At 45.1% G+C, this 57,671-nt stretch carries 58 protein-coding genes (2 of these 58 cut by a window edge); 9 read left to right on the forward strand and 49 right to left on the reverse strand.

Annotated features, from left to right (window positions below):
* The 15 genes from TCA2_RS05975 to metH form a co-directional block, all read right to left on the reverse strand.
* Positions 1–209, reverse strand: the 5' portion of a protein-coding gene (locus TCA2_RS05975) for a hypothetical protein (RefSeq protein ID WP_047910633.1). It extends 1,867 nt beyond the left edge of the window; the window shows 209 of its 2,076 coding nt (coding positions 1–209); it begins with the start codon at positions 207–209; the stop codon falls past the left edge of the window.
* Positions 199–2,022 carry an ATPase, T2SS/T4P/T4SS family gene (locus tag TCA2_RS05980; protein ID WP_047910634.1) on the reverse strand — a complete coding sequence of 608 codons (1,824 nt, stop codon included), beginning with the start codon at positions 2,020–2,022 and terminating at the stop codon, positions 199–201. The genes TCA2_RS05975 and TCA2_RS05980 overlap by 11 nt, the downstream gene beginning before the upstream one ends.
* The gene (locus TCA2_RS05985; RefSeq protein WP_047910635.1) at positions 2,023–2,856 is read right to left on the reverse strand and encodes a hypothetical protein; all 834 of its coding nucleotides are present in this window, start codon (positions 2,854–2,856) and stop codon (positions 2,023–2,025) included. It abuts the gene before it with no gap.
* Positions 2,853–3,560, reverse strand: a complete 708-nt coding sequence (locus TCA2_RS05990) for a hypothetical protein (protein ID WP_047910636.1) — start codon at positions 3,558–3,560, stop codon at positions 2,853–2,855. The genes TCA2_RS05985 and TCA2_RS05990 overlap by 4 nt, the downstream gene beginning before the upstream one ends.
* The gene (locus tag TCA2_RS05995) at positions 3,557–4,561 is read right to left on the reverse strand and encodes an SAF domain-containing protein (protein ID WP_052511772.1); all 1,005 of its coding nucleotides are present in this window, start codon (positions 4,559–4,561) and stop codon (positions 3,557–3,559) included. Before TCA2_RS05995 ends, TCA2_RS05990 begins: the two co-directional genes overlap by 4 nt.
* A gap of 27 nt (positions 4,562–4,588) precedes the next feature.
* The gene (locus TCA2_RS06000) at positions 4,589–6,061 is read right to left on the reverse strand and encodes a serine/threonine protein kinase (RefSeq protein WP_047910637.1); all 1,473 of its coding nucleotides are present in this window, start codon (positions 6,059–6,061) and stop codon (positions 4,589–4,591) included.
* A gap of 220 nt (positions 6,062–6,281) precedes the next feature.
* Positions 6,282–7,334: an SAM-dependent methyltransferase gene (locus TCA2_RS06005; protein WP_047910638.1), complete on the reverse strand. Its 1,053-nt coding sequence runs from the start codon at positions 7,332–7,334 to the stop codon at positions 6,282–6,284.
* Between the two features lie 3 nt (positions 7,335–7,337).
* Positions 7,338–8,111: an ABC transporter ATP-binding protein gene (locus tag TCA2_RS06010; RefSeq protein ID WP_047910639.1), complete on the reverse strand. Its 774-nt coding sequence runs from the start codon at positions 8,109–8,111 to the stop codon at positions 7,338–7,340.
* Entirely contained in the window at positions 8,108–8,422 is a 315-nt protein-coding gene (locus TCA2_RS06015) for a thioredoxin family protein (RefSeq protein ID WP_047910640.1), read from the reverse strand. The genes TCA2_RS06010 and TCA2_RS06015 overlap by 4 nt, the downstream gene beginning before the upstream one ends.
* 2 nt (positions 8,423–8,424) lie before the next feature.
* Positions 8,425–8,766 (reverse strand): cyclic-phosphate processing receiver domain-containing protein, encoded by a 342-nt coding sequence (locus TCA2_RS06020; protein WP_047910641.1) that lies wholly within the window; start codon positions 8,764–8,766, stop codon positions 8,425–8,427.
* Between the two features lie 20 nt (positions 8,767–8,786).
* Complete coding sequence (locus tag TCA2_RS06025; RefSeq protein WP_047910642.1) at positions 8,787–9,626, reverse strand: deoxyribonuclease IV; 840 nt, start codon at positions 9,624–9,626, stop codon at positions 8,787–8,789.
* A gap of 1 nt (position 9,627) precedes the next feature.
* Positions 9,628–10,455 (reverse strand): Fpg/Nei family DNA glycosylase, encoded by an 828-nt coding sequence (locus tag TCA2_RS06030; RefSeq protein ID WP_047910643.1) that lies wholly within the window; start codon positions 10,453–10,455, stop codon positions 9,628–9,630.
* Positions 10,456–10,516: 61 nt separating this feature from the next.
* Positions 10,517–11,299, reverse strand: a complete 783-nt coding sequence (locus TCA2_RS06035) for a TIGR01457 family HAD-type hydrolase (RefSeq protein ID WP_047910644.1) — start codon at positions 11,297–11,299, stop codon at positions 10,517–10,519.
* Positions 11,300–11,426: 127 nt separating this feature from the next.
* Positions 11,427–12,344 (reverse strand): ribonuclease Z, encoded by a 918-nt coding sequence (rnz, locus tag TCA2_RS06040; RefSeq protein ID WP_047910645.1) that lies wholly within the window; start codon positions 12,342–12,344, stop codon positions 11,427–11,429.
* A gap of 165 nt (positions 12,345–12,509) precedes the next feature.
* Positions 12,510–15,890, reverse strand: coding sequence for a methionine synthase (metH, locus tag TCA2_RS06045; RefSeq protein ID WP_370510322.1), 3,381 nt, complete (start codon positions 15,888–15,890; stop codon positions 12,510–12,512).
* Positions 15,891–16,150: 260 nt separating this feature from the next.
* Here metH and TCA2_RS06050 point away from each other — a divergent pair, with 260 nt between their 5' ends.
* The gene (locus TCA2_RS06050) at positions 16,151–16,705 is read left to right on the forward strand and encodes an acireductone dioxygenase (protein WP_047910647.1); all 555 of its coding nucleotides are present in this window, start codon (positions 16,151–16,153) and stop codon (positions 16,703–16,705) included.
* A gap of 46 nt (positions 16,706–16,751) precedes the next feature.
* On the opposite strand, the gene TCA2_RS06055 is transcribed toward TCA2_RS06050, so the two are convergent.
* The 5 genes from TCA2_RS06055 to TCA2_RS06075 all read right to left on the reverse strand — a co-directional run bounded on the left by TCA2_RS06055 (position 16,752) and on the right by TCA2_RS06075 (position 19,384).
* Complete coding sequence (locus TCA2_RS06055) at positions 16,752–17,192, reverse strand: FixH family protein (RefSeq protein ID WP_052511774.1); 441 nt, start codon at positions 17,190–17,192, stop codon at positions 16,752–16,754.
* A 67-nt stretch (positions 17,193–17,259) separates the two neighbouring features.
* A complete protein-coding gene (locus TCA2_RS06060) occupies positions 17,260–18,042 on the reverse strand; it encodes an HAD family hydrolase (RefSeq protein ID WP_047910648.1) in 783 nt (260 codons plus the stop codon).
* A gap of 43 nt (positions 18,043–18,085) precedes the next feature.
* Entirely contained in the window at positions 18,086–18,601 is a 516-nt protein-coding gene (locus TCA2_RS06065; RefSeq protein ID WP_047910649.1) for a hypothetical protein, read from the reverse strand.
* Positions 18,602–18,649: 48 nt separating this feature from the next.
* A complete protein-coding gene (locus TCA2_RS06070) occupies positions 18,650–18,853 on the reverse strand; it encodes a DUF896 domain-containing protein (protein ID WP_047910650.1) in 204 nt (67 codons plus the stop codon).
* 162 nt (positions 18,854–19,015) lie between these two features.
* Positions 19,016–19,384 carry a LysM peptidoglycan-binding domain-containing protein gene (locus TCA2_RS06075; RefSeq protein ID WP_047910651.1) on the reverse strand — a complete coding sequence of 123 codons (369 nt, stop codon included), beginning with the start codon at positions 19,382–19,384 and terminating at the stop codon, positions 19,016–19,018.
* A 178-nt stretch (positions 19,385–19,562) separates the two neighbouring features.
* Between TCA2_RS06075 and lexA the strand changes: the two genes are divergently transcribed.
* Positions 19,563–20,195, forward strand: coding sequence for a transcriptional repressor LexA (gene lexA, locus TCA2_RS06080; protein WP_047910652.1), 633 nt, complete (start codon positions 19,563–19,565; stop codon positions 20,193–20,195).
* 201 nt (positions 20,196–20,396) lie between these two features.
* Here lexA and TCA2_RS06085 read toward each other — a convergent pair whose 3' ends face one another.
* From TCA2_RS06085 to TCA2_RS06130, 9 genes are all read right to left on the reverse strand, one after another.
* Complete coding sequence (locus TCA2_RS06085) at positions 20,397–20,990, reverse strand: N-acetylmuramoyl-L-alanine amidase (protein ID WP_152557662.1); 594 nt, start codon at positions 20,988–20,990, stop codon at positions 20,397–20,399.
* Positions 20,991–21,014: 24 nt separating this feature from the next.
* Entirely contained in the window at positions 21,015–21,284 is a 270-nt protein-coding gene (locus TCA2_RS06090) for a phage holin family protein (RefSeq protein WP_047910653.1), read from the reverse strand.
* Between the two features lie 86 nt (positions 21,285–21,370).
* The gene (locus TCA2_RS06095) at positions 21,371–22,528 is read right to left on the reverse strand and encodes a siphovirus ReqiPepy6 Gp37-like family protein (RefSeq protein WP_047910754.1); all 1,158 of its coding nucleotides are present in this window, start codon (positions 22,526–22,528) and stop codon (positions 21,371–21,373) included.
* 635 nt (positions 22,529–23,163) lie between these two features.
* Positions 23,164–24,483, reverse strand: coding sequence for a hypothetical protein (locus TCA2_RS26060; protein ID WP_052511778.1), 1,320 nt, complete (start codon positions 24,481–24,483; stop codon positions 23,164–23,166).
* Between the two features lie 21 nt (positions 24,484–24,504).
* Positions 24,505–25,371 carry a phage tail domain-containing protein gene (locus TCA2_RS06105; RefSeq protein ID WP_047910654.1) on the reverse strand — a complete coding sequence of 289 codons (867 nt, stop codon included), beginning with the start codon at positions 25,369–25,371 and terminating at the stop codon, positions 24,505–24,507.
* Complete coding sequence (locus tag TCA2_RS06110) at positions 25,372–27,012, reverse strand: hypothetical protein (RefSeq protein WP_047910655.1); 1,641 nt, start codon at positions 27,010–27,012, stop codon at positions 25,372–25,374. It lies immediately after the preceding gene.
* Positions 27,013–27,378: 366 nt separating this feature from the next.
* Positions 27,379–27,723: a hypothetical protein gene (locus TCA2_RS06120; RefSeq protein ID WP_047910657.1), complete on the reverse strand. Its 345-nt coding sequence runs from the start codon at positions 27,721–27,723 to the stop codon at positions 27,379–27,381.
* Between the two features lie 3 nt (positions 27,724–27,726).
* Entirely contained in the window at positions 27,727–28,320 is a 594-nt protein-coding gene (locus tag TCA2_RS06125; RefSeq protein WP_047910658.1) for a major tail protein, read from the reverse strand.
* A gap of 425 nt (positions 28,321–28,745) precedes the next feature.
* Positions 28,746–29,111, reverse strand: coding sequence for a hypothetical protein (locus TCA2_RS06130; protein WP_047910659.1), 366 nt, complete (start codon positions 29,109–29,111; stop codon positions 28,746–28,748).
* Between the two features lie 238 nt (positions 29,112–29,349).
* On the opposite strand from TCA2_RS06130, the gene TCA2_RS06135 reads away from it, so the two are divergent.
* Positions 29,350–29,814 carry a helix-turn-helix domain-containing protein gene (locus TCA2_RS06135; RefSeq protein WP_047910756.1) on the forward strand — a complete coding sequence of 155 codons (465 nt, stop codon included), beginning with the start codon at positions 29,350–29,352 and terminating at the stop codon, positions 29,812–29,814.
* Positions 29,811–30,230, forward strand: coding sequence for an ImmA/IrrE family metallo-endopeptidase (locus TCA2_RS06140; protein WP_337999876.1), 420 nt, complete (start codon positions 29,811–29,813; stop codon positions 30,228–30,230). The genes TCA2_RS06135 and TCA2_RS06140 overlap by 4 nt, the downstream gene beginning before the upstream one ends.
* A gap of 201 nt (positions 30,231–30,431) precedes the next feature.
* Here the strand turns inward: TCA2_RS06140 and glnA are convergent, their stop codons facing one another.
* The 20 genes from glnA to TCA2_RS06240 form a co-directional block, all read right to left on the reverse strand.
* A complete protein-coding gene (gene glnA, locus TCA2_RS06145) occupies positions 30,432–31,760 on the reverse strand; it encodes a type I glutamate--ammonia ligase (protein WP_047910661.1) in 1,329 nt (442 codons plus the stop codon).
* Between the two features lie 218 nt (positions 31,761–31,978).
* A complete protein-coding gene (locus tag TCA2_RS06150) occupies positions 31,979–32,395 on the reverse strand; it encodes a MerR family transcriptional regulator (RefSeq protein ID WP_047910662.1) in 417 nt (138 codons plus the stop codon).
* An 85-nt stretch (positions 32,396–32,480) separates the two neighbouring features.
* Positions 32,481–33,734: a methionine gamma-lyase family protein gene (locus TCA2_RS06155; protein ID WP_047910663.1), complete on the reverse strand. Its 1,254-nt coding sequence runs from the start codon at positions 33,732–33,734 to the stop codon at positions 32,481–32,483.
* A 76-nt stretch (positions 33,735–33,810) separates the two neighbouring features.
* Entirely contained in the window at positions 33,811–35,103 is a 1,293-nt protein-coding gene (hflX, locus tag TCA2_RS06160; RefSeq protein ID WP_047910664.1) for a GTPase HflX, read from the reverse strand.
* A gap of 76 nt (positions 35,104–35,179) precedes the next feature.
* The gene (locus TCA2_RS06165; protein WP_047910665.1) at positions 35,180–36,166 is read right to left on the reverse strand and encodes an AAA family ATPase; all 987 of its coding nucleotides are present in this window, start codon (positions 36,164–36,166) and stop codon (positions 35,180–35,182) included.
* A gap of 94 nt (positions 36,167–36,260) precedes the next feature.
* The gene (locus TCA2_RS06170) at positions 36,261–36,911 is read right to left on the reverse strand and encodes a YdcF family protein (RefSeq protein WP_047910666.1); all 651 of its coding nucleotides are present in this window, start codon (positions 36,909–36,911) and stop codon (positions 36,261–36,263) included.
* 3 nt (positions 36,912–36,914) lie between these two features.
* Positions 36,915–37,466 carry a DUF402 domain-containing protein gene (locus tag TCA2_RS06175; protein WP_047910667.1) on the reverse strand — a complete coding sequence of 184 codons (552 nt, stop codon included), beginning with the start codon at positions 37,464–37,466 and terminating at the stop codon, positions 36,915–36,917.
* 158 nt (positions 37,467–37,624) lie between these two features.
* Complete coding sequence (locus tag TCA2_RS27845; RefSeq protein ID WP_370510317.1) at positions 37,625–40,165, reverse strand: PBP1A family penicillin-binding protein; 2,541 nt, start codon at positions 40,163–40,165, stop codon at positions 37,625–37,627.
* A gap of 294 nt (positions 40,166–40,459) precedes the next feature.
* Positions 40,460–40,699, reverse strand: a complete 240-nt coding sequence (gene hfq, locus TCA2_RS06185; protein WP_047910668.1) for an RNA chaperone Hfq — start codon at positions 40,697–40,699, stop codon at positions 40,460–40,462.
* 20 nt (positions 40,700–40,719) lie between these two features.
* The gene (gene miaA / locus TCA2_RS06190) at positions 40,720–41,700 is read right to left on the reverse strand and encodes a tRNA (adenosine(37)-N6)-dimethylallyltransferase MiaA (RefSeq protein ID WP_047910669.1); all 981 of its coding nucleotides are present in this window, start codon (positions 41,698–41,700) and stop codon (positions 40,720–40,722) included.
* Entirely contained in the window at positions 41,678–42,469 is a 792-nt protein-coding gene (locus TCA2_RS06195; protein WP_047910670.1) for a class I SAM-dependent methyltransferase, read from the reverse strand. The genes miaA and TCA2_RS06195 overlap by 23 nt, the downstream gene beginning before the upstream one ends.
* A gap of 58 nt (positions 42,470–42,527) precedes the next feature.
* Positions 42,528–44,675, reverse strand: coding sequence for a DNA mismatch repair endonuclease MutL (mutL, locus tag TCA2_RS06200; RefSeq protein WP_047910671.1), 2,148 nt, complete (start codon positions 44,673–44,675; stop codon positions 42,528–42,530).
* A 44-nt stretch (positions 44,676–44,719) separates the two neighbouring features.
* On the reverse strand, positions 44,720–47,470 hold the full coding sequence (gene mutS / locus TCA2_RS06205) for a DNA mismatch repair protein MutS (RefSeq protein WP_047910672.1): 2,751 nt from the start codon (positions 47,468–47,470) through the stop codon (positions 44,720–44,722).
* 125 nt (positions 47,471–47,595) lie between these two features.
* Positions 47,596–48,831: a hypothetical protein gene (locus tag TCA2_RS06210; RefSeq protein WP_047910673.1), complete on the reverse strand. Its 1,236-nt coding sequence runs from the start codon at positions 48,829–48,831 to the stop codon at positions 47,596–47,598.
* A gap of 110 nt (positions 48,832–48,941) precedes the next feature.
* On the reverse strand, positions 48,942–49,502 hold the full coding sequence (locus TCA2_RS06215) for an outer spore coat protein CotE (protein WP_047910674.1): 561 nt from the start codon (positions 49,500–49,502) through the stop codon (positions 48,942–48,944).
* Positions 49,503–49,631: 129 nt separating this feature from the next.
* Complete coding sequence (locus TCA2_RS06220; protein WP_047910675.1) at positions 49,632–50,597, reverse strand: aromatic acid exporter family protein; 966 nt, start codon at positions 50,595–50,597, stop codon at positions 49,632–49,634.
* A gap of 180 nt (positions 50,598–50,777) precedes the next feature.
* Positions 50,778–51,632: an ABC transporter permease gene (locus tag TCA2_RS06225; protein ID WP_047910676.1), complete on the reverse strand. Its 855-nt coding sequence runs from the start codon at positions 51,630–51,632 to the stop codon at positions 50,778–50,780.
* 9 nt (positions 51,633–51,641) lie between these two features.
* Positions 51,642–52,415, reverse strand: coding sequence for an ABC transporter ATP-binding protein (locus TCA2_RS06230; RefSeq protein WP_047910677.1), 774 nt, complete (start codon positions 52,413–52,415; stop codon positions 51,642–51,644).
* A gap of 31 nt (positions 52,416–52,446) precedes the next feature.
* Positions 52,447–53,451: an ABC transporter substrate-binding protein gene (locus TCA2_RS06235; protein WP_047910678.1), complete on the reverse strand. Its 1,005-nt coding sequence runs from the start codon at positions 53,449–53,451 to the stop codon at positions 52,447–52,449.
* A gap of 181 nt (positions 53,452–53,632) precedes the next feature.
* Entirely contained in the window at positions 53,633–55,150 is a 1,518-nt protein-coding gene (locus TCA2_RS06240) for a carboxypeptidase M32 (protein WP_047910757.1), read from the reverse strand.
* A 138-nt stretch (positions 55,151–55,288) separates the two neighbouring features.
* Between TCA2_RS06240 and TCA2_RS06245 the strand changes: the two genes are divergently transcribed.
* The 5 genes from TCA2_RS06245 to TCA2_RS06265 all read left to right on the forward strand — a co-directional run.
* Entirely contained in the window at positions 55,289–55,630 is a 342-nt protein-coding gene (locus TCA2_RS06245; RefSeq protein ID WP_047910679.1) for an iron-sulfur cluster biosynthesis family protein, read from the forward strand.
* Between the two features lie 33 nt (positions 55,631–55,663).
* A complete protein-coding gene (locus tag TCA2_RS06250) occupies positions 55,664–56,239 on the forward strand; it encodes a carbonic anhydrase (RefSeq protein ID WP_047910680.1) in 576 nt (191 codons plus the stop codon).
* Between the two features lie 206 nt (positions 56,240–56,445).
* On the forward strand, positions 56,446–57,003 hold the full coding sequence (locus TCA2_RS06255) for a PadR family transcriptional regulator (protein ID WP_047910681.1): 558 nt from the start codon (positions 56,446–56,448) through the stop codon (positions 57,001–57,003).
* 86 nt (positions 57,004–57,089) lie between these two features.
* The gene (locus tag TCA2_RS06260) at positions 57,090–57,569 is read left to right on the forward strand and encodes a hypothetical protein (protein ID WP_047910682.1); all 480 of its coding nucleotides are present in this window, start codon (positions 57,090–57,092) and stop codon (positions 57,567–57,569) included.
* 5 nt (positions 57,570–57,574) lie between these two features.
* A protein-coding gene (locus TCA2_RS06265; RefSeq protein WP_047910683.1) for a YxcD family protein crosses the window boundary here: on the forward strand, positions 57,575–57,671 show its 5' portion. It continues 182 nt past the right edge of the window; the window shows 97 of its 279 coding nt (coding positions 1–97); it begins with the start codon at positions 57,575–57,577; the stop codon falls past the right edge of the window.

The following is a 57,671-nucleotide window of genomic DNA, read 5'->3' on the forward strand; positions in this document are numbered from 1 at the left end:
ATCTTGATTCCTACCAAATAAGATCTAGTAAAAAAAACATTAAAGAATGCCGCTAGCTGCGTAGATGTACTTGTTGTATTGGAATTGTATGGAATCGCTCCTACTCGCTGCTCTTGCTGACGCTTGGCGCGAGATATCAAACCGATCACAACTATAAAAGCGGCCAGAGAGATAAACAAGAGAATCAGCAGCCATTCTTTAAGAGACATGAGCTTCACCTCGGTGTGACAAAAGCCAGCGTTCAAACGATTCGGCATCTTCCTTGTTCATGTGTGATAGCATATCTGCTCTGTTGGCCTCAGATATAGCGGATGTTATGATGTATCTCCCTGCTCTATACTCAACAATATTCCTGTATGTAAAAGCGGGATGCCCTGATCGCAAATGGCCGGGAACCAGCACACATTCTGTGATCCGTTCGATATATCTTCTGCCGTCTGCGTCCTTTCTTAGATGAATATCAAAATTGATAACACTTGCTACCTGCTCCTCGGCTATGGATTCCTGGCTGAACATTCCGGCCTTTAAGAGCGAATTTCTTAAGGAGAAGATAAGATCCGGAAATGTTTTGGCATGATGCGTAAAGACCGTAAACAGGCTGGCAACCTGCGACATTTGTATCATCCATGCGGCTACCTCATCGCTTGCCACTTCACCGAGAATATTGACCGTTCCATCGGTCTTCTTCTGTAGATCAAGACCTTCTTGTCCTGAGATATGATCTGTTTCCCGGAATGTTAATATGTTACGCCTGCTGTATAGCTTCCTTAAATGCAATTCAAAGGCCATTTCCTGTACACGAAGCGTATGATAAGGGTAGATATGCTTAATCATCGCCATTAGTAGTGTTGTTTTACCTGAACCCTGTGCTCCCGTAACGGCGGTTATACGGCTGCCTTTCATGAGATACTCAATGAATTCAATGACCGGCTCTGCATTCTCACCAACAATTAATTTAGATAAAGCTGTATTCTGAAGATCAAACTTACGAACAAAGAATGCCCAGGACTCAGAGAACGGAGGTCGGACCACGACCACCCTTGAGCCGTCCTTCATCTCGTTTACTTTGTAGCCTTTTGATTCTGACAACTGTCCGGGATGATTATATTTATAAATATTTTGGCAGACTCTTCTCAGCTCCCGCTCTGATCCAAAAGACAAAAAGGACAAATGAATGGACTTGCCTTTGTAAAATATCCAGATACTCTCTATGGATTTCGAAGGAATATCATCTTTTATATCCGTTGTTATAGGAATATTTCTGCTAAATCCATCACGGGGAAACGAAGACAAATCTGTACCCAGCATCCCGCTCACACCCCCACTGACTCCATCAATTCGCTGGTCACGAATTTCGTCAACGACAGAAAATCCCTTGTACTGCTGATAAATCCGTTGAACGACAATGTTCAGCTTATCGGTAAAATGGAGCTCTCTATACTCACAAGCGAAGATGTGTCTTATATCCTCCTCTGTTATCGCGTAATAGCCTGCAGCCTCCTCTTGATCCCATCTCAGTTCAGCTAAATCATAGGTATCAATCAGGCTAGAAAGCGCCTCGGTTCCATATTGCTGTTTATACAAATAAAAGACGATTTCAAACTGATCCTGAACCGTTAAGTTTAGGGTGTGGTCAAACGGAATTGCTTCGTTAATGCTCTTCTCGTTTAGCCCATAGCTGTGAAGTAATAGATCCTTGATTATATTTTTAACAAATGACTTATCACTGACACTTCCCGAGATACAATCCTTAAGTGCGCGTCTCATTTCAGCCCGTTGATTTAATTTTCGTTTGTATTCCTCTTCATGTAATCCTGCATCTGCAAGCTGGCTATGACTGAGTTCGTGCAGCGACTGCTTAATATACTCTGTCAAATTCTCAATCGTACGGGGTTCATGATGAGCTCCTAAGGATATTCCAGAATAGGCTTTGGCCCTCGCTCTGATTCGTAAGATGATCAATATCATACAGATGCAAACCAGGCAGATGAGAAGAGCATTCATTGCAGCCTCTCCCCGCATTTATGCTCCCCTCTCCAGCTGCTTCAAGATTGTACGCAAACCTGCATTTTCCATAATGCATTTGGCCAGCTCCCGAATGCTCGAAGCGTGCTCACCCCGTTGACCGTTTTTCTTGTCCAAATTCATGTTCTGCTGCAAATAAGAAGGTACATCCCGCCGATTCCAGGCATCCTTAAATTCAGTACAGTAAGGCACTCCAATGACCGGGTGTTTGTAATTAAAGCGCCGCTTCATATTGTTTATGGAACAATGGGAATCTGTGTCATAATGCCCCACTGTCATGATAACCTTTTTGTTTTCCAGGTCTTTTTTTAATTCTGTATCGCCAAAATAATTTTCCAGCACTCTCAAGTTTTGATCCAAGTTAATGACGACCACATCAGCATCCTTCAACATATCTCGCTCCATCCTGTCTCTATTTCCGGCATCCAGCATGACAAGATCATATACCTCACTTGCCGTCTTCAATACCGAAGGCATATATTTTGCATATTCTTCATTTACATCTATCCCATTCTGCATTCTTGCTCCTGGCAGCAAATCCAGCTGTCTGGACAAAGGCACCGTATAATCTCTGAATTTGTCTCTCGTAAGACTGCCGCTTAAATACAGCCGCAGCAATGCGTCCCACCCGGTAGTTGCAAATATGCTCGTCATATGGTCCATGCTGTCCTCTCTGACTGGCAGCGCTGCTTCTATACTGTCTCCCGCTCTATGCATATGCATAGACAAGACACGGACATGGTGCGTGAGTGTAATCATCAGTGCGGACAAAATGAGGTGAGAAGATGTTCCTCTCCCGTTTACCGGGCTCCAAAATACAACAGTGCTCATGCTCTCTTCCTCTCTCTCGATTGTAGTGCCCGCCTTGTCTCGGCAGGCTCAATGCCAGCAACCATTTCCATTAACTCGGCAAGCGACTTCTTGTAATCTCTGGAGTAATGCCGAAAGCTGCGTCTTCGATGATGCTCGTTCTCAAGCCGTACCGCTGTATCCAGTTCATCTGAGCGGAACCAAACCGGGCTGCCCTGGAATTCAATCGGACTATCCTCATAGTAAGCCCAAATATAAGACTCGATGTGCGTATCTACCGCCTCTATATAGAGCTTATAAAACGGAGGAAGACGATCCACAACCATCTGGCTGCACAGCTCTTTAATCCACGCTTTGCCACACTCCAGGGTCATGCGTGAGTAATCCGTCGTCCATACTCTTGCTGCAGCGGATAGCCATTGATCCGTGTTCAGGAACCCCGTAAGCTCAATGTCAAAGATCACATAGTCATAGAGGACATCTTCATTCAACTCGAGTAACGCCTGCTCAACCTCGTTAAATTGCCGATATCCAATGGCTACATCAAAGCCTTCATATTCTGTAACGGCTGGAGTAGAATGACCTTCCTCAATACAATATCGATATCGTCCATCTACAGTACCATCGACTAAAATGACCCGATATCCGCTGACAGACAAAATTTTGCTCATATTAAGCAGCAGATCGGTTTTGTCACACGGCCCGGCAAAAACATAGCTTTTCACTCGGTTCCCCCTTCCTGTGCTGTATCCATATTCGTATCCTTCCATAAGGTCTCTTCATCATTTGATGCATCTAATAGACTATTGCCATTGTCTACTTGCTCGTTCAAGGTGTTGTTCCAGTGCGAGGTTCTGTTATCATTCGTGCGAGCAAGTCCATCCTCAATGGATTCAGACACCATGTAATTGGATGAGGAGGATTCATTTAATGCCCTTTCCAAGGAACTGCGCAGCTGCGCAGCAAGTGCCTGCTCGGCCAGATCTACGATATTAGGATTGGATTCGATCAGCGTCAGCACTTCCTTATTGGCTGGATAGGTTGGTATTGCACGTTCTTGAAGTTCAGGTTCTACATATGTAAGAGAATATAATGAGGCTTTGTGAAGATAGGCATCTACCATGGCACTCGATAAAGTGAGTATCTCTGCTTCTGTTAAAGTCATCCACATCGTGGCCCCATCCAGATCGTGAACCTTCTTCTTCGATAGTACAATGTAATCCTGTCCTGTAGGGAACTGAATCCGGACATCAATCCGATCACCTGCATCCAATTGTGAGGGACGGGCAATAACCGAAATTTCTCGATTCCTTAAGTCATCCGGTGTCGGCTCCTCGTCATATAGCATTGCGGCAGTAAGCGAGGTACCGGCCTTGAGCTCAATCTTCGCCACACTTCCCGCAATATCATCCAGCTCACTTATTAAGTTGACAGGTGCTTGTCCTTGCGGTACCTTCACTGCTCTTACATCTGAATCTTTGATTGATGCTCCTGCCTGAATATCATGTACCATCACATAACCTGTCTTGCTATCCTTCTGTTCGGCTACAAGCTGTTTTTTAATCTCCAGAAGCTCTTGTTCATGCTTCAATTCCAGTGAATCTGCGGAGTCCTTGTCCAATTTCCAGTCGTACAGCAATAATCCACTAAACAAAATACTTGCTGCTCCCGCTCCGATGAGTCCGGCATAAATCTTTTTCTTGCTCTGTTTACGAAGTTTAGACACTCGTGGGTCTCCTTTACTAAACTCTACTTATGCTTTTTTGAATAAGAACCTTCTTCTCTTGCCAATCGGTTTAATCGTGTGTAACAGCTCATGCAACACCTCATCCATTTGCTCTGTACGGTCAAAAGGATCAAAATGTGGCGGAACACTGTAAACTCTGGTTGAATCCATCCTTTTCCTCATTCTGTTCACCGTCTCCTTGGAGGCAAGCGGCAGCAGATAAGTCCATTTTAATTTGGGCTGATTAGGATACGATTGCATAAACGAGGCCATGTCATCCTGCTTCCATTCGGCAGCAGCATTTACGACTATAGGAAGATCACTTCTGAAAAACTCTTCCATCTGACTGTAGTCTCTCTCGCTCCCCAGATCCAGGACGACATATTGATAGCTGCCTCCCAGAAGCTCAACCATCTCATACTTGCTGCTTCTCTGGACATAATGAACTCCTTCAATATCAAAGCTCTTGGCCTGAATATGCTCAGCATCGCGGTAAGCAATTGCCTTAATCCTGGAAAAAGCAACAGACCGCTTCGACATCTCAATTATGGCCACCTTGTTACCCAGTCTGGCTAAATAATGGCTGATCGCAATTGCGGTATGGGTTACACCTGCTCCAGCGGCTGTACCGGTGAGTGCAACAATTCGAGTTCCCTGCATCATGCCATCAGACGTTCTAATCACATTCCCATGCTCATAGTGTTCAGATAATCTATACATTTCCTCTCTAAGCTCATTGATCGATTGGTATCTGGCCTGTGGTTCATACCTTAACAGCCGTCTCATAACAGGTATATATTTTCGAACGCTTTCATTCCTAAGCAGCTGCTCCACGCCAGCGATCCATTCACTATGTGCTCCTCTAGTTGACATGTACAGAAACAATGCCCCCAGACTGTATAAATCGCTCCTTGCATCCGTCTGCCCTGAACCAAACTGTTCAGGAGCTGCGAAGCCGATCGTACCAAGCTTCACCGTGTCTTCATTACCAGAGAGCTTGTACTTTCTGGCGATTCCAAAATCAATCAATCGAATCTCGTCATGCTGGGCGATCATAATATTGCCGGGCTTCAAATCACGATAGATCATCGGCGGTGTAAGCCCATGTAAATAATCCAACACCTCCATAATTTGATGAATAATTCTAATCATCGTATTGACTGGGATCTGAAATTGTTTATGCTGCAGATACTCCTGGAGTGTTATTCCATCAATAAAGTCCATGACCAAATAACTGTATCCGTCCTCATCCGGCGCAAAAAAATCTACAATATGCGGGAGTCTGGAATGGTGCAATGTAATTAAGGTCTCCGCTTCTGACACGATACTCCCATGGAACTCCGGGAGGCTCACATTTTCCTTGACAGCCCATTTCTTGCCGGGCAGCTTGAGATCCTCAGCCAGATAAACATGGCTCATACCTCCAGTTCCAATTTTTCGAATCACACGATATCTCCCTCCGAGGACTGAGCCTCGTTCCAAACGGGAAGGCTGCTTCATTCAAAACCCCCTAACAGGCACAAAAAAAAGGAAAGCCCCTATAGCGGTCTGCAGAATCCTGCTGAACCTTGGCTATAGGGATGCTTTCCCATTTCCGTACTGGTTAATTTTGGGTTAATTATATGACATAGACAGGGATATGTAAAGTGTTTTTTTGCTTTATATAGCAAAAGAGGATCACGGCTATAATAGACGGACCCTCTATATAAGATAATGCGGCTTAGTACTTAATCATATATAGCGTGATTTCATCACGGTTATGGAATAGCTGCTTGGCTCTCTGCACCTGCATTCGAGCATCCTCGAATACTTCAATAACTTCACGAATTAGGGCCATCGGCTTCTTATGCATAAGTTTAACCGTCACGACCGCCGTTCCTCCTGATTGAAGACTATCCAGTAAGCCTGTCACCAGTTTGGCCATAAGTTTCGGACTCCAGCTCATATCACATACGAGAAGATCAAACTCGTTATCTCTGAATTTGACATCGCCCGCATTCTTGGAGAGGTACTTCAGATTCGGATGATCCAGCAGGGAAGGGTTCATTTTCGCGGGATCTACCGCGGTGACTTGAAGGCCTCTTTCCAGAAGGAATGAAGTCCAGCCCCCCGGAGCTGCGCCGATATCGAGTGCACGATGAAAGGACGAGAAAGGGATACCCAGCGTTTTTTCCGCCTCTAGCAGCTTGAACTTTGCTCTTGAGATTTGTCCCTCTTCCTTCTGAAAACGAACTGCGCCTCCGTTCCAATCGGACAGATTATCCGCAGGAGCAGAGACGCCGGCATACAAGCGTTCTCCGGTCAGATAAACAGAGACAACCTTGTCGGCATCCTGAACCGTATGTTCTGCATGCAATTCATCAATGCCGGCAAGTATATACTGCTTTAATGTACCCGAGGTTTCCGTCCATGCGCTTTCTTCGGTCTTACGCACCTGCAAGGCAAACGTCCCCTCTTGAAGGGCAGGATGTGCCATTAAATAGCGATATAGACGGGCAAATGAAGCCTCTTGATCCTCTACATTTTCTTCAAACTGAACTGGGAACACATGTCTCAAGAATATGAGCGGTTCCCTCGTGAGCAGGTCGTTCACTGCTGACTGCTCTCTCGGCAGGGTCGCCAGGAAGACTTCGCTCTGTACTATAACTGAGCTTTTCACACTCCCAAATACTCTTCGAAGCTCCTCTTGAGCATACGGAGCAAACCCATGATTTGCGGTACAAATGAATCTTGCAGAATGTGCTTCTGCGTATTGTTCTTGATTAGTCAAAATAGGTTAACCTCCACTGCATACCCGTATCCATGGTCTGTCCTCGAACCAATCCAGCTCTACAGCAATACCATAGGTATGCATTATTGTTTCTTTTGTCAATACTTCCTTCTTAGGTCCTGCAGCTGCAACCATGCCATCCTTGATAAGTGCAATATGAGTAAATAAGGGCGTAATCTCTTCAATATGATGAGTCACATAGACGATCGAAATATCTTTGTTTCCGATCTCATCCACCGCTGACAGCATTTTTTCTCTCTCGAATAAATCAAGACCTGAGCACGGCTCGTCCATAATCAACAATTTGGGCTGTGCCATGAGTGAGCGGGCGAGAAGCACCTTTTTTCTTTCTCCTTGAGACAATGTCCCAAATGGCTGCTCCGCTAAATGAGCAAATCCAATCTCGGCCAGCCGGGCACGGGCCTGCTCCTGCACCTCGTCAGGAATATGCTGATAGAAGCGTAGAAATGCAAAAGCACCCGTGGCCACAACCTCCCATACCGGATCCTTCAGTGCGAGCTTTTCAATCAGTGTTTGACTGATGTAGCCAATCTCCTTACGAACTTCGCGCACGTCGCATTCGCCATACAAGTAATCCAGTACTTTTACCTTGCCCTCAGAGGGAAACATATAACCCATGGTCATCTCAAGTATGGTCGTTTTGCCGCTGCCGTTTCTACCAAGAATGACCCAGTTTTCTCCTGCCTTCATTTCAAGATTAACATCATTTAATATTTGCTTGTCTCCCCGGCGAAGACTGACGTGCTCCATTTCGATCATATGATTACCCTCCTGATTTGAGAGAGCAGATGCTCTACGGATTCCATTCGATATATCGATGTAGGGAGTTCTTTTGCACCGCTAAACAGCAATACGGCAGGGACGCTCCTGATCTGGTATTGCTGTACGAGACTTTGAATCTGGGTGATATTCGCTTCATATAAAACGCCTGAAGGCAATAAGTGCTCACATACCTCCAGCATACGCCGAGCTGCATGACATGTACCGCATAGCGGAGTGTAGACAAACAAGGCAAAAGCCTGTCCCTCCCAAGCCATCTTCAAAATTCCTTGTTCAGTAGCTTCAATCATGCCTAATCCTGCCTCACAGTACCTGAAATGCTCGCTAGCAATTCATAAGGAATGGGACCGTTATGCACTTCTACATCTTCAGGCTTGTTTGAATACAGCAATTCATACATGGCTCTTCTTCCATAGTCACTCGAGGTATGCAGAAATATTTTCTCAGGATACACCTTGCGTTCCACAATAAAAGAAGCGATCTCAAGCCCTGTCGGCTTGTCATAACCCAGATCATAGTCTAATGACAAAATGTTTACTCCATATTCATTGAGCAGCAGCTTACATTCTTCTGCATCTCGAGCAAGTGTGAATCCTGGAGGGCAAGCCCGGTAATCATCCAAAAAAATGTTCATGAACCGCTCTCCTCTCCTCGTTAGTTTAGCCAGGAACGAATCTGCTCGATATCGTCCTTGTGACTTCCATCGTCACCTTTTTCACTTTCGAGAACCCAGATACAGTCTGCGAGCTCCTCGCGGTTTAACAGCCATGACAGTCCATCCACGCCAATTTTTCCTCTGCCGACCCGTTCATGCCGATCTTTAAATGACCGGAAGCCATACTTAGAGTCATTGACATGGACGGCAATCAGCTGAGCCCAATACCCTGTATCATGTCCCTTTTGTATCATCTGATCATCTGTCGTCCCATTCCATAACCCGCTCGCAAAAGCATGGCATGTATCGAGACAGAATCCGATCGCTCCCGCATGACTCGATAAGCTTCGGATCTGAACGATTTCTTCCATCGTCGTACCCATTGGACCATGATCCCCAGCCTGATTCTCAATCAGAAGCTTGGCCTTACCAGACCAGCCGGACAACACCTCATCCATAAACTGGATGACATTGCGATAGGACTGCAGCGGATCCTCTGTCTTGGCATGTCCAAAATGGACAACCACGCCTGCTGAGCCGCAAGCTTCTGCTATCTCCAGATCATTTTTGAGAGAGGCAACCATCGACTCGTACAGATCCGTTCCTTTTAACTTCCCTACAGCGGGATTCGTAGGATAAGGCGAATGTGCAATAGACTGGATATGATGCTCAGTACAATATAATTTACATCTTGCAGCCTCCGTCTGATCATAGGCCTTGGTCCCGAGACCACGAGGGTTCTTTGGAAAATACTGAAATGAAGTGCCTCCCATGTCATGCGCCCTCATTGCAGCCTGTTTGTATCCTCCCCTCGTGCTCACATGTCCCCCAATGTACAAGTCAGGCTTCTTCCTTCTGACATTCCGGACAGTAAAAAGCTTTCTTGCCCGTAATCAGCGTCTTGGTAATGATCCCCTTATTGCAGCGAGTGCAGGTTTCCCCTTCACGATCGTATACTCTGCATTGTTCGTTGTATTTACCGGTGAGTTCATCGCCTTCATACAGCGGCATTTCCATATATCCTCCACCAGCAGTAGCTTCTCGCAAGACCGATTGAATCGATCGGTACAGCCTGCTTGTTAATTCACCAGATTCCAATACCTTTTGGATCTTCGTGCTTGGTGTGAGACTTGCTGCGAATGCGATCTCATCCGAATAACAGTTACCAATTCCCGCGATGACCTCCTGATTAACGAGAGTCGATTTGATTGTTCCTCTTCTCCCTTTCAGCACGGCTCTGAACTTATCTTCAGTAAAACGGTAATCAAGCGGTTCTGGACCTAGTTCTGACATGGTCTCATCCGTTTCTTTCGCACTCAGCAGATGCAAATATCCCAGTCTTAGTCCGATAAAATATAAGGTTATATCGCCGAATTGAATCTCAATCTGCGTATTACGATCTGGGCGCTGATCTTCTGTTCCTAAATATAAAACACCGCCAAGCATCAAATGCAATACTAATCTGCGGCCTGTGCTCAGGTGGAATATCAAATGCTTAGCCCGGCGCTCGATATATACGATTCGTGTATTTAGTAGTGAAGATGTGAATTCGTCTGAAGTGACATTTATAGATTTTTCACGATTAAGGGTCACTTGAGTTATCGGAATATCTAATATTCGATCAGATAATAGCTGCTTGTAATTCTCCATTTCCGGTAGTTCCGGCATCTTTGCATTCTTCCTTTCACTTGTTGCTTGTTGCTGTCCATGTTACATTATACGCCATTCACTAGATGCTGCTCACCAGTTTGTGCAAATCTTCATAAATTTCATCAGGCTTAATTCCTGTCGCACGAACATGGGCATCCAAATTCTCTCTCGTCGTTACACCTGTCAGCACTAAAATGGAGGAACAGCCGGCTGCTGCTCCAGCTGCAATATCCGTACGCATATTATCTCCAATGACGGCAACCTCAGCTGCCGGCAGCCCTAATCGGTCAATCGCATGCTTCATCAAAATGCTCGAAGGCTTGCCAATGACGACCGGCTTCACCTGTGTAGCCGCCTCAATTGCAGCCCCTATGGTTCCAGCCCCCGGAGTCAGACCATCATCTGCAGGAAGCTGCAAGTCAGGATTTGTCATGATAAACTGAGCTCCACCGTTAATCCAGCGCAGAGCCTGCGTCAGCTTATGGTATGTAAATTCACGATCAATCCCTTGTATCACATACTCAGGGGACGCTTCCGTTATTTGAAGTCCCGCAGCTTGAATGGCTTGGTATAAACCATCCTCTCCAATATAAGCTACTCTGGCACCTGGTGATTCCTCAGCTACATACTCAGCCGCAGCGACTGCCGAGGTACATACTTCTTCCCCGACCGCTTCAATTCCCAAGGATCTCAGATGCTCAGCGACACCTTCCGGAGTTCTTGAAGAATTGTTTGTTACATATAAGTACGGAATGCCTGAATTTCGTAAATGCTGAATGAGCAGATCTGCCCCATCAATCCGGTGCTTCCCATGATATATAGTTCCGTCCAAGTCGAGCAAGTAGGCTTTCGGTTGTGACAATTCATCTCACTCCTTACATAAAGAATAAACCCTTTGTATGTACGCTTGTTAGATAAGCATTATGCCCATCGTACATCCTTTTTAAATCGATTGCAAAACATGAATAACAGGGTCTTTACTATGTTGTTTAGACCTGGACCAGCTCGTGCTCGGCTGCAAGAATTGTGTTAGGAAAAATTTCACACGCCTCGCTTAATAGCGGCTGAAGCTGTTCCTCATCCTTATACCTTGAACTGAAATGCGTCATAATCAGCTTCTTCGCACCTGCCTCTTTTGCCGCTTCCGCTGCTTGTCTGGCCGTACTGTGATAGTATTCGTGCGCTGTAGTGGCCAATTCATGCAGAAAAGTCGCTTCGTGAACGACGACGTCCGCTCCAGCCGATAAAGGCACTACATGAGCGGTCGGCCTAGTGTCTCCGAGAATCGTAACGATCTTCCCTCGTTTAGGCGCACCCAAGAAATCCTGTGCATGAAGTACCAGACCATCGCCAAGGTCCACACTTTCACCACGCTTCAGCTTGCCAAATAGCGGACCTGGCTTTAAGCCATGAACTGCAAGCTTATTCGGGTCGAGACTACCCGGACGATCCTTCTCCATCACTCGATAGCCATAACTGTCGATTCTATGCTCAAGTAGAGCAGATTCCACAATAAACGTATCATCCTCAAAAATAATACCGCCCTCATGCTCTATAATGCTCAGCTCATAATTAATCCGAGATTGACTAAGCTCAAGCGATGTTTCCACATATTTTCTAACCCCCGGCGGACCATACAAGGTGAGCGGAGTTGTTCCTCCCTGATATGCACGGCTAGATAATAGACCCGGAAGTCCGAAAAGATGGTCTCCATGCAAATGAGTAATGAATATTTTCTCGAGCTTGCTTAGCTTGAGTGGGGATTTCAAGAATTGATGCTGTGTACCTTCTCCGCAATCAAACAGCCAGATGGAACGACGTTCCTCCAGCATGCGAAGCGCGACAGCTGTAACGTTTCTCTGTAATGAGGGAACACCGGCATTGGTCCCCAAAAAATATAGTTCCACGATTGTATCACCTCGTTATGTTTAGTATAAAAAGAATAGGATGGAACCATGCAATGATGACTCTCAGCTTATTAAGATGAGCCATTAACCGTTAATCCTATGATTATAAATGAAAATCCCCCGATTGTGGAATCGGAGGAAAAGATCAGTTCAATACTTCACTTGTTACGCCTTCTCTACGTTAAAATATTGAGCCTCCGGATGGCTGAATACCATTGCCGATACAGATGCCTCAGGCTCCATCATAAATCCTTCCGTCAGCTCCACACCAATATCTTCAGGACGCATGAGTCGGAACAGCGGTTCTTGATCTTCCAAATCGGGACATGCCGGGTAGCCAAAAGAAACTCGTATACCTTGATATCTTGCCCCAAGACGCTGCTTCATCGTCATATCTGCCGGATCAGGGAATCCCCATGTATCTCTCATCATATGATGAACACGTTCCGCCAAGCCTTCGGCCACTTCCAGCGCAATGGACTGAAGGGCATGGAACCGGAGATAGTCCCCTTTCTCTTTCCATTCCGCAGCCAGCTCTGAAATGCCATGTCCTGCAGTCACCACTAAAAATCCTACATAATCCATAACACCCGATTCAACCGGCTTTAGGAAGTCGGCCAAACAAAGGTATGGATCGACTTTTTGTCTCGGGAAAGTAAAGGTGTGCAATACCTTAGAGTGATCTTCCGGATCATAGATGATAATATCATTTCCTTGAGACTGAGCTGGGAAGAAACGATACATTGCATTTGCCTTGATGATTCCGTCCTTGATCGCCTCATCCATAATTTGATCGACGGTTTCTTTGAGCTGAACTGCTTTAGAATCCCCTGACTTAAGCAGCTGCTCTACATTTCCTTTCAATCCCAGATGATGTCCAAGCAGCATCTGCATGTTAACATAAGGAAGAATATGACTAATCGGATAATTCCGAATGGTATGTCTAGCTAGATCAGGCGGCAAATATACAGGTGCCTCTTGAGAAACTTTGGAGCGTTCCACTCTCGTCAGCTCGGGTAAGGGGATCACATTACTAACAGCTGCGGCATCCTTCTCCTTCTCAAGCTCCATTTCCTTCAGCATCAGCTCTCTGGATTGCGGATTCATTAGCTTGTTTGCAATGTCCAGTCCGTCCATGGCATCCTTCGCATATACAACCATACCGCTGTATTCAGGTCTGATTCGAGTCTTGGTAAATTTCCTTGTCAGTGCTGCTCCACCTACCATAATAGGGACATCAATCCCTGCATTCCTTAAGTCCTGTGCAGTGAGCACCATTTGCTGTGCCGATTTTACTAATAGACCCGATAAGCCGATCGCATCTACTTTCTCTTCACGATAGGACTCAATGATACGTTCTGGTGGTACTTTTATACCCAAATTGACGATCTGATAACCATTGTTTGCGAGAATGATCTCGACAAGGTTCTTACCGATATCATGCACATCACCCTTCACCGTGGCGAGCATGATCTTACCTTTAACCGAGGTTTCGTTCTTCTCCATGAATTGCTCTAGATGAGCAACAGAAGCTTTCATTACCTCTGCACTTTGCAGTACCTCAGCAACAATGAGTTCATTGTTGTTGAACAGTCTTCCAACCTCCTCCATCCCTTTCATCAGAGGTCCGTTGATGATCTCAAGTGGACTGTATTTCGCTCTTGCCAGCTCCAGATCAGGGATGAGTCCTTCCTTACTGCCTTCAACGACGTAAGCAGCTAAACGTTCTTCCAAGGTCAGATTAGAGATTTGGACTTTCTTCTCTACTTTTTTATTACGGAATGCGGCTACAAAAGCAGCTAAGGTTTCATCATTTGTACGGTAGATTAAATCTTCGGCAAGTTTACGTTCTTCAATTGGAATAGAGGCGTAACGCTCTACTTTTTCCGTGTTAACGATCGCATAATCAAGTCCTGCCTTGGTGCATTCATACAAGAAGACCGAATTCAGTACTTCACGCCCTGCCTCAGGCAGTCCAAAGGAAACATTACTTACTCCAAGGATCGTATGTGTTCCTGGTAATGCGGACTTGATCAACCGAATGGCTTCAATCGTTTCCGCCGCAGATCCAATATACTGCTCGTCTCCTGTACCTACAGGAAACACAAGGGTATCAAATATAATGTCTTCCGGTTTAAGACCGTATTTATTTACGAGAAGATCATACGATCGTTTGGCAACGTCAAGCTTGTCTTCCCTGCTAATTGCCTGCCCTCGCTCATCAATCGTTCCCACAACGACAGCTGCTCCATATTTATGGATGATCGGCGTTACGTTCTCAAATTTATCCTCGCCATCTTCCAAATTAATAGAATTGATAATCGCTTTTCCTTGGGAATATTGTAGGGCTAGATCAATGACTTCACTATCTGTTGTATCTATCATTAGAGGTACTTTGACTTTCTTAACAACGAGCTCAAGGAACTTGCGCATATCATCCGCTTCATCTCGATCAGGATCCTGCACACAAATATCAACAACCTGTGCTCCATTCTTAACCTGAGCTCGAGCAATTTCGGAGGCCTCTTCATACTTGCCTTCCACAATAAGACGTTTGAATTTGCGGGACCCGAGTACATTCGTTCGTTCACCAACCATATAAGGACGATTATCCTGTTCCACGTACACAGGATCAATACCTGAAATCGCAGGAGGATGCTCCCCAGTTAGCGGACGTGGCTTCATTGTACCCAGCTTATCCGCAAGAGCCCTGATATGCTCCGGGGTCGTGCCGCAGCATCCCCCTGCAATATTGATCCACCCTTGCTCCGCAAAAGCCGCAATCTTGGTTGCCAGAGAATCAGGCGATTCATGATATTGCCCATTCTCATCCGGCAAGCCAGCATTAGGGTAACAGCTAACCGCTGTCCCTGCCATAGATGACAAGGAACGAATATGATCTCTCATAAATTCAGGACCCGTTGCACAGTTTAGCCCGACCGATATCGGGTTAAGGTGTTCTAAGGAAATATAAAATGCTTCAATGTTCTGACCTGCCAGCGTTGTTCCCATCGGCTCAATCGTCCCTGAGATCATAACAGGAAGCTCGATGCTCCGTTTGGCGAATGCCTGCCGGATACCGATGCTGCCAGCTTTGACATTGAGTGTATCCTGAGAGGTTTCTAGGAGAAGCACATCGACACCACCGTCGATGAGAGCGATGGCTTGCTCTTCATAGCTGTCAATCAGCTCTTGAAAAGTTACGCCACCTGTAACGGACAAGGTCTTGGTGGTTGGGCCCATAGCTCCTACGACATATCGTGGAGAATCCGGCGAGTTATATTTATCTACGGCAGCTCTAGCCAGCTTCGCCGCAGCGAGATTAATTTCTGTTGCTTTATGCTGGATATCGTATTCTGCTAGTACAACAGAAGTGGCTCCAAAGGTGTTGGTTTCAATAAGATGAGCGCCAGCTTCAAGATAACGTTCATGTATATTTTGAATCAATTCCGGTTTCGTAAGCACAAGCATTTCGTTACAGCCATCCAGCTCTTCACCGCCGAAATCCTCGGCAGTCAGATTCTCTTGCTGGATCATGGTGCCCATGGCGCCATCTAGAATTAATATTCGTTTATTTAACGCATCCTTTAAGTCACTCTTGATCACTGTCATACCTCCCGCAAAACGTTAAATCTTAGTTTAGCAGAAACACCATCTGTTGGGAAGGTAAATCATCGACAGATAATCAGCGTCATGACAGCGGTTTACAGCTTCATGACTAGTGTCTTTTCCAATTATCAGCGAACAACACTGAGCAAAGGCAGAACACAGGCTTCATTAAACCAATTAGAAAAGAGGGAATAATTATGCCAGAAATTTTAATCAAAAATACGAATGAAAGAATTAGTGGAGTGGAGAACGTTCGTAATTATCTAAAAGACTATCATGTGCTTTATGAGCAATGGGATTCATCTAAGCTGCCGGCAGAGCTTAAGCGTAACCAGCTGTTATCTGACGAAGAGCAGCAGCAAGTCTTAGACCTCTATAAAGAAGAAATTTCTGATATGGCAGGACGTCGCGGCTATCAACAATGGGAAGTCATATCACTGTCAAATGCCACTTCCAACCTTGAAGGAAAGCTAGCTGAGCTCGAAGAAATGCATGCACATGGAGATGAAGGTGCGCATGCTATTCTGTCAGGCAACGGTATTCTAAGTATGAAGGCGGATGAAGACACTGGTTATTTTGATATAGAGCTAACCGCAGGGGATGTCATTGCTATTCCTGAGAACACTCCGCACTCCTTTGCTCTAATGAAGAATAAGGAAGTCATTGCCGTTCGATTAACGATTAAAGAGAACGGGTGGACCCTATCTCCTTACCCAGATCCAGCTTATATTAAAAATGGACAACCTCAATGAGGTTGTCCTAGGTTTTCTTTTGTTTGTCCAATACTGTTAATTGCTGCTATTCTTTTACCACAATGTGCACTGATGGCATAGCATGAAAGCCTCTTGCTGTTACATGAGAAGTAACCTTGTATTCTCCCGCAGCTTTGAACTGATAGTCAAATACATATACTCCTTCCCCTTGGTGCTCCCCTTCAAACTCCATACTGACACCATCCGATGTAGCAACCTCGAACATGACTTCATCTGCATCACCTACGACATCTGCTTCCTGAGTCACCACAGCTTCCATATGTACGGTTTCATTCAAACTTATCTCTTCACTCGAAACACTCAGCTTGACGTCAATCGGTTCCATGAGAGCAATCGGCTCCGAAGAAGCTTTAAATGAGCAGCCAGAGATTAGAATACATAGAGTTAGTATAATGAAACCCATCGAGATATGCTGCCGGATAGGAGTGAAGCCGTTCGATTGCAAGAAGAGTTTCAATATCTTCATCTTCCTTCCTGTATTCTGTAAAAAGAAAACCGCCGCTGCTCTGCAGCAGATGCGGTTACATGGAAGATTATAACATTTGTTTGATTTCAGATAAATGCTTAATTTCAACGTCTGGAGTGTAGGCTTCTTCGTTCAGCTTGTTATTACGATTGATCCAAACCGCTCTAATTCCAGATGCAAGAGCTCCCTTAATATCTGTAGTAAGCTTATCGCCAACCATCAGCGCTTCGTCTGGAGATACATCCAGCAATTCCAGAGCATGCTTGAAAATGGAAGGATCAGGTTTTCCTTTGCCAAACGTACCTGAGATCACAATATGGTCAAAGAACGGAACTAGATCAGGCACCCCATCCAGCTTCTCTTGTTGAAGAGAAGGACAGCCATTGGTTAATAAGAGAAGCTTCACTTTACCTTGCAGCTCAGCCAGCGTCTCTAATGTCTCATCATACATGTAAGGACGGCTTCGGCGTTCTTTACCGAAATGCTCTGCAAGCTCCGCACCGAGTTCCGGCTCATCAATACCCAGAGCAAGAAGACCCTTAGTCCACGCTTCTCTACGGTACGTAGGAGCAATCTCTTCAAGCTGCTTAAATTCAGCTCTGTCACTCCCATTAAAATGAGCCCACAATCCTTCAAAAGGGTTAATGCCAATCATTTTTGTAAAAGCAAACGTTTCATACGATTCATACAGCTTCCTTGCTTCATTGCGGACAGAAGTCTCCAGTTCATGAGGATCAACGCCTGTTTGCTTAGATGCAACTAGACATGTTTCGTAAAAAGCTTCCTCTACACTCCGCTCATCCCATAAGAGTGTATCATCCAAATCGAATAGCACTGCTTTGATTGACATGCTTCTCTCTCCCCCGAAAGTATGGTATCGTATGTTAGGCTTCTTACTTTACTCTCTTATCTTCGACAGGTATTTGATGATTCTGTGCGTATTGCACAAGGCGTGCTCCCATCGCTTCTACATCATATAGATTAAGCAGTTTGCTGAACACCCAAGGACCGCCTTTGCCATTACGTTCAACAACAACAGAACCTTTTTCCAGGACAATTTTCTTAATATCCTCTGGACCCATGGAACGTTCTCTGCTTAGCTTAATCGTCTTGATCCGCTTCTTACCGACTTTGAGATACGGCCGGCGCATAAAGTACATCAGAGCAAGTCCAAGATAAAGCGCAAATACAACCCAATCAAATGCTCCTACTCCATCTGTCGTCAAACCGCTAAGAGTCAGGAACATGAATGATAGGACAACGAGTACAAATGGGAACAAAAATGCTCTTCCTTTAAATACATCCTCTTGTTCAACACCAGATCCGATGGATGGCTGGCCTCTTTTTTTACGATCTTTATTAATTTTCTGCTGATTTTTCTTCACTGATCTTTCAAATGAACTCGCCATGAGTATCCTCCTTCAATCTATAACAAAAGCATGGACCTATTTATTAAATCATTTTCCTTTTGAATACGTGTCGCCGCTTACATCATCCACAATCTCAATGGATTCCAGCTGCTGACGGAAGTTGCTGCGGATGTTGTTCAAATAGATCTCTCTAAGCTCAGTCCGTTCAGCCAATTCTTCATCGTTAAGCCCGGATTCCTTCTGCTTGCGGGCAAGCTCATTAATCCGCGCAACTAGACTTTCAATATCCAACTTTCTTCCCCTCCAAAATGCATAGTCTCTTTAACTTTGACATGATTAGAAAAGGTTGTCAAGGTAAATACCTGTATAGTCTGTATTTAGTACAAAATACAAAAAAGACGCAGATCAAGCCGCGTCCTTAGCATGTTGTAGATTATAAAAGAATTATACATATCAATCAAAATAAGGAAGATTTAAGAGCTTCCCTACTTGTATATCACTGCTGGACAATCCATTAATATGTTGAATTTGGTTAACATAATCTCTTATATCCATACCTTCTGGTTTATGCTCTGAACCGATTGCCCATAAGGTATCACCTGGTTCCACAACAACCTTCTCGTATGCCGTCTCTTGTCCCGCGTCTGCAAATACCGTCATGAATCCAGTTAAGCTCAGAAGCAGGACTGACGCTATTAATATCAAACGAATTATTCTCTGCTTGTTCTTCTTCATTATAATATGTATCGTCTCACCCAAGTTATTGTTCGTCATTTCATCTGTTCTAGAATGTATGCTGTTATAAGTGCTGTATTTAAGCATTATTTCAACCTCCAAACGTTTGTTCTCATTCCTTACAGAACTCACTATAACACGAACATGTGTTTTGGGCAATAGTTTTTGAGAACAATTGTTCTGTATTTTTTAGAACTAATGTTTGTACGAACGGAGGTTCTATGCTATAATTTTCCCAAACGTTATTATGTGGAGTTGATACGGTATGTCGAAGGTATCCAGCAGGCAATTAGCAATTCTGGAGTTTATACGCAATGAAGTCCGATTGAAGGGATATCCGCCGTCCGTAAGAGAGATTGGTGAAGCTGTTGGCCTGGCCTCCAGTTCAACCGTTCACGGACACCTGGATCGTCTGGAGAAGAAGGGGTTAATTCGCAGAGACCCTACTAAGCCACGGGCTATTGAATTGCTCGGTCAAGATGATGGTGATGATAATGTTCTTCAATTTACGCAGACCGTTGCTCGCGTCCCTGTAGTGGGTAAAGTTACTGCGGGTATTCCGATCACAGCTACAGAGAATATTGAAGATTACTTCCCGCTGCCGATGCAGTATGTTGGTGAGGAGAAAGTATTCATGCTTTCTGTTGTCGGGGACAGTATGATTGAGGCGGGAATTTCGAATGGCGACTATGTTATCGTCCGCCAGCAACAAACAGCGAATAACGGAGACATCGTCGTCGCGATGACGGAAGATGATGAAGCAACCGTTAAGACTTTTTATAAAGAGAAGGACCATATTCGCTTGCAGCCAGAGAATCCTACATACGAACCTCTCCGGCTTACAAAAGTAACCATTTTGGGTAAGGTTATCGGCTTGTTCCGTGACTTCCTTCATTAATTAGCCATTCTTTTATTTCTTGTATATTTTAAGGAGAGGTCTTCGTTGGAAGATCTCTCCTTTTTTCATAAGGTTTATTGCTAGGTATAATTTAAATGCGTCTAATTGATTCGCTTTGAAAAAAGCTGTTATCACAAATAGAAAAAGGCCCTTTTACTATTATGTAAAATGGCCTTTTTCACTATCGTCTAATCATCAACTTTACTTATTGTTCTCTATACGAATCAAGATCGCTGCGAGTTCTTCCCGAGTTACAGAATCTCTCGGACGTGTTCCATCCATGTATCCTTTTAAAGCAGCTTGCTCCCAAGCTGTTCTAGCCCATGGACTTACCATGTTAAGATCTTCCTCATCTGCTGCTATCATCACGTCTTTCTGTTCCAAACCGAAGAATTGAACTACTCCAGCCACGTGCCCGTCAATAATAGCCTCAATCACCTGATCATTTTGTAGTAGAATGGCGTCAGCGTCGATGAACAGATTCTCAGTCAATACAGCCGACATATTGGATTCTCGTAGCATATGCAAATTGCCTGTCTTTGGTTTGCGATCAATCACGTTGTATTTTCTCAGTTCAGTTATAATACTTTCGTGCAGAGTTTCCTGAAGCTCTTTTGATTTCAGACTAGCTGAAGTATAACGAAAGCTTTCAAAACCCCCAGCACCACCGCCCGCATTACAATGGATTGAAATAATTGCATCTGCAGCTAATTCATTGGCTATTTTCGTTCGCTCTTTCAGTTCTATAAATTGATCCATTTCGCGTGTTAGGAATACCTGAATCCCTGCCTCCATGCCCAGGATCAATCACAAGCTTAACTATTTTAAATCCACTCCTTTATGAGCCTGATGCAGCAGCTGATTACCGTATACTGCAAAAGCACCTGTCAAAATTCCTTGAATCAACGATTCAGGCCCCCACCCAAGCATCCATACAGTCACAGCGACTGCAATAATAGTGACCACATAAACTATGGTCCAATTTGGCACTCTAGGTGTTTGTTTTAGAATGTATCCTACTACCCAGCAGAGAGCCAGCACAATGAATAATTGAGGATGAATCAGCTCCAAAATTGTGGTCCACTCCATCCAGCTCTCATCTCCTTATTTCCATTATTATTACAGCAAAGTTGCAGCTCTGGTATTTGAGGACCTCCCAAATGTCAACCTCAGCTCTACCGTGTAATTTCTTCTCTTAAATTGGCCAGCTCTTGCTTAATCCTGCTTATTAAGGTAGGGCGGTTATTGCCGAATGTCAGCTCTATGCTTGTATTCCCAGGTTCGTAAATCTCTTTGACCTCTGTGATTTGGGCGTTAAGCGTAACGCCCCATTCTTTATTTTGGAGCGTTACGATATCGCCTAGATCATAATCTTCTTCATAGACCAGCTTGGAATGAGTCAAAGCCTGTCCTTCTAAGTAAAACTCCTGCGTATAATCGGTAAGTGCCTGCTGGCCTTTTGCTGCAAGATATTCATCTACATTTATATCTGGACCCTGTGTGGGCGTATCGTGAACATCCTCTTCATCAGACACGTCCCTTGCGTCTACAAACAGCTCATATCTTTCGTAACCGCTGGTAGAGCCGACTTCTACGATGCGCCGGTCCACATTTTCCCCTTGACCTCCTACGACGGCTACATTACGGAAGTTCAGCTCCGATTCGGTATACGTCATTTTGCCAAGGGTACTAAACTCAGGACTAAATATGGCTGGCGGCAGATGAGACTGATTAACCGCAAGATTACGGCCTTCTTGAACACGGAATAAGTACTCTTCCTGTATCGTATCCACATCAATATTCCACCCCAAGCCGCTTATCCTGCTGATCTCGGATATTTCTTCGGCCAAGTTTTTATACCTTGACTGCCAATTTACACTTGGCCCACGTTCCTGATTAGTTGCCACGGATATTCGATTCATCTTTCGCTGAGGATCTGATGGATTAATGATATTGTTATTGATGTAATGCAGCATTACGGACTCCGCATTCCCTTGCGTGCTGTCATAACCGGCTGACAAAGGCGGATATGTGATACGCTGGCCCATCCAGGACTTTAAAGCCAGTGCCTGAATGATCCAGTTCTCTGTTGCCTTTCCATTCTCGTCCAGTTCAATCTCCCGATGTCTTATGATGTAGGCTTTGTTTAGCTTGTTATGCGGGAAAATGATGCGACCGCGCTGCAGTTCATTAGCGTGCTTCAAGTAGCGATTGATCTTTAGAACAACAGAACCCACTCCATGCCAGGAGCGGGTTAGTTGTAAGGAAGCATATTGGGTGATCTCAGCAATTAGCTTGAAATCTTTGGTCATGATGCGTAATGGTAATGTCATGTACTCACCAACTTCAAATATAATAGGCATTCAACATTTCTTTAATTACTTAGTTCTACACTTGTAATTAGCTCGTATTAATCAGCATTGATCATCTGAGCAACAACGAACATTTTAAGGCTATCATTTGTATACAATGGATGGCTGTTATTGTAGAATCTCTTAACTGTTAAATACCACATTATGCAGCACCTCCTTTCGGAGATGCTACTTCAATTAATATATCCTTTTGCTGTTCCATTGTGGCAATTGCCATTTTGTATTCGGCACTTTGGGATAACAAATTCCCCATATCTCCGGTAATAACTGCATTTTCTTGTATTAATTTTGTTTACTTAAATGCTGACTCAGCTCTTATAGGTTCTTTCTCCGAGTTCGGCACATGAGAACAGGTGTTCTAATCATACAGAATCTAATGGAAATTAGCCCCTACTGAAAAAACAGAGGCGTATTCTCTAGACTCTAATTTTTACAAGCCGATTGTTTCCGGTTTTTTATTTCTTAATTTATCATATTCAAAAGGATTCCGCTTCAATTCAAAATCGTGATCGTAAGATTTAGTTTTTCCTGTGTCGCGAAGAATTTCCCCGGTCATCTAACCATAATGTTAAATCCATTGATGTACGCCCCCTAATTTATTCCCATGCTTGCCATGTTACATCATAATGGGGGTTGCTTACATGGTTAGAAACGGTCATAGAAGTCCCGAAATTCCCCAATCTCAAATAACCGTTTGAATCATATTCCTCAGTACCCTTATTTGATTTAATAGCGTAGATTAGTGAGAGCGGATTAGCAGTATCATAATATCGTGATGATACAATAACCACAGAAGGAACGAACCCAATATAAATACTTTTATATCCATTTCCCGACAATGTTCCCAAAGAACCCTCGACATATTTTTTACCTGTATACAGCCCCCTAATTTTTGTGTGCAACGTGGACCATATATCACCTGTGGATGCACTACCTCCCATGGCGTTAATGGCATCCACTATGCCCTGTTTAGCATTAACGCCAGATTGCTTTAGCTCTCTTAAACTTGTCCATGTGTTGTCAGCATTTTTAAACCTTATCTCATCTCCTTCAAACCTAAGGGTGGCTTGCTGTGTAGCGTCAACATATCGTGCTAATTCTATAGCTTCCGATGTCCATGTATTCCCGTTTGATACACGCATTGCTCTAGTAACTAACTTGGATTGATTCCCAGTAGAAAAATTGGTCGTTATTCCATCAACAATTGAACCAGCTGTAGATCCAAGTAAATTAGGATTATTGACAGTAACAACACCGTTTACAGTTCCACCTGTTCTGGACAAACTTGCATTTTTAGCATTCGTTTCTGTAACTGCAACTTGTTCATTTACATAACCAGTTGTTGCAAAGCCCTCGTCTTCAATCCCTCCTATGAATTCGTCCCATTGGCGCTGAAACTGCTCCGTAGGGATAGAAATTAGAGAGTATACGATGCCGCATAGATCTTCATATAATCTTTCATCGACTAAATCAGCTTGTTGCAGCTGTGAAGTGTTCGCTCTTACTAGAATTTGCGCTAGAGATAATTCATAAATAAAGTTATCTCGTGTTAGCTCTGGCGGGACTGGAGTTGCGCCTGCTGCCCCCTCTTTTATAGCCAAATGGATATTCCTAGCAGAGTTACGAAGGTCAAGTCTTAACACGATTCGGTCAATTCGATTTAAAGTCGCCTCTGGAATGCTGTGAGTTAGGGTAAGATCAGATGTGTTCTCATACAGCCTTCCCAACATGATCGCCTTGCCCGCACTAACAACTGTATTTAGTGTTCCTGCTGCAACGGATACCTCCATGCCCGGAACATGATCCGTATGAAGTAAACCCGTTGATAATACACTGCCAAAGTATTCTGCAAAATCAGATGCTTCATATGTCCGAGGATCATCTGGAGCTGAATTAAAAAACTTATATTTTTCCAAAGTCCCTTCTCCCTTCCTTGTTTAAACAGCGGTATACAATTTGCTGTAGCTAATATTGACGACAGCACCTTGTATATCATCGTCTGCTGTGTATTCAATTTCGTTTTCTCCGATTGTTAATTTAAAAAAAGTGCTGTCCAGATCGATCCAGTTGAACACATTTCGTTCAGCTCCCGACGAATCAACGAAATAAACAGATTTGTTGTGGTCACTGGTATCAATCATCATGCGTTCACCTTCTCCAAGATACTGGCGCACCCGAAGATATTCTCCGGTTGTATTGTTCATAATTTTTGGGTTGAGTGCCGGCCCATAGAATTCAATCTGTATAGGTGCTGGTGCATCCCCATCATTTACGATCATTCTCTGATCTCTTTGATATCCCATTTGAAACTCGCCTTCAAAAGGAAATTGAAACAAAGATTCAAATGTCGGCTCCTCTGTAATATTGCTCGATCTCCAATATGGATTAGGACAAATAATGTCAACAAGTGCTCTTTGATAATAGACACCTCTGTTTTCGAAGCCTGCTCCAAACGTCGGTATATGTTCGGCAACAGCATCAATGACCCTGATTATATCTCCATATTGGTATTCAATCAGCCCTACGCCGTTTTTAGGATTCAGAACTTGTGCAAGCCTCGCACGCTTTTTAGAAATGTCTGTATCGTCAGTGCCTTTAATCCAAACCTCGAAGCTGATTGTTCTTACATCAAGTATGCCGTCAATAAATGTAGTTCCATCTTGATACGGTGCCTGTTGTGTTTGAATATCTGCACTTACATCCCCTAATCCAGTGATGTTCCCCATATAAAAAGAGGAGCTATCATCATTGAAAATGATGTGCTCCCCCTTGTGATTCGTGAACTTCAATTGCTTTGATCTCATTTACATCCCCCATTCAAGGGCTAATTGACGAGCAGCCTGAAGATTTTTTCGTGCTGTATCCGATGGAGACAGCGGCTGTGGGCTGACAACCGTGATGTTTTGAGTAATACCGCCACGTCCACTGCCAGCCGTATGATTTGCACGAGTATTTACATTCAATTCCGGAACGACTGCACGTGACATTTCAACTGCTGCTCTATGCACGGAATCCAATGTACTGGATATCCCATAAACAAAGCCTTCTCCCGTGTACTCTCCTAATTTCATCATTACTCGGCTTGGGGAATTAATGCTAAGCACATCTCTTATGCCGCCTGTTACACTGTTTGCTACGTCCCTAATTGCATCTGTGACAGCATGAATTTTGCTTTTAATCCCTTCAACAATGCCATTAATGATATCCGCACCGATACTGAGCATTTGAGATGGTAGCTGCTTAAGCCAATCGATGGCTTCACTGATCCCGTTCACGATGGCATCTTTGACCGTAACCACTGTTGTTTGCACAGCATCTTTCATTTGTTTAAACATCTCGGAACCAATACTATACAATTGCGACGGCAATTCACGAAACCAGGTCAATAGATTGTTCCAGGTTGTCTTAATCCATTCAGTCACAGCAGTAAGGATGGTTATTGTTACTTCTTTCATACCTTCCCAGGCGCCTGTCAGCACCTCTGAAACCAAACCAAGTGCCTCAGTAAACACTTGATTTATACCCTCCCATATCATTAGAAAAGCATCTTTCAGGTTATTCCAGATCGCTTGGGCATCCTGCGATAAACTCTCAAAATCACCAGTAACCAAATCAATGATGAATAGGAGAGCTCCTGCAAATATATTTTTTACAACCTCCCATATTCCGGTGAAAAACGTTTGGAGCCCTTCCATAATTGGAGTTATCGTGTTAACGATCTGATCGAAGGAAGTCTGTGCCAAGGTTGATAAACCAGACCAGGTCGTACTTAGAAAGCTGCTTATCCCATCCCAAATTTGCACCAAAAAGTCCGATATCGGCTGGAATATACTGTGGCTTAAATCGCTGATTGATTGCCAAACCGTGGACAATGAGGATTGAATCACTTCCCAAGCGGCTGTAGTCGCTCCACTAACACTCTCCCATAATCCTATAAAAAATCCGGAAATATGTTCCCAATTCTGATACACCAGCAATGCGCCTGCAGCTAATGCGGCAACAGCAGCAACAACAATACCAATAGGTCCTGAGGCAACGGAAAGAGCAGTGGAAATCGCCGGTCCGATGATGGAAAAGCCTGCAGCCAATTGCGGCAGAAGTCCAATTATTTGTATAATGGGACCCCCAATCAGTGCAATGGCTGCTACAACCGCTCCTGAAATGGCAATAAAGGACTGCAAGCTTTCAGGCATGCTAACGAATAAATTCACCACACCTTGAACGAAACCAACCAGACTTTCAAAAACCGGTAATAAAGACTGGATAACTGGAATAAGTGCTTCACCAATTGAAACTACAGCCAGGTCAATAGCCGTTTTAAGCTCCGTCATAGCCGTATTAAAAGATGCGAACGTGGACTCATCCGCAGCAGCTGCAACCGCACCTGCCAACGCCCCGGCTAATGTTTGTCCCAGTAGAGTAATACCTGAACCAACCTTTTGCATCTGTTCAAAATTATTGCCTAATGCCTGCTGAGCCTCTTTAAATGCTGCTGTATACGTACTCCCCAGCTGTTTAACAAGGAAGCTTTGCTCCTCAATTGCCGCATTCGTTTGTTGTATATTTTGTTCTTCGATCTTGGCTCACCTCCTTTTTTCTTTTGGCGTCTACTCTTTGGCTATCCAAAGAATGAATCGATATCTGCTTGAGTCGCGTTCTTTTGCTTTGATTTACTCCGCTCTGAATCTGGGAAGTACTGCTTTGACAGATCTAAAAGATCCCTGACTCTTAGCTCGTTTAATTCTAGGAAGCTTAATCCCATATGTTTTCCTAAAGCAAGCAACACGAAGTCAATCTCTGGTGCTTCTTCATTATTTGGTTGCTGGGATTCCATTGTCAGCGGGACGAAAAAAACCTTCTGTTGCCTCCTCAATAGCAGAGGTCAGTAAGGTTGGATCAGCCAAATTAATGGTGTCAAAGCTGCTAAGCCACGTCTCAAAGGAAGCAAAAGACTTGCCATATCCATCCGCCTTCGCCATAGCCCATACCATTTGCAGAATAGTAAGAATATCGAATCTCTGAGGATCATTCGATACTTCCGAAAGCTTGCTAAGATCGCCCATGAGGTCGCTCTTAAATTCTTGCTTATAATATAGAAGAGCCAGAGGGGTAGCTCTGACTCGGACTTGCTGATTCCCGATTTGAATTTCTCTCATTGTTTATACACCTCCAACTGCTTCGAACGAAGGAGTATAAACAGAATTAAAGAAGCTTTGGTAGGCGGCTGCATTCTGATCGCTAAGCTCAAGATCCCCTTTAACAACGATCATATCGTTAACTTCTAGCGGTGATATGGTTAGTGTCAGAATTTCTGTATTCACTTCAATCGCCTCGCCTTGTGTTGTACGCTCCTTCGCTGGGCGGCTAGCTTGGCAGTTATAATATACAAATCGACGATTTTTACTGTCGCCTTGCACTTGACCCAGAAGAGCAAATTTCTTAGGAAGAGCATTTGATACTTCTACCAGCATACCGTTACTGTCAATTACCCAGCCCAACATTTCAGCAAGAATATGATCTGGGACAAGTGCCATCTCAAGCTCTCCTGTGTAGCCATTGTTTGCTGTGGATACAAAATAGGCCATATTATCCGCATAAAAAGTGCTGGCTTCACCGACGGCCTCCGGTGTCCATCTTACCGCTCCCGGAATGGGTTCCGGTGCTTTCCAAACAGGCTGACTACCTGTAGTTGTTTCATCCAAAAAAGCCACATGCACCTGCTCTAAACCAAACGTTACTTTGTTCTCTGACATTCTCATTACCTCCAGTTTTTTTAAAAATTTAAAAATAATATACTAGGGCAGTTATTTTACCTGCCTTCCCCGCATCATACCCTTGCGCTTTACGCTAAGGAGCTTGTCCCACAGCATGATCGAGTCCTGCCACGATAAGGGCTTGCAGGGATGCCCGGGTAACCAACGACCCTATGCCCATACTTTAACAACGAAGCACCGACAAATTTACGACAGATTTCCGTCAATTTACCGTCAATCTTCAAACACCGTTGCTTTGAGCTAACAGAAGTGCTCGAAAGCCTCGTTCGGGAGTCACCCTATAGATGGCTCATTTGCTGGGTACACAAAAAAAGATGACTCCAAGAATTCGAAGTCATCTCTAAATTTATTAAGAGCTTGGTAAACATTTATTGAAATTGGCTACAATGTGGTTACGGCTTAGATCATATAACCTCAGAACGCTTTAATGCTTCGGTTATGGATTCAATCCCGGCATTTAATCTTCGATCTATCGTGCGTTCGCTAAGGTTTTCAGAGTAAAAAAGGTCGACTGTAAGCTTGTACTTTTTAGCTTTTATGTATCGGTGTTCAACTATTCTCCTTGTTTCTTCGTCTTCGATCATCTTTATTGCCGAATCAAGCTCGTTCACGATTCGTCCCCAGCTTTCTAGTGTCTGTTCTTCCAATTTAGTCCGATTTTCTTTTCTTCTTAATGCTTCAATCGTACCCATCATTTTTGGGTAATGACTCAGCAACCGTTTAACTGCGCTCTTGTCTTCTTTAGTTATCTCTAAGATTAAGCTTTCCATGTCTTTACCTCCCTGATTCATGCTGTCAAACCCTTACTTAATGTCATGGTAAATTAGCAGCTTCTTTTTATTACCTTGTGGTATCATGATACACAATAAATACCATTTGGTAAAGAGTGAATACAAATATCTTTATATTCTTTCCTAGCATATTTAGCTTTGTTACCCCATTTACCATTTGGTTATAATGGTTTATATTAATTACCTAGAGGTAAAATCATTTGGGAGGAAATACATGATGAGTTCAGATGAATTCGGTTTATATTTAAGAACGTTGCGTGAAAAGAATGGCCTGACTATAAATCAACTGTCTACTGCGTCTGGAATTAGTAACGCACAAATTTCAAGGATTGAGAACGGGCTTCGTAATTCTCCTAAGCCTAGTACAATTAAAAGTCTCGCTAAAGTTCTCAATGTAGATTATCAAGAAATGTTGTATAAAGCAGGTTACATAGAAGATATAAGTAACCATTATGAAACTCCTGAATGGGCTACTGCTAAAGACATTAGGGATTTTAAAAAAATGCTTGAAGATGATGCACCTATCATGTTTGATGGGGTTCCGATCGAGGGACAAGCAAAACAGCGTGTGCTCGATGTGTTGACAGGCTTGTTCTGGGAGGCTAAGGAAATGAACAAAGAAACCTACGGAAGAACAAAAAAGCTGGATACCAATAATGAAGAAGTCACCAAAAGAAGGTGATTAATTTGGATGAAATCATTGATAAACTCGTCAAAAAATTTAAGACAAACGATCCTTTTATCATAGCAGACGGCCTAAACATTCTTATCCGATATGCTAATTTTGAAGACGGGACTCGGGGACTGTATTATCGAAAGTTACGCAGACGATTTATTGTTATACACAATGAGCTAGATGATCATTGGAAACGGGTAGTTTGTGCCCATGAACTCGCACACGACAGGTTGCACCCTGATTTAAGCCGTTTCTGGCTCGATGATTACTCTTTTTTTAATGCTGGAAAGTATGAGAAACAAGCGAATACTTTTGCTTTGAAATTGCTCACACATTCTGAACAACAACAACCAGAAGAACCGATCGAGCGTTTTTTGCAGCGTTGTGGCATTCCACAAGAACTTCATTCTTTTTATGATTGAATTTGTAGATTGAACGTTACAGAAGCTACGACTTAATTCCTGCTAAGTTTGCTTGTTTACCACCATTAGCTTTCTGAATAAGAATACCTAAACTAAAAACTAAACTTGTCTTTATACAAAAAACCGCCATTCAAATGTTAGATTGTAACTAACATTTGAATGGCGGTTTAAACACTTTCTAAGCGCCAAGGGTTTCCGGTTTTAGTAAAGCGTCAAATATTGATCGCGTTCCCATTGATGTACTTGTGTGCGATACATGTCCCACTCGATTTCTTTCAGTTCATAAAAGTGAGCCAGCGCATGATCACCAAGCGCCTCAGTGATAACTTCGCTGCGGATCAGCTCATGCAATGCTTCCTTCAGGTCGGCTGGGAGTGAAGGAATACCTTCTTCAATACGCTCTTCTTCCGACATGATGTAGATGTTGCGGTCGATTGGAGCAGGAAGACTCAGCTCACGGTTAATTCCGTCCAGTCCGGCTTTGAGCATAACAGCAAGTGCCAGATAAGGGTTCGCAGCAGGGTCTGGATTACGTACTTCTACACGAGTACTCAGCCCGCGGGAAGCCGGAATACGGATCATCGGACTGCGGTTACTTGCAGACCATGCAACGTAGCAAGGAGCTTCATAACCAGGAACCAAACGTTTGTAAGAGTTCACTGTCGGATTCGTAATGGCTGCCATAGCACGTGCATGCTTGAGAATACCAGCCATGTAGTGGCGAGCAGTCTTGCTGAGCCCCAAAGTATCGGATTCATCATAGAATGTATTCACATTGTCTTTGAATAGAGATTGGTGACAGTGCATACCGGAGCCATTCATGCCGAAGAGCGGCTTAGGCATAAATGTCGCATGCAGTCCATGCTGACGAGCAATCGTCTTAACAACCAGCTTAAACGTTTGAATCTGGTCAGCAGCCTTAATTGCATCTGCATACTTAAAGTCGATTTCATGCTGCCCAGGAGCAACCTCATGGTGAGAAGCTTCAATCTCGAAGCCCATTTCCTCAAGCGTCAGCACGATTTCACGACGGCAGTTCTCTCCAAGATCGGTAGGAGCCAGGTCAAAATAACCACCTTGGTCATTCAGCTCTTCCGTTGGGTTACCGTTGGCATCCGTACGGAACAGGAAGAACTCAGGTTCTGGTCCTACATTCATTGAAGTGTAGCCCATTTGCTCTGCTTCTGTCAGTACGCGCTTCAGGATGCCACGCGGGTCCCCTGCAAACGGCGTTCCATCTGGCATATACACATCACAAATAAGACGCGCAACACGATTCTCTGTTACCCATGGGAAAATAACCCATGTGTCCAAATCTGGGTACAAGTACATATCAGATTCTTCAATACGAACGTAGCCTTCAATGGAAGAGCCGTCGAACATCATCTTGTTGTCGAGTGCTTTTACCAGCTGGCTTACGGGAATTTCAACGTTTTTAATTGTTCCAAGCAAATCTGTAAATTGCAAACGAATGAAACGTACATTTTCTTCTTTCGCTATGCGGAGAATGTCATCTTTTGTATAACTCACTATATCCTCTCCCTCTTCTTCTTAAAAGTATCAGCTTCAACAAGTATTGCTATTGCAGGTTAAACGTATACCGCAGATAACGCCACTACAGAGCTGCAAGAAATGATGGGTCTCATTCATTGTCACAGGCAAAGGATAAGATGTCAAGAAAGCGATTACGAGCTCTTAAGCCTTCTTATCCTGTTATCCTTATACCCGTTCCCCTTCGTTAACTAACATCACTTCTTGTTAAAGAATCTCGACAACTCCCCTTGAATCAGGGATACCTGACCCGGGCGTTTGCCGCCAGACACCAGCTGCTGCTTAAGTAAACGGTGGAGCTGCGAATCAGACAGCTCTCTGCGCTTCACCTCGGTGTCCGCTGTAATGATCGTTGCTTCCTCTGACTCTTTCGTGACAGGATTCATCACTTGTTTGATTCCAGCTATGTTTACACCCTTCTCAATGAGGGCTTTAATCTCAAGCAATCGTTCAACATCATTAAAAGAAAACATTCTTTGATTGCCCGAGGTACGTGCAGGTACGATCAAATTATGCTGTTCATAGTAGCGGATCTGGCGTGCAGACAAATCAGTAAGCTTCATCACAATACCAATTGGAAATAAGGCCATGTTTCTGCGTATTTCGTCACCCATCTCGTTCATCTACCTTCCAAGTATTCTAAGATATCATCATTGTACATTTTTATGATACCAAGTGTCAATGACGTGTTAGGTAAACTTACAGTAAATTACGATTTTTCATCGTTTGTAACGCCATGAGCACACCGTATTTCACATGAGAATAAGTTAGTCCGCCTTGCATGTAGCCGATATAAGGCTCGCGAATCGGCGCATCAGCCGAGAGCTCGAGACTGCCTCCTTGAATAAAGGTTCCTGCAGCCATAATAACCGGATGTTCATAACCCGGCATATCCCAAGGCTCCGGCACGACATGACTGTCCACTGCAGCGGCCCGCTGAATACCTTGTACGAATGCGATGAGATGCTCTGGACCGCTAAAGGATACAGCCTGAATCAGATCGGTCCGTATTTCATTCCATGCCGGCTTTGTTTCAAAACCGACCGCTTCGAACATGGCTGAGGCAAAAACACTCCCCTTGATGGCTTGTCCGACGGTGGATGGAGCCAGGTACAATCCCTGATATATCCCTCTAGTGGTACCCAGCATAGCACCTACTTCTCCTCCAATGCCAGGCGCAGTTAAGCGGTATGCAGCCAGTTGGACATACTCTGCTTTACCGCAGATATACCCCCCTGTCTCGGCAATGCCTCCACCCGGATTTTTGATCAGAGAGCCTGCAATCAGGTCCGCGCCTACCTCCGTCGGCTCCTGTTCCTCTGTAAATTCCCCATAACAATTATCTACGAATACAATGACATCCGGCTTAATCGCTTTGACTTTCTCAATCATTTCTTTGATCTGCTGCACGGTAAAGGATGAGCGCCAGTCATAGCCCCGTGAACGTTGAATGCCGATGACCTTCGTATTAGAATGGATCGACTGTTCTACCGCTGCGAAGTCCACTACACCTTCAGGAGTCAGATCCGTTTCGCGGTATGTAATCCCAAAATCGTACAGGGATCCCGTGCCATCCCCTGGCTTGCCGATCACCTTATGAAGCGTGTCGTAAGGCTTGCCCGTAATGTACAAGAGCTCATCTCCAGGTCTTAGCACACCAAAAAGAGCGGTGGCAATCGTATGCGTACCGGATGCAAAATGTGGACGCACCAAAGCCGCCTCCGCTCCAAACACGTCGGCGTATACTTCGTCTAATATTTCTCGGCCGCGATCGTTATAAGCGTAGCCCGTAGAGCCTGCAAAATGGAAGTCACTTACTTGATGCTTCTGGAATGCATCTATTACCTTCCATTGATTGCTGTCGACGATTAGGTCTACTTCTCGCAGCCTTGATTCGATCTTGTGCTCAATCGTTTGCTGAAGCTGAACAATGTCTGCTGAAAAAACACCCATTTCTCGTTTTTCTCTCCTCACAAAACTAACACCAATATTACTTTAGTGCGTTACAATATTAGTATACAAAATCACATCAATTTGACGAGTCAATAAAATCTTTTAACAGATACCCATGCTTCTCATATTCGCCCTTTTGGACCTGTACTTCATAAATAACATCATTCTCATCATAGGTCGTTTCGATCACATCGCCGATTCGATAGACAACAGAGGTGATATCTCCTCGCTCCGCGGGAATTCTAAACTTAACCGTATCTCCAGTTAGTTCTTCCTGTATCAATTCACGAATGCTCAGCAGATCCTGCTCATCAAATGCACTTATTTTTCTGTAGCCCTTGCCCGTCGGAAGCATTTGCAGCTGCTCGGGAGAACAGGCATCCTTCTTGTTAAACAGCACAATTTGTGGTTTATCGGAAGCACCCAGCTCCTGCAGCAGCTTTTCAACAACATTCATTTGCTCCTCTCTCATCGTAGAAGAAGCATCAACAACATGCAGGATGAGATCTGCCTCATTCACCTCTTCGAGCGTTGCCCTGAATGCAGCAACCAGCTCATGCGGAAGGTTCTGTATAAAGCCTACTGTATCCGTTAACACAATTTCTTTGCCGCTCGGCAGTTCCAACGTTCGGGAAGTCGGATCAAGAGTTGCAAACAACTGGTTCTCAATATAAACATCAGCCGATGTCAGCTGTTTAAGCAGTGTAGACTTTCCGGCATTCGTATAACCGACCAATGCTACTTGAATTACTCCGCTCTTCTTACGGCGTTCCCGGTGCAGCGTACGGTGACGGGTCACCTCTTCTAATTGCCGTTTCAGGTCGGTAATCCGTCCGCGAATATGTCTGCGGTCCGTCTCCAGCTTGCTCTCACCCGGTCCTCTTGTTCCGATCCCCCCGCCAAGACGTGACAGGTTCTTGCCGTGTCCAGACAGTCTTGGCAGAAGGTAAGAATGCTGTGCCAGCTCTACCTGAATAATACCCTCTCTCGTATGAGCACGCTGTGCAAAAATATCCAGGATAAGCTGGGTTCGATCTATAATTTTCAGATCAAGGCTTTCTTCGAGATTGCGAACCTGTGCTCCAGACAGCTCTTGGTCAAAAATAGCGGTAGTCGCACCAAGCTCCTCTGCCGCTGCACGAAGCTCTTCTACCTTACCTTTTCCGATAAACCATTTGGAGTCTGGAGTCTCCCGATTCTGAGATATGACGCTAAGCACTTCAACACCTGCAGTTTCCGCAAGCTTAACGAGCTCTTCAAGCGAATACTCAGGGTTAATGCCTGACCGCTTAACTTCATCGGTCACTAAGCTGACTAATACAGCCTTATCTTTTATCTCCGTGGATGTTTCATGTGTGGAGTTACTCATTTCTTAAGCTCCTTCAAATATAGGTAACGTCTACGATTTCAGTCCCTATGGAATGTAAGTGAATATCTATTATCGCTCATTTCTTGTCTAGCTTCAAATCCTCAACCCGAAGTGTCATCAGCTCCAGCTTGCCAGGGTTTCCTGAGGAATACTGATTCAGCAGCCGGACCGCTTGATGCCTAATCGATTTCTCAATCAAATTGCGAACATACCGTGCGTTACTGAACGCTTGTGACGTTTCATTTTTCTCATCAAGCAGTTGCTGCTTTAACTTGAGTATGGTCTGCGGCATCAAAATATAATCTCGATCCTTAGCCATAAGCTCTGAAATCTGAATCAACTGATCAATGGTATAGTCAGGAAATTCGATCTGAATCGGGAATCTGGACGGAAGTCCGGGATTGGTCTGCATGAAGAAATCAATCTCGTCAGAATAGCCCGCAAGAATCAATATAAATTGATTCTTGTGATCTTCCATCGCTTTAACAAGCGTATCAATCGCCTCTTTGCCAAAATCCTTCTCACCGCCGCGTGCCAAGCTGTAGGCTTCATCAATAAACAGAATACCGCCTAACGACTTTTTCACCAAATCTCTCGTTTTTTGAGCCGTGTGACCAATATACTCGCCGACCAAATCAGCTCTCTCGACCTCAATAAGATGCCCTTTGGTCAGGACCCCCATCTTCTGAAACAGCTTGGCGACGATACGAGCAACCGTTGTCTTGCCGGTACCGGGATTGCCTTTGAACACCATATGATACACATGAGAACCGCTCATGAGTCCCGCATCAGATCTCATCTGTGCAATTTGCAGGAATGCATAAATTTCAAACACAAAATCCTTAATGCTCTCGAGGCCCACCAGCTGATCCAATTCCTTCTGTATATCCTGATACATCGCAAACTGCGGATTGTTCTTCAAAGAGGCGGCAGTCTCTTCCGGATCTGATATCGACTCTTTATTCAGACCATAGCCTTCTGGCTGATTACGCAAAACGACATTGATCTGCCTGGAAGGTCTGCCTTCCGGCCGCTCTCCTGCTGCCATCGCTCTTCCGTTCATATACACGCTCACCTCAACTCCATAAGGGGCTAACTTCTCTATCTAAAGTATTCTAGTTAGTTCAATGTTATTAGAAGTTTCCCTTAAAAAATTGTTACTGAAAGCTCAGAAGAGCGGCATCCAGCTTCCACTTCGTATAAGCAAGCGTTTCCCGAATTTGGCTTGGCAAAAATGGCATAGCCACAGATTCAGCAAGTGAGAGCAGTGGTGCTTCATAATCAAGAAACTCGGCGATTTCAAGTGATCGCATACCGTGAAAATCATGCGTAATAATAATCGATGAAGCAAGGCCCTGATCTGTCATAATTCTCTGGCTGAACAATAAATTCTCGTACGTACTGGTCGCTTCATTCTCTAGCAAAATACGAGATGGCTCCACACCATGCTCTACAAGATAGCGCTGCATCCCCTCGGCCTCGGTAAGTCGGTGCTGAGGACTGTCCAATCCACCGGTAACGATAAAGTATCTGAAGCTCCCTGCTTCATGCAACTCAATAGCCTTGTCCAGCCGTTCAGCGAGACCCGGGCTGGGTTCGTCGCCCCAGAGCGACGCCCCCAGTACAATGCCCGCGTCAACAGGATCAGCAAATTCCGTTGTCTCCTTCGGATTAAAAATTTTCCATTGTACATAAACGACCCAGATCAGTCCAATAATTACGAGTGCTGTTAATATCCTAAATGCACTTCGCAAAAATTTCGTGTTCCTGGGTGTATTATTTATAGGTTTTGCTTGCTCAAATGCCATAGCTCACTCCTTGAATTCCCCATTCTCGAACAAAGTGGAACGGTGTTCCAATGACATCTGGAAATAAGGGAAGGAATGCGCATCAATTGAATGCAATAAGTACTGCGCTGTCCGCATGGACAATTCGTAATCTGTTGTCGTAATATGCCCCTTATCCAAAGCGTCATCTAGTTCATCTTCGTCGAGTAGGAATACTTCTCCATCCCTCAGAACGATAACATCCAAATATAAGTCATCAAACCAAGGAACGCCCTGATCTGTGACACCCTGACTACGGCAAGTATCGATATACCATTCAATAATCCGTTCCTGGTCATCAAACATCGCCGTCACAACAAAGTGCTCATCCTTAGGAAAATACTGAAGCCAGGAATACCCTTTATCCGCTGTGCAGAACGTATACCCTCCATAAGTTTTCCATAAAGGTTCCTTTAACTCATGGATGGTATAAAGGGATAAATAACCGGTAAACTCCTCGCTCTCTACATATCGACAGGTGAATTGCCGATTGGTAATTCGGCGCCAGTTCGCTCTGTCTCCAAATTTTCTCTTCATCTCAATCCCTCTTTACTCATCCAATATCCGCTTTATTAAAAACAGCTTACCATATTTAAGTTATACACTCAAAATTTACTCATAACCAAAACAAATCAGTACCTACGCGCAAAAAAAGACCTGCCGTCACTGTGACAGCAGGTCTTTCGCTAATGTTATTAAGGTGTCGTTGTACCGGGAACTGTAGTGGTTGGCGGGTTATCTTCTCCTGGAGGTGAGATTTCACCAGATGGAGGTGTAGTTTCCTCCGGCGGAGTTTCTCCACCTTCGTTATTGCCTTCCCCTCCGCTGGAAGGAGGTTCCGTACCGTTACCACCATTGCCAGTGTCGTTACCTCCTTGACCCCCGCCATTTCCACCATTGCCAGTGCCGGAGCCATTTCCACCATTACCTTCATTACCGGAGCCGTTTCCTTCACCGGTATCCGCTCCGTTCCCTTCTCCATTACCGTTACCGCTATTATCCGGGTCTTCTTGACCTTGACCTGGATCTGTACCCGGATCTTCAGGTACTTCCGGCTGTTCCGGAGTTTCTGGAGCCTCCTCTACCGGTTCGATAAACAGTGACACATGGTTGGACTCACTTGCATCCTCCCCGTTCTCCGGATTAATAACGGTGACATAATATTCGTAGGTCAGACCAGGTAATGCTCCCGTGTCCGTTGCCGAAGTTCCCGAGATCTGATCCTGGATTCGACTGAAGCTTCCTTCCGACGTCTCTTTACGATAGATTCGGTATTGTAAGCCTTCGGTTGATGACCCGCTCCAGCTCAGTGATACGGCTTGAGCCTCTTTATCGTAAGAGGCACTCAGTCCACTAACCGTCAGATCCGTTTCCGGCTCTTCCTCTTCAACTGGCGGTTCCGTTACCTCTGGAACTTCACTATCCGGCACAAAGAATTCCTTGCGCTCCACTCCTTCAAGCGCCTTTTCCATAACCGTCTTGAAGAAGGTAGCTGCAAGTCGGCTGCTGTTCTTCAGCAGGTGCTGCTGATCCGGATTATCGTATCCCATCCAGACTGCGGCGGTGTATTCTGGTGTATAGCCGACGAACCATACATCACGGTTCGCGTTGTTTCCTTCGTAACCGCTCTGTGTCGTTCCTGTCTTACCAGCCACAGGACGATCCAGCTTCGCGCTTGTACCTGTACCGCTATTGACAACCTCTTGCATCATTTCTGTCATTTGATAAGCGGTTTGCTCACTCATTACTTGCTCGGCATCTGATTCATACTCATAAATCACCTTGCCATCGCTGTTCTCAATTCGTGAGATAGCATGACCTTCCTGATACTGACCGCGATTAGCAAATGCACTGTATGCTGAAGCCATCTCAAGCGTATTCGTTCCTTTATCCAAGCCGCCAAGCGCCATGGATAGATTGCGGTCACCATCCGTCATCGTAATCCCCAGCTTCTCGGCAAACTCATATCCTGTGTTAACGCCGATTTCATTCAGCAGCCACACGGCAGGAATATTTTCAGACTTCGTGATGGCATCCGCCATGCCGATCGTATTCGAATATCCGTGCAGGTTCCGAGGACAATAATCACCAAAGCATTGCTGCGAGTTGCTTAGTGGTGTATTCATTGTAAAATCACCAGTTTCTAGAGCCGGTGCATAGGAAGCAATCGGCTTAAACGCAGATCCTGGCTGACGATAGCTGCTTGTCGCGCGGTTCCAGCCTTGACGCTGATAATCGCGGCCTCCCTGCATCGCAACGATACCGCCTGTTGCATGGTCCATAATCACCATGGAGCCCTGCACCTTCTGGTCCGATGCGCTTTCTTCGAACAATTCATCATTCTTAAAAGCGGCTTCTACAGCTTCTTGAGCCTCAGGAGCCATCGCTGTATAGATTTTATAACCACCGATGTTCAGATCATCCGTTGTTTTGCCTGTTACACGCTCAGCCTCTTTCAGCACGTAATCGACATAGGCAACGTATTTCTTCTCCTCTTCCGGACGCTCATAAGCGTAATCCACTGCTTTGGCCTCATCCATCTCTTCCTTCGAAATGTATCCTTGATCATACATTAATTGAAGGACAACTCCTCTTCTTTCTTTGGAGTCGTTAGGATTACCTGCCGGATTGTAAGCAGATGGGCCCTTAGGAATCGCCGCCAGCGTCGCAACTTCCCATATTTCCAGCTCATTCAGGTCACTCTTGCCGAAATAAAACTCCGAAGCGGTTTGAATCCCATAGTTCTGGTATCCGAACCAGGTACGGTTTAAATACATCGTCAAGATTTCATCCTTTGAATAATTCCGTTCAATGGCAAGCGCAATGGACATCTCCGTCGCCTTACGGAAGAACGTTTTATCCCGCGTCAGGAACACGTTCTTGGCGAGCTGCTGAGAGATGGTACTACCGCCCTCAACCAGAGAACGGGCCATAATATCCGTGACTGCTGCACGACCGATCGCCCACAGATCTACACCGTTGTGCTCGTAGAACCTTCTATCCTCTGTCGCAATAAAGGCATCTTTCAAGATTTGAGGAATATCCTCTCCATCTACAGGATCACGCTTCTCAATGGACAGCTCACTGATCTCCTCATCATTTCGGTCATATACCTTGGATGTTTCGTTCACGGTCATTTTGTCAAAGTTGGCCTGTAAGATCCGCTCTCCGCTCACCATAATAAACAGATAGCCGGCAAGCGCAACAAAGATGACAAAAGCAGCTGTAAAAAACAATGTCCAGGCTACACGTTTACCCGATATTTTTTCTTTTTCTTAGGTCCTGGTTTCTTCTCTTTTTGATTATTCTTACGATTCCCGGACCTAGACAATGTATCGTTTGACATGGTACCTCCTGACTCCCTTATAGGTGTAGCACATTCATGCTAGTCTTTAAGTCTTTTTTCATAGAATTGAAACCATTTTGTAAACTTTCTCCTAAGAAGTAAAAGAACAACCTTTACAGGTTGCTCCGCCTCAATCCTATACGTATTAACGAAATGGACTCTTTAAAAGTTTCAATGATTGATTTTATTCTTCACCACTGCCATTTTGCATAAGAGAAATATTCCGTTGTGGTGTAAAGGTGGATATGGCATGTTTGTAAATCATTTGCTGGCGTCCGTCACTGTCGACAACAATGGTATAGTTATCAAATGCCTTGACAGTCCCGCGAATTTGAAAACCGTTGACGAGAAAAATAGTAGCTGGAATATTTTCTTTGCGCATTTGATTCAAGAACGTATCTTGGATGTTGATGGACTTGGTCATTAGCCGTACCCCCAATAAGTTCAATTAGATTGATTTGAAGAATAATCATGCTCCAAATTCAGCTTATCTGCTATTATATCACGTATAGTAGCGAAGTTCGTAGAAAAATTTGCTGTGTCCGTCATATCCACCCATTGAATATCCTTCATATGACGGAACCAGGACAGCTGTCGTTTGGCGAAGCGACGCGTATCCCTCTTCAGTTCACTAACTGCTATATCCAGCGGCACTTCTCCACGCAGGTATGCAGCAATTTCTTTGTAACCAAGACCTTGCATGGAAATAGAGCCGGGACCCACACCTTGGCTGAGAAGTGAAGCAACCTCCTCTACCAGCCCTTCCTCCATCATTTCGTCAATTCGGTCTTCAATACGGTTATATAGCATTTCTCTATCCATTGTCAAACCGACGATGCAGAGTTCATAGGGAGACTGCTTATTCTGTGCAGCCAGCTGCTCGGATTGTTTGACTCCGGTCATGTGATATATTTCAAGGGATCGCACCACTCTGCGCACATCGTTTGGATGAAGTCTTGCGGCACTGTCTGCATCTACCTCCCGAAGTTTCTGGTGCAATGCCTCCGCTCCGTTTGCATCCGCAAAATCAAACTGTGCTTTTCTAAATTGTTCGTCAGAGCCTGCTTCAGAGAATTGAAAATCGTAGCATACCGATTCAACATACAGACCAGTTCCTCCTACGATAAAAGGCAGCTTACCGCGCTCATGTATCTCTCGAATCAACCTGCGGCTCTCCTCTTGAAATTCTGCGACAGAATATGGGTAATCCGGCTCATGAATGTCGATAAGATGGTGAGGGATACCTCCCATTTCCTCAGGCTTGATCTTCGCCGTCCCGATGTCCATCCGTCTGTAGACCTGCATGGAATCTCCTGAGATAATTTCGCATTGAAAGGTCTTAGCCAGTTCGATACTCATTTTTGTCTTGCCTACGGCAGTAGGTCCCACCAGGACTAGCAGCTTAGGCTTTTGAGTTTCTGTCAAGTTCAATCACTCCGTACACTGTTTTTGAATGGGCACGATTCACGGTACTAAAACCGAGTCTGGCAAATTCACCACTGTCCCTTTTTTCTTTCATAACCACTGTTTTTCTAGCCACTCTCTTGGCCTCTGTGATGCTCTCCAGCGCCAAAGGCGCACTATTCGCATATCTGCGCAAAGGACGAATCGCGCTCGAATCCATAACAGGCTCACGGAACATCGGGTCAAAATATACGACATCGACACTATTGTCACTCATACTGCGGAGCAGCTCTAAATGATTGCTGTGCTTCACCTGAATGGATCTGAGTGCCTCATCCACACGGCCGTTGCCGCTCCGGTAATACCGCATGCCCTCTAGTAGTATGGTGTACAAAGTGTGAGAGCTCTCACAAGCGGTGACATGTCCTTCTCCTCCTGCGGCGACGGCGAACACCAGCGAATCCGTTCCAAGACCTGCCGTACAGTCCAGTACAGAGTCACCTTTCTGGAACTTCGCAGCTTCCAGCATAGGGTCGCTTTCCCCTTTTAATACGCGCTTCGCCCGAACAAATCCCATGCTTGGATGAAATTCGAGCACAGGCTCCCCTGGACGGATCAAACGAACGCCATTCGTTACGACAACGATAATATCTTCATCGCCATATTGTTCCGATAGCTTGGCCAAGGAAGCTTTATTTCGCTGAACATAGCTTGAATGGGTAACCTCAGCAAGACGAACCGCACGCTCCGCAAGCGTCTTTGCATTCGTATCGCCTGTTGTAATTATCATTTAATTTCTCCTAATCTTAAGCCTCTGATTTCGTTCAACTACTTCATGTTGTTCCACATTACATCACTCTTTTAAACATCTTTTCAAGATCATAGGTTGAGAACGAGACAACGATAGGTCTTCCATGTGGACAAGTGTAAGGCTGCTTGCAGTCCGCAAGCCGCTCTAACAGCACGGCCGCTTCCTGATCTGTCAGCTTCTGATTGGCTTTAATTGATGCCTTGCATGAGCACATGATGGATGCGGCTTCGCGCAGCTTGGACAGATCAATTCCCCGCTCTGACAGCACCCATTCCGCCATTTCCAGAATGATTGACTCTTCATCGCCTTTGGGCAGCCAATAAGGGTAGGATGTAACACGGAAGGTTTGTCCACCAAAATGCTCGAGGTATACCCCAGCCTGCTCAAACCAATGGAGCTTGTCCTTCAGCTGCTCTGCCTCCGAAGGTGTGAACTCCAGCGTAATCGGGAGCAGGAGCTCCTGAGAAGCCTCAACCGGATTTCCGAATTGATTGTAGTAGAATTCATAGTTAATTCTCTCGTGTGCAGCGTGTTGGTCAATCAGGTACAGCCCGTTCTCATTTTGTGCGATCAAATAAGTTCCGTGATGCTGTCCGATCAGCTCCAGCTCAGGGAACTGTGGCAGCTCCGCCTTTATCCCCGCCAGCTGAGCATAATGATTCCTGCTCATTCCTTGTGCATTCTTAGACTTCAGCGCAGCACTATCCCGGTAATAATCCCCATTTGCACGATTCAGTTTCGCTTCTCTAATCACATGCTGCTTGTCCTTCACATTAGGCACATAAGACTGACTGTCCTGAGTATGATGATCATTTTGCTTATCTGTATTGTGGTAGTTGGAAGAATCGAGCCTATTGAAATTGTCATCGATATCTTCAATCGGTGCAGCATTAGAACCCCCTGCCGCACTCTCGGTATTTGCTGTGCTTGATCGTTCCCTGTCCTCAGCTTCGCTTGGCCGAGGCAGAGACTGGCTCATTTCCCTTCCATAAATAGGTCGGCTAACACCTTGCTGATCCGATGGATTATATATTTTCTTCTCAGTTCTCGATAAGGATGAAGTTCCAGATCTGTCCAAACTCGATGCATTCGCCTGCTCTTCCTTCGGCTTCGATTTAGTAAAATGAAATTGCTCCTGGATAAACGATTTGCTCTCCGGCTTTCCAATACTCTGTTTAATCACTTGAGGAATGAGCACTTCCTGCCTAAGTGCAGCACGGGTGTATTCCTCCACAAAGGCATACAGCTCAGGCTCCTTGCTGAATCGAACCTCCAATTTTGCCGGGTGAACGTTAACATCCACTAATGACGGATGCATGTCCAGCTGCAATACGGCAAGCGGAAACCGATTGACAGGAAGCAGCGTATGGTAGGCCTTAAGCAGAGCTTGGTTCAGACCGTAATTTTTAATATAACGGCCATTGATGATGGTCGATATGCCATTGCGATTAGCCCTTGTAAGATCTGGCCTGCTTACATAACCGCTGATTCGGTAATCCAGATTATCCCCGCTGATCGGGAGCATTGCTTTGGCAGCCGAGGTTCCATATATCGCAGCAATGACCTGAAGCAGATCTCCATTGCCAAGGGTCTGCAGGAGCAGGTTGCCGTTATGCCTTAGCGTAAATGCGATATCTGCGTGAGATAACGCCATTCTGTACAGAACATCCGAGATATGCCCAAGCTCCGTCTGAATCGTCTTCATATATTTCAATCTGGCCGGGGTATTGTAGAACAGCTCCTCAACCAAAAAATCGGTCCCGCGAGAAGCTGTAATATCATCATGCTTGATCAGCTTGCCGCCCTCAATGACAATCTCACGGCCACGGCCGTCGGATTCAGTCGCACTAATCAGCCTTACTTTGGAAACGGCAGCAATACTCGGCAAGGCTTCTCCTCGAAAACCAAGACTCGTGATCTCAAATAATTCCCGACCGTTTGCAATTTTACTCGTAGCATGGCGGTAAAAGGCGGTTTCCATATCCTCTGCATCAATTCCGCCTCCATTATCGGTGATCCGGATGCTTTGGAGCCCTCCTTCATGTATGGATACATCAATTCGGGTGCTTCCAGCATCAATGGAATTTTCCACAAGCTCCTTAACGACAGAAGCGGGTCTTTCCACCACTTCACCGGCAGCGATCTGATTGGCAATATGCTCGTCCAGCACATGAATTCTAGCCACCTTTTACCCCTCCCTTTTATTTATAAGTTTATAAGTTAATAACTTCACATATCCGTTACTTTCATTTTTAATTCATTCACGAGCTGCATCGCTTGAAGCGGCGTCATGTTCATTAAATCCGCATTCTTCAGCCGTTTAATCAGCTGCTTGACAACTGGGTCCAGCTCATTTGCTTCCTGCAACGCTTTCTTCTTCGGCTCAAGTAGTTCATCTCCGAAAATCGACAGCTGAACAACTTCATTAGACGAAGCAGCCGGCACTTCCATTTTCTCCTCTTCAAACATCTTCGCAGCTAATTTGGTCTCGTTCAGCATCATTTGATCTGACGAAGCTGCCGCTTCCTTCTCGGCTTGATGGTAATCGGTCTCAAGCGGCTCCTTATGTCCTTCACCAGCGATATCAAATGAGTGCTCCTCAATGGTGTGGATCAGCCTGCTGGCACGGTCAATGATCGAGCTCGGCAGTCCAGCCAGTCTTGCGACATAAATACCGTAGCTGCTGCTTGCCGCGCCGGGGATCAGTTTGCGTAGAAACTGCACTTCATTTTCCTTCTCCTGCACGGCCATTGAATAATTTCGAAGAGAAGGAAGACTATCCTCCAGATGGGCAAGCTCATGAAAATGAGTAGAGACCAGAGCTTTGCACCCGATGTGATCATGCACATATTCAATAACCGACTGAGCAATCGCCATACCTTCGCTCGTTGAGGTTCCACGCCCCAGCTCGTCGATAATGATCAGGCTTCGCGGAGTTGCCTTTTCCGTCATCACCTGAATGTCAGCCATTTCTACCATAAAGGTACTCTGACCACCGATCAAGTCATCACCGGCGCCGATTCTCGTAAATATCCGATCCATAATCGGAACCTCTGCCTCCACGGCCGGAACGAAGCAGCCAATTTGAGCCAGAATAGAGATGAGCGCCACTTGACGCATATACGTGCTCTTCCCCGCCATATTCGGACCTGTAATCAGCAGAATTCGTGGATCCTCCTGTGTTAACACCGTATCGTTTGCCATAAATGCACCATCACGCATGACCGATTCTACAACAGGGTGCCGTCCTTCAATAAGCTTCATGTCAAATCCATCCGTGATGCTCGGTTTAACAAATCCGCGCTCTGCACTGACGGCAGCAAGTGAATGGTACACATCAATCTCTGCAACCTGCTCAGCTAACTTCTGCAATCTTTTAATCTCTTTACTAAGCTGATCACGAATTTCAATAAATAATGAATATTCAAGCCCGACCATCTTATCTTCGGCTTCCAGAATGAGAGACTCCTTCTCTTTCAGCTCAGGTGTTATATATCTCTCTGCATTTGCCAAAGTTTGCTTACGTTCATATCTGCCCTCAGGAAGGGAGGAAATATTCGATTTGGTCACTTCAATATAGTAGCCGAACACTTTGTTATAACCGATCTTAAGTGAACGGATTCCAGTAATTTCACGTTCCTGTGCTTCTAGCTCCGCGATCCAGCGCTTGCCATTCACGCTTGCATAACGCAGCTCATCCAAATGCTCATGATATCCTTCACGTATCATTCCGCCTTCTCTGACAGATACAGGCGGCTCGTCCACGATGGCATGATGAATCATATCGCGCAAATCCGAGCAATCATCCATCGTTTCTGCAATATGGCGCAAGGTGCTTGAAGGAGAATCTGCACACAGCTTGGCAAGCGCAGGAATCATATCAAGAGACACCTTGAGCGCATTCAAATCCCGTCCATTGGCATTGCCGAATGCAATTCGACCAACGAGTCGTTCCAGATCATAGATTTCCTTCAGCTGCTCGCGAATGTCGCTTCGCAGAATAAATTGGTTATACAGCTTGTCCACCGCTTCAAGACGCTCCTCAATCTTCTGTCGTTGGAGCAGCGGCTTATCAATCCAGCGTCTGAGCATCCTCGCTCCCATGGAAGTCTCTGTCTTATCTATCAGAGATAGAAGCGAGCCCTTCTTGGAGCGGTCGCGTACCGTTTCTACAAGCTCCAAATTTCTTCGGGTGAATGGATCGAGAATCATGTAATGATCGGGCTCGTACGTCTGGATTTGAGTCAATTGGCCCAATGAGCGCTTCTGAGTCTCATGCAGATAGGCAAACAACGTCGCAAGGCAATGTCTGCGCTCTTCCCCCAAACGGGCCCAGGCAGCTTCACCAAATTGGGTTATCACAAGCTCAGATTTACTCTTGTCAATAGCCGTATAGGTGATCTTCCGGTTACCTGCCAGCATTTCGGACTGCACCGTCTCTAGCAGCTCGGCATCTCCGATCAGCTCAGAGGGCTCATAGATGCCAATTTCATCTTTGAGCCACTTTTCAGAATATGGAGCAGAGGTAACATACAGCTCTCCAGTAGATAAATCGCAGGCAGCAATCGCCAAAACACCGCTGGTTTGTGTCAAGCAGATCATATAATTGTTTGACTTCTCGCCAATCGTCTTGCCTTCCATGACGGTGCCCGACGTAATCACTCTCACGATCTCTCGGCGTACCATTCCTTTGGTTGCGGCCGGATCTTCCATTTGTTCACATACTGCAACTTTATACCCTTTCTCAATCAATCGCTGAATATAATTATCGGCGGAATGATAAGGCACGCCGCACATTGGAATACGTTCTCCGCCACCGCCTTCACGGCCGGTTAACGTAATCTCCAGTTCCTTCGCGGCAAGGGTTGCATCCTCAAAAAACATCTCATAAAAATCACCAAGTCTAAAAAAAAGAAACGCATCCTGCGCCTGCTCTTTTACCTTTAAATATTGTTCAATCATTGGCGTATATTGAGCCATGAATTATACCACTCCTGCCACACAATTTGCATCGATCATATCGAGTCCTATCATACATTCAGTATAGCTTATCTGAACGATGATACGGATTCATCCGCTTATTATATCAAAAAGAGACCTCATATTCATGGCTTTTGCTGAATATTCCAGAGAGGTCTTATATCCTTGGATTCATCCCATGTCTTCCCTAGATACAGTGCATTGATCAAGGGATTCACATATTTATGATGACGGTTGTAATCGGGCAGAGCTGTTAATTCCTGCAGCAAGGGATGAACCAGTCCGCGAAGAATTGGTTTATTTCCCTTATAAAAGGCTTCATGATTCTCGGTAAGATCAAGCGGTCTTCGCTGGAGAACCCTGTAATTGGCAGCGACCAAATAAGCTATGGACACGACCCCTTTGGCAACCATTGGGGACACCAAGAAGCTCGGGAGTGTTCTGTACTCGAAGCCGCCATATGGCTGAGTTCTAAAATCACCCAAGTAGCCGTATTTCGGTCGTCTGCCACTGCTGCGAGGATCTTCCAATACGGCGATCGGAAGCGCCAAGTAATTGTCGAGGGCACGGAGCAGATCATAGGTCAGCACCACTCTGCTAAAATGTACATGTCCGCCAAGCGGAAGCCCGCTTACCGGAAGCCCGCCGGCTCTCCATAACAGCGTGCGATCCGTAATCAGCGTGGAAGCAGTTAAGAACGCATGCATCAAATGAGCGAGCAGCTCACGCGGCTCTGAGCTTGGCATAGGCCTCAGCTCCGCAACAGGATACGATCTTCGTCCGCCTCGAGTTACCGCATCACACCCGGCTTCGCCCGTTCGCTCCAGAAATAAGGAAGCAGGAACCACTCTATTCTCCTGTTGACTAACGAGTAGAAATTCGGGATCCATACCGAGTACCGGAGACGTATGTAAATTACTTTCTGCTTCAAGTGCAAGCTGCTTTTCCATCATGGCCTGTTCGTACAACTCAGCGATTCCTTCTCTAATTAACCATGGCTGCGCATGAACGCTGCTTACGCTAATGCCTTGCTGTCCTCCTGCCTGCAGCACAATCTCCGCATGCTCCAGATTTAGAGCATATGCCGCTCGAACCGCAGCACGTTCAATTCGATTGTAGAGTGAAGTGTTATCCTCCCTTTTCAGTACCGTCAAGTTACCTTCCCGAATTCCGGTATAGCTCTTTTTCACGATTCTTAACGCATGAAGCTGACTGACCAAGACTTCGTAAGTCACATGGAACTGCAGCTTGTTCTCCTTAGGATGAATTAGGGAAGAACGAAGTCCTGAGCGGGTTAATCTTGCGTCACGCTCCTCCATTGTCATCGACTCGTAATGCTCTGGATTTCGAATTACAACCATGGCATCTAGACCGTCCTTCCCCCAAAAAAAGAAATAAAAAAAGGAGGGCTGCCGCCCTCTACGCCGAAAGGTTCGGCGCATATATTGCCATATAGGTGTTGCAGCACCAATTAGATCTCATCATCCAGCAAGTCAGGATCAAGCTCGTCAAAATCGCCATCAAGTGAGCCGAATTCATAATCTTTGTCTGCATCTTCACTGCAGTTATTCGTGCACACGACAACACGAACCTTGGTTTCAGCAACCATCTCAGCTGCAAACTCGCGTTCCACGCGGATGACTACACTGCCTCCGCCCGAAGCTACCGTCGCCTCTACACAGCTCGGTTCCTGCGTTGCATCCGCAGAGACCTCAACAGTGGAGGCACGATGCTTAGGATCCAGGTAAGATAGTGGAATGTTCTCTACATAAGATACTGTCTTTTTCGCTACATCGGTTTGAGAGTTTTGGTCATAGGAATACCAGATGTTGATATCGTAAGTACCAATAACTTCAATTCCGTCTCCTGCCGGGACCGATTCGTACTCGTGGTTAATAATCCATGCCCCCAAAATACTGGTAGGATTATGTGGCGGAGTCACGGTATGTGTTACGGTAGAGAACTTACGACCCTTGCCGCAGATCGCCTTCGTTATAATCTCTCTACATTGATGTTTATGACTCAATGACATCTTTGAACCTCCTCCATACAATCATTCCATTTATATGTATGCAGGACATGGGCGTTTGTTACCAATTTAAAGATAAATATAATTGAAAAAGATAACTTTTAATTTATAGCGGCTTAGATGCTGAATAAGCTAATTTCCTTTTGCTGGGACAGGGAACGGTGCCTTGTCCTTCTTCGCAATCTTCAAGTACAAAGCGAGTTCCCGGCACAGCTGCCGGATCGACGAACGAATCTCGAATTCTTCTCTTGTTGTGGGCAGATCCATCGTTCTAAACTCTTGCTCTACCATGCTTAGAAGTTTCTCCGTCCGTCCAGTATAGAACTCATTACATACATCATCACTTAACTGCTCGAACAATTCAGCTACCATTTCTGCATGCGGCATGGTCGTATATACCTGTGAGATCAGATGCATCATATGCTGAATTGAATCCAGCTGGGTCTTGCGCATATAAAAGTATGCAGTCCATTCCTCGTTGGGGTGGATCACTTGATTCTCAAGATACAGCTTGGAGGCTGCTACTCCTTTGTCTATTGCCTTCTCAGCTTCCATCAATTCAGCACCTGTCCACACGTAAGAGGGATCTCTCAGTGTACGGCCAAACTGGGTGAAAATTACCGAAAACAGCTCATCGATCTCATGACGGATGTTCAAGAGCATGTTATCCGATTTTGGCATATAAGCTAAATTAACGACCATCGCCGAGCCAAGCCCAACAATGAGCAGCAGTATTTGTGTCCAAATGACTTCAAGGCTCATCTCTCCTCCGCTAAATACACGAAAGACAACGACGGACCCTGTGACAATGCCTTCTTTAAAGCCAAACCGTACAATCGCAGGAAATGCCGTGAGGATATAAATCGCCAGCACCCAGTAATGAAATCCAAAAAGGAAAAAAAGTACAGAAGCAAAAAGAAGCCCTACTACGGACGCAAAAAATCGCGCCGAGATCGTCTTCAGGCTTCTTTTACGTGTAACATCGACACCCAGTATGGCCAGCAATCCTGCTGACGTTGGTCCTTTTAACTGCATAGCATCAGCCAGCAGCACAGCCATTAAGGCAGCAATCGCTGTTTTGATAACGCGGAAACCCATGTATGATAACCCTCTCTTCTCTCTATAAGGCGAGTACAATAAATAACGATTCCATTATATTAGTACCCATTCAGATCGTAGGTATCAATCGTACACGATTTTCCCTTCTGGAACAATGTGACATGTCACAGACATATGGACTGATGCGGGATAGAATCAATAGTTCAGCCCTGTGGTAAATTAATGCTCCCTGCCATTCATCAGCTTACGCTCGAGCCATGCTACCAGTTGATACATTACCGTCGCTACTACAGCAATTACAATCAGACTCGACATAACGAGTGTAAAATTGAACACTTGAAAACCATATATAATTAAATATCCCAAGCCTTCCTTCGCAACAAGAAACTCTCCCACAATGACCCCGATCCAGGCCAGACCTACATTTACCTTAAGTGTGGAGACGATCGCAGGAAAGGATGCAGGGAAGATCACTTTGCGAAAAATATGCTTCCGGTTTCCTCCAAATGTACGTACAACCTTTACATAGTTAGGATCCACTTCATTAAAGCTGTTATACACAACAAGCGTTGTAATGATAACTGTAATCGATATGGTGGTCATGACAATCGCAGTAAAGCCTGCGCCAAACATGACGATAAATATCGGTCCAAGCGCCACCTTCGGCATACTATTCAGTACGACCAAATAAGGATCAAGCACCTTCGATAAGAAAGGGGACCACCAGATCAGTACAGCGATGAGTGTGCCGAGCAGTGTACCCAGCAGGAAGCCAACAATCGTTTCAAACACCGTGACTGTGGTATGGAGCCATATTTCGCCGCTGACCACATCCTTCCACAGCTGTGCGCCAATCTTTGAAGGATAGCTGAACAGAAGCACGTCGATCCATTTTAATCTGCCCGCAACTTCCCAATACAGAAACATCATGATCAGAATCGCAATCTGTGTCAGACTGACATATCTTCTCCATCTTCTTCTCCGCTTCTTGTGCTGGAGATGAATATTGTGAAGCCACTGCTCATCCTGCGTTTTTTCATGACGTGCTGCTTCCAACGGTTTTGCTTCTTCCATTAGACATGATCACCCCTTTCCCCCGGAGTCATCAAGCTCTCCCCAAATTTCGTTAAACAGATCATTAAATCCTTGCTGCTCTCTTGCATGGAACGGCTGAGCATCCCTGATGGATGCAGGAACCTCAAACGTCTTGCGGATTCGTCCCGGATTTTTGTCCAGCACGATGACTCTGTCACTTACTGCAATGGCTTCAGATAGATCATGTGTAACCAAAATAGCTGTCTTGCCCTGCTTCTTCAGCGTATCTGAGATCAGGTCCTCCAGCTGCAATTTGGTCTGATAATCCAGAGCCGAGAAGGGCTCATCGAGCAGCAGCAGATCAGGATTCGTTGCGAGCGTTCTTACCAGAGCCACACGCTGACGCATTCCACCTGACAATGCCTGCGGATACGCGTCCTCTGTTCCTGCAAGCCCCATCTCCGCGAGCAGATCTCGCGTTGCTTGAAGCGAAGCTTCGCTGAGCTGTCCAGTAAGCTCAAGTCCAATCGAGGCATTTGCCATAATTGTGCGCCATGGATACAAATAGTCCTGCTGCAGCATATAGCCCACTTGGGAAGAAGGTGAAGTGACTTTTTCTCCGGCTAGACGCACCTCTCCCTTCGTTGGCTGCAGCAGGCCTGCAATCATGGACAGAATGGTCGTTTTGCCGCATCCGCTTGGACCTACCAGGCTGACGAATTCGCCAGCCTCGACCTCCAGACTAATGGAATCCAGAGCCAGCTTTGCCTCCCGTTCCGTTACGTACACATGTGTTATTTGATCCAGTTCTATCCGTGTCATTTGTTCACATCCTTTTTATGAACGGCGAACCTTACTTTCCAGCAGCCTCTTCAGCAAAAGTATTGTCTACAATCGCAGACGCAGGGACTCTCTCCTGCAGCTCGCCAGCATTCTCCATTACATCAAGCAGGTTATTCCATTCGCTATCGTCAATAATCGGGTCCAAAGCATACGTGCCTTGATCCTTATAGCGTTGTACACTGCTCACAATAATGTCACGATCCGCGTCTTTAAAATAGGGCATGATCACATCGGCTATTTCTTCTGCCGTATGCTCTTCCACCCACAATTGTGCCTTATGAATACTGTTCGTAAATTTGCTGACCACGTCTTGGTTGTCTTTGATGAAGCTCTGTTTGGTCATAAATACGGTATACGGAAGCTTGCCGCTCTCCACACCAAAGGAAGCAACTACCTTGCCTCTTCCTTCTTTTTCGAAGATGGAAGCTTGCGGCTCGAACAGCTGTACATAATCGCCTGTTCCTGATGCAAACGCAGACGTGATATTGGCAAAATCAATGTTCTGAATCAGTGTCAAATCCTGATGTGGATCGATCCCTTTCTTACCTAGGGCAAACTCACCGGCCATTTGCGGCATGCCGCCTTTTCTTTGACCAAGGAATTCGCTCCCCTTCAGCTGATCCCAATCGAACTCCGCCGATTGATCTCTCGCAAATAAGAAGGTGCCATCCGTTTGCGTCAGCTGTGCAAAGTTAATGACCGGGTCCTCTGCTCCCTGCTGATACACATAGATTGACGTTTCCGAACCGACCAGCGCGATATCGACGGAGCCTGCAAGCAGTGCCGCCATCGTCTTGTCTCCCCCTGCCGTGGTTTGAATCTCAACATCCAGACCTTCTTCCTCGAAGAAGCCTTGCGCGTGAGCGACATACTCTGGTGCATAAAAAACAGAGCGGGTTACTTCGCCAACGTTAACCTTCACGTTACCGCTGCTGCTTGAGCTGCAGCCGCTTAGGACGACGCTGAATAACAGCAGCAGAATTGCAGCAGGCATCCACCAAGCTTTTCCTTTCATTGAATAGCCCTCCCTTGAAATAAAGAATGTATGAACCATATTTATGCAGTCCATTCGCAATTGGTTAATCAGCCCGGTATAAACTCTCTTAAACTACGCTCTTATTCACGCAAAAAAAGCTGAAGGACTCTTGTAGAATCCTTCAGCTTGACAAGTTATGTTTAACGATACAGTTATCTCTTTATAGTTTATAGATTTCTTTATATTTACTCTCCAGATAATCGGCAAGGTAATCCGGATTCAGCTCTTCTCCTGTAATAGCAACAATCAATTCGGAAGGCTTGCGGGATTTGCCGTATTGGTAGACCTTCTCTGTCAGCCATTCTTTGATTGGAGCAAGGTTCCCTTCCTTTATATAATTCTCGTATTCTGGAAGCTCCTTGGCCATTGTATTCATGATTTGGGCTGCATACATATTTCCAAGCGAGTAGGAGGCAAAGTAACCAAAGTCTCCGCCTGACCAGTGAACATCCTGAAGCACACCTGCTCCGTCATCAGGAGGAGTAACGCCTAAATATTGTTTATATTTCTCGTTCCATACCTGCGGAAGGTCCTTCACATCCAGCTGTTCATTAAAGAGCATCTTCTCGATCTCATAGCGGATAATGATATGAAGATTATAAGTAAGCTCATCGGCTTCAATGCGGATCAGCGAGCTTTCTACCTTATTGATGGCTTCATAGAAACGATCCAGAGAAATGTTCTCCAGCTGCTCTGGAAAATAGTTCTGTAATACCGGATAATAATGCTCCCAGAAAGCCCGGCTTCTGCCGATCATATTCTCCCATAATCTCGATTGAGACTCATGAATTCCCATCGATGTACCTTCGGCAAGGAGAGTCCCTGCCAGGCTTGAATCAATATTTTGCTCATAGAGGGCATGACCGCCTTCATGAAGAGAGCTGAAGATGGCGCTCGCCACATCTGTATCATAATAATGAGTTGTAATACGAACATCACCGGGATTTAATCCCATTGCAAAAGGATGTACACTCTCGTCCAATCGGCCTGCCTCAAAATCATATCCCATTTCCTTCAATATATATTTACTGAATTCGGACTGCTGCTTAATATCAAAGGATTGATTGAGGAAGGAAGTGTCCGGCTTATGTATAGACTGACTAATTGCTTCCTGCAGGGGAACAATTCGAGCTTTTAATCGGCTGAATACTTCATCCAGCTTCTCAACCGTTAAATCCGGCTCATACATATCCAGCAATGTGTCATAACGTGTATCTTTTACACCATAATAGTCAATAAATTCACTCTGCATGGCAACAATTCGGGATAAGTAGGGTTCAAACGAAGCAAAGTCAGCCTTCTCCTTGGCTACTTCCCATTTCGCTTGAGATTGAGCCGTAAGAACACTGAACTCACGAACCTTCTCGGGCGGAACAGATTGTGTGCGTTCGAGCTCTTTCTTGCAATCATTGATCAATCGCTGATGCACATCTGACAGGGCAGCAAATGCGCTCTCCTCATTTAAATACGAGATCAATTCTTTCATTTCTTCCGATGTTTGCAGTTTAAAAGCTTCCGATGACAGCATTCCGATCGTCTCTGAACGGGTATCAATTCCTTTGCGCGGTGCCCCGGTGCTCATGTCCCAGTGCAGGAGTCCAATCGCTTCATTGTAGCTTTTGATTTTTTTGTTCAGATCCAGAAATTGCTCTAATTTAGCCTGTAATTGCTGGCTCATAATCGTCACCCCATCCATATTTTAATTCGCCTACCTATTGATCATACTTTTAGGTAAGATTATAATCAACATTTAAGAGCGTTAACTAGGGTTTTAAGACACGCCCTAAAAGATTAAATAAAGGAGTGGGCCTACATTATGAAAATCAATCTTAGTAAGGCAGCTGAAGAACTCCTGACCAAAGTTCTCGGTAACAGGCCAGGCTTCATTCGACTGATGTACGACAGCGAGGGATGCGGCTGTGCGGTTAGCGGAGTCCCTGCGTTTCGTATTGTAGATGAGCAAGAAGACGGGGATATCGTAATGGATACGAACGTTTCGGATCTTACGTTTATTTTGGACAGCCAGAAGGCTGTTTTTTTTGAAGAAGAGCTGAATTTGGCAACCGATCCCGGAGACCTGTCCTTACGTCTATCCAGCAGTGGTCAGCACTATGGGTTATACATTTTTCCGCGCGATGAACGTGCGGTCAATGCTTAGAAAATAACTACTCATTAACTGGAGGTATAAACAATGAACAGTATTAGTCAAATCATGGAGCATAATCGTAACTTTGTGGAGAAAAAAGAATATGAAGCCTATATCTCCGATAAATTCCCGCAGAAGAAAATGATGATCGTAACATGTATGGACACCCGTCTTGTCGAGCTGCTTCCCAAAGCAATGAACTTCAAAAACGGTGATGTCAAGATCGTTAAAACGGCCGGGGCTATCATCTCTCATCCATTCGGAAGTGCGATGCGAAGCGTTCTAGTCGGCTTATATGAGCTGGGTGCTGATGAGGTCGTCGTCGTCGGTCATCATGAATGCGGCATGGCCTCTCTAAATGGTGAAGCGATGCTCTCGCATATGGTGGAACGTGGCATCGACGAGAAAGTGCTCAAGACGATCGACCATGCAGGAATTAAGCTCGATCGCTGGCTGCGCGGGTTTGACAATGTCCATGAAGGGGTAATGGAAACTGTGGAGTTGATTCGTAATCACCCACTATTGCCCCCAGGTACTCCTGTTCACGGCATGATCATTGATCCTAAGACAGGCGCACTCGATCTTGTTGTGGATGGTTATGAGAACCAGGCATCTCTCTAATCCCTTGGGTCTGGATTGCTGATCAGCAGTCCAGGCCATTTTTTATTAAATTTCTGTGACATTTATAACAACAGTTTATCCGTCATACAGCAATAACGGTTGTCAAACCATACAGTCGTGGTGTACACTTTTAAACATATATAGTCTTGGAAAACGCTTTTACGCTATTATTCAAGACTATAGTTTAGTAAAGGAGACATGTCCACTTGAACATACTGTCTTATGGTTTGCTCGGGTTATTGACACGTGATGAATCATCTGGCTATGATCTCATGCTGAGGATTCAGCCCCACTGGCCGGCCAAACACAGTCAGATCTATCCGCTGCTATCCCGTATGGAAGAGGATGAGCTTCTCTCTTCACGCTGGATTGAGCAGACAGATAAGCCGGATAAGAAGATGTATACGATCACGGATAAGGGAATACAGGTATTATTGGAATGGATGTATACACCCGTGTCAACATCGCCTATTCGGGACGAACTGAGTCTTCGGCTGATTTGTTTTCAAATCACGAATCCGGCTCTGCTCAGACAATGGATTGAAGAACGCAGACAGTGGTACCAGATTCGTCAAGATTATTATGAAGATCTTCTCAAAGCGCTTCCAGACGAAGCGGTGCAACCCACACATTCCTATTTCGGTGATTATATTGTCAACACGAAGGCAGCAATGAAAGCCAAGGCAGGAATGGAATGGTGTGATTGGGTATCCGACCTGATTCGTTCCGGTCATGCTGAACAAGAAGTATCCAATTCACATTAAATTAAAAAATATGAAACCAACATATTTTTTGAGCGTATGTATGTATTAAACACTAAAAATCACTCTTAGGAGGTAACATTTCTCACATGAAAAAATGGTTCAGTTCAAAACGTCTACTTATGGTCATGATGGCATTTACTTTGATTTTCTCGACCGTAGCAATTCCAGATAATGCAGATGCACGCCGTGGTGGCGGCGGTTTCAAATCCGGAACTAAATCTTATACAAATACACCTAATCGTTCGAATGATAGTAACAGCAATGTTTCAAATTCCACAACGAATCGTAATAACAATGCTACCAACTCTACAACGAACCAAAACCGCGGATTCTTTAGCGGCGGCTCACTTATGAAAGGTCTAATGATTGGTGGACTTGCAGGTATGCTCTTCGGCGGATTGTTCGGAGGTATGGGCTTCTTCGGAGAACTTCTTGGTCTTGCAATCAACCTTCTTGCTATCTTTGTATTAATCAGCCTGGGTGTAGGTATCTACAGAGCCATCAAGAGACGTCGTGAAGAGAAGGAAAAATCCCGCAACATCTATGACGGAAACGGACGGTACTAAGCTCTATGGTTATCACAATGGATGAGATCGTTAATGCCATATGTCTTCATATCGCTGAACGTAAGCAAATCAAACCGACAGATGTCCAGGTGGAGCTTAGTT

The organism is Paenibacillus sp. TCA20 (assembly GCF_000732325.1).
GTDB lineage: Bacteria > Bacillota > Bacilli > Paenibacillales > Paenibacillaceae > Paenibacillus > Paenibacillus urinalis.

Excerpts from the sequence above, each read along its gene's own strand:
- TCA2_RS05980 (WP_047910634.1), bottom strand. The coding sequence starts at position 2,022 with ATGCGGGGAGAGGCTGCAATGAATGCTCTTCTCATCTGCCTGGTTTGC.
- TCA2_RS05985 (WP_047910635.1), bottom strand. The coding sequence starts at position 2,856 with ATGAGCACTGTTGTATTTTGGAGCCCGGTAAACGGGAGAGGAACATCT.
- TCA2_RS06000 (WP_047910637.1), bottom strand. The coding sequence starts at position 6,061 with ATGAAGCAGCCTTCCCGTTTGGAACGAGGCTCAGTCCTCGGAGGGAGA.
- TCA2_RS06010 (WP_047910639.1), bottom strand. The coding sequence starts at position 8,111 with ATGATCGAAATGGAGCACGTCAGTCTTCGCCGGGGAGACAAGCAAATA.
- TCA2_RS06015 (WP_047910640.1), bottom strand. The coding sequence starts at position 8,422 with ATGATTGAAGCTACTGAACAAGGAATTTTGAAGATGGCTTGGGAGGGA.
- TCA2_RS06020 (WP_047910641.1), bottom strand. The coding sequence starts at position 8,766 with ATGAACATTTTTTTGGATGATTACCGGGCTTGCCCTCCAGGATTCACA.
- TCA2_RS06030 (WP_047910643.1), bottom strand. The coding sequence starts at position 10,455 with ATGCCGGAACTACCGGAAATGGAGAATTACAAGCAGCTATTATCTGAT.
- metH (WP_370510322.1), bottom strand. The coding sequence starts at position 15,890 with ATGGGCACCATGATCCAGCAAGAGAATCTGACTGCCGAGGATTTCGGC.
- TCA2_RS06050 (WP_047910647.1), top strand. The coding sequence starts at position 16,151 with ATGCCAGAAATTTTAATCAAAAATACGAATGAAAGAATTAGTGGAGTG.
- TCA2_RS06055 (WP_052511774.1), bottom strand. The coding sequence starts at position 17,192 with ATGAAGATATTGAAACTCTTCTTGCAATCGAACGGCTTCACTCCTATC.
- TCA2_RS06060 (WP_047910648.1), bottom strand. The coding sequence starts at position 18,042 with ATGTCAATCAAAGCAGTGCTATTCGATTTGGATGATACACTCTTATGG.
- TCA2_RS06065 (WP_047910649.1), bottom strand. The coding sequence starts at position 18,601 with ATGGCGAGTTCATTTGAAAGATCAGTGAAGAAAAATCAGCAGAAAATT.
- TCA2_RS06075 (WP_047910651.1), bottom strand. The coding sequence starts at position 19,384 with ATGCTTAAATACAGCACTTATAACAGCATACATTCTAGAACAGATGAA.
- lexA (WP_047910652.1), top strand. The coding sequence starts at position 19,563 with ATGTCGAAGGTATCCAGCAGGCAATTAGCAATTCTGGAGTTTATACGC.
- TCA2_RS06085 (WP_152557662.1), bottom strand. The coding sequence starts at position 20,990 with ATGGAGGCAGGGATTCAGGTATTCCTAACACGCGAAATGGATCAATTT.
- TCA2_RS06090 (WP_047910653.1), bottom strand. The coding sequence starts at position 21,284 with ATGGAGTGGACCACAATTTTGGAGCTGATTCATCCTCAATTATTCATT.
- TCA2_RS06095 (WP_047910754.1), bottom strand. The coding sequence starts at position 22,528 with ATGACATTACCATTACGCATCATGACCAAAGATTTCAAGCTAATTGCT.
- TCA2_RS06105 (WP_047910654.1), bottom strand. The coding sequence starts at position 25,371 with ATGAGATCAAAGCAATTGAAGTTCACGAATCACAAGGGGGAGCACATC.
- TCA2_RS06110 (WP_047910655.1), bottom strand. The coding sequence starts at position 27,012 with ATGCAAAAGGTTGGTTCAGGTATTACTCTACTGGGACAAACATTAGCC.
- TCA2_RS06120 (WP_047910657.1), bottom strand. The coding sequence starts at position 27,723 with ATGAGAGAAATTCAAATCGGGAATCAGCAAGTCCGAGTCAGAGCTACC.
- TCA2_RS06125 (WP_047910658.1), bottom strand. The coding sequence starts at position 28,320 with ATGTCAGAGAACAAAGTAACGTTTGGTTTAGAGCAGGTGCATGTGGCT.
- TCA2_RS06130 (WP_047910659.1), bottom strand. The coding sequence starts at position 29,111 with ATGGAAAGCTTAATCTTAGAGATAACTAAAGAAGACAAGAGCGCAGTT.
- TCA2_RS06135 (WP_047910756.1), top strand. The coding sequence starts at position 29,350 with ATGAGTTCAGATGAATTCGGTTTATATTTAAGAACGTTGCGTGAAAAG.
- TCA2_RS06150 (WP_047910662.1), bottom strand. The coding sequence starts at position 32,395 with ATGGGTGACGAAATACGCAGAAACATGGCCTTATTTCCAATTGGTATT.
- TCA2_RS06155 (WP_047910663.1), bottom strand. The coding sequence starts at position 33,734 with ATGGGTGTTTTTTCAGCAGACATTGTTCAGCTTCAGCAAACGATTGAG.
- hflX (WP_047910664.1), bottom strand. The coding sequence starts at position 35,103 with ATGAGTAACTCCACACATGAAACATCCACGGAGATAAAAGATAAGGCT.
- TCA2_RS06165 (WP_047910665.1), bottom strand. The coding sequence starts at position 36,166 with ATGAACGGAAGAGCGATGGCAGCAGGAGAGCGGCCGGAAGGCAGACCT.
- TCA2_RS06170 (WP_047910666.1), bottom strand. The coding sequence starts at position 36,911 with ATGGCATTTGAGCAAGCAAAACCTATAAATAATACACCCAGGAACACG.
- TCA2_RS06175 (WP_047910667.1), bottom strand. The coding sequence starts at position 37,466 with ATGAAGAGAAAATTTGGAGACAGAGCGAACTGGCGCCGAATTACCAAT.
- hfq (WP_047910668.1), bottom strand. The coding sequence starts at position 40,699 with ATGACCAAGTCCATCAACATCCAAGATACGTTCTTGAATCAAATGCGC.
- TCA2_RS06195 (WP_047910670.1), bottom strand. The coding sequence starts at position 42,469 with ATGATAATTACAACAGGCGATACGAATGCAAAGACGCTTGCGGAGCGT.
- mutS (WP_047910672.1), bottom strand. The coding sequence starts at position 47,470 with ATGGCTCAATATACGCCAATGATTGAACAATATTTAAAGGTAAAAGAG.
- TCA2_RS06210 (WP_047910673.1), bottom strand. The coding sequence starts at position 48,831 with ATGGTTGTAATTCGAAATCCAGAGCATTACGAGTCGATGACAATGGAG.
- TCA2_RS06215 (WP_047910674.1), bottom strand. The coding sequence starts at position 49,502 with ATGTCATTGAGTCATAAACATCAATGTAGAGAGATTATAACGAAGGCG.
- TCA2_RS06220 (WP_047910675.1), bottom strand. The coding sequence starts at position 50,597 with ATGGGTTTCCGCGTTATCAAAACAGCGATTGCTGCCTTAATGGCTGTG.
- TCA2_RS06225 (WP_047910676.1), bottom strand. The coding sequence starts at position 51,632 with ATGGAAGAAGCAAAACCGTTGGAAGCAGCACGTCATGAAAAAACGCAG.
- TCA2_RS06230 (WP_047910677.1), bottom strand. The coding sequence starts at position 52,415 with ATGACACGGATAGAACTGGATCAAATAACACATGTGTACGTAACGGAA.
- TCA2_RS06235 (WP_047910678.1), bottom strand. The coding sequence starts at position 53,451 with ATGAAAGGAAAAGCTTGGTGGATGCCTGCTGCAATTCTGCTGCTGTTA.
- TCA2_RS06240 (WP_047910757.1), bottom strand. The coding sequence starts at position 55,150 with ATGAGCCAGCAATTACAGGCTAAATTAGAGCAATTTCTGGATCTGAAC.
- TCA2_RS06245 (WP_047910679.1), top strand. The coding sequence starts at position 55,289 with ATGAAAATCAATCTTAGTAAGGCAGCTGAAGAACTCCTGACCAAAGTT.
- TCA2_RS06250 (WP_047910680.1), top strand. The coding sequence starts at position 55,664 with ATGAACAGTATTAGTCAAATCATGGAGCATAATCGTAACTTTGTGGAG.
- TCA2_RS06260 (WP_047910682.1), top strand. The coding sequence starts at position 57,090 with ATGAAAAAATGGTTCAGTTCAAAACGTCTACTTATGGTCATGATGGCA.